This is a genomic window from Pseudomonas arsenicoxydans (assembly GCF_006438915.1).
In the GTDB taxonomy this organism is placed as follows: domain Bacteria; phylum Pseudomonadota; class Gammaproteobacteria; order Pseudomonadales; family Pseudomonadaceae; genus Aquipseudomonas; species Aquipseudomonas arsenicoxydans_A.
Map to the genome: position 1 here is coordinate 1 of NZ_RCZE01000013.1, position 57,671 is coordinate 57,671.

The 57,671-nt window shown below is 60.0% G+C and carries 47 protein-coding genes and 4 pseudogenes (1 of these 51 running past the window's edge); 19 read left to right on the forward strand and 32 right to left on the reverse strand.

Annotation, left to right across the window (positions count from 1 at the left end):
* Positions 1 to 293: 293 nt before the first annotated feature.
* From katG to EAH78_RS24260, 3 genes are all read right to left on the reverse strand, one after another.
* Entirely contained in the window at positions 294 to 2,549 is a 2,256-nt protein-coding gene (gene katG, locus EAH78_RS24250; protein ID WP_140669788.1) for a catalase/peroxidase HPI, read from the reverse strand.
* A 429-nt stretch (positions 2,550 to 2,978) separates the two neighbouring features.
* Complete coding sequence (locus EAH78_RS24255) at positions 2,979 to 3,563, reverse strand: phage infection protein (protein WP_193560101.1); 585 nt, start codon at positions 3,561 to 3,563, stop codon at positions 2,979 to 2,981.
* A 368-nt stretch (positions 3,564 to 3,931) separates the two neighbouring features.
* Positions 3,932 to 4,792, reverse strand: coding sequence for a CAP domain-containing protein (locus tag EAH78_RS24260; RefSeq protein WP_140669789.1), 861 nt, complete (start codon positions 4,790 to 4,792; stop codon positions 3,932 to 3,934).
* Positions 4,793 to 5,012: 220 nt separating this feature from the next.
* On the opposite strand from EAH78_RS24260, the pseudogene EAH78_RS33455 reads away from it, so the two are divergent.
* Positions 5,013 to 5,768: pseudogene (locus tag EAH78_RS33455) on the forward strand (MCP four helix bundle domain-containing protein); the annotation flags it as partial.
* A 132-nt stretch (positions 5,769 to 5,900) separates the two neighbouring features.
* Positions 5,901 to 6,626 carry a methyl-accepting chemotaxis protein gene (locus EAH78_RS33460; RefSeq protein WP_430539950.1) on the forward strand — a complete coding sequence of 242 codons (726 nt, stop codon included), beginning with the start codon at positions 5,901 to 5,903 and terminating at the stop codon, positions 6,624 to 6,626.
* 131 nt (positions 6,627 to 6,757) lie between these two features.
* On the opposite strand, the gene ilvD is transcribed toward EAH78_RS33460, so the two are convergent.
* A complete protein-coding gene (ilvD, locus tag EAH78_RS24270; protein WP_140669791.1) occupies positions 6,758 to 8,440 on the reverse strand; it encodes a dihydroxy-acid dehydratase in 1,683 nt (560 codons plus the stop codon).
* 223 nt (positions 8,441 to 8,663) lie between these two features.
* Between ilvD and EAH78_RS24275 the strand changes: the two genes are divergently transcribed.
* The 3 genes from EAH78_RS24275 to EAH78_RS24285 all read left to right on the forward strand — a co-directional run bounded on the left by EAH78_RS24275 (position 8,664) and on the right by EAH78_RS24285 (position 12,660).
* Positions 8,664 to 10,001, forward strand: coding sequence for an MFS transporter (locus EAH78_RS24275; RefSeq protein WP_140669792.1), 1,338 nt, complete (start codon positions 8,664 to 8,666; stop codon positions 9,999 to 10,001).
* 25 nt (positions 10,002 to 10,026) lie between these two features.
* Positions 10,027 to 11,289 carry a gallate dioxygenase gene (locus EAH78_RS24280; RefSeq protein ID WP_140669793.1) on the forward strand — a complete coding sequence of 421 codons (1,263 nt, stop codon included), beginning with the start codon at positions 10,027 to 10,029 and terminating at the stop codon, positions 11,287 to 11,289.
* 123 nt (positions 11,290 to 11,412) lie between these two features.
* Positions 11,413 to 12,660 (forward strand): OprD family porin, encoded by a 1,248-nt coding sequence (locus EAH78_RS24285; protein ID WP_140669794.1) that lies wholly within the window; start codon positions 11,413 to 11,415, stop codon positions 12,658 to 12,660.
* 161 nt (positions 12,661 to 12,821) lie between these two features.
* Here EAH78_RS24285 and EAH78_RS24290 read toward each other — a convergent pair whose 3' ends face one another.
* Positions 12,822 to 14,033, reverse strand: coding sequence for a LysR family transcriptional regulator (locus EAH78_RS24290; RefSeq protein WP_140669795.1), 1,212 nt, complete (start codon positions 14,031 to 14,033; stop codon positions 12,822 to 12,824).
* 155 nt (positions 14,034 to 14,188) lie between these two features.
* Between EAH78_RS24290 and galB the strand changes: the two genes are divergently transcribed.
* The 3 genes from galB to EAH78_RS24305 are packed head-to-tail and all read left to right on the forward strand — an operon-like array spanning position 14,189 to position 16,715.
* Positions 14,189 to 14,923, forward strand: coding sequence for a 4-oxalmesaconate hydratase (gene galB / locus EAH78_RS24295; protein WP_140669796.1), 735 nt, complete (start codon positions 14,189 to 14,191; stop codon positions 14,921 to 14,923).
* Complete coding sequence (locus EAH78_RS24300) at positions 14,920 to 15,636, forward strand: 4-carboxy-4-hydroxy-2-oxoadipate aldolase/oxaloacetate decarboxylase (protein ID WP_140669797.1); 717 nt, start codon at positions 14,920 to 14,922, stop codon at positions 15,634 to 15,636. Before galB ends, EAH78_RS24300 begins: the two co-directional genes overlap by 4 nt.
* A gap of 2 nt (positions 15,637 to 15,638) precedes the next feature.
* Positions 15,639 to 16,715: a 4-oxalomesaconate tautomerase gene (locus EAH78_RS24305; RefSeq protein WP_140669798.1), complete on the forward strand. Its 1,077-nt coding sequence runs from the start codon at positions 15,639 to 15,641 to the stop codon at positions 16,713 to 16,715.
* A 3-nt stretch (positions 16,716 to 16,718) separates the two neighbouring features.
* On the opposite strand, the gene EAH78_RS24310 is transcribed toward EAH78_RS24305, so the two are convergent.
* Positions 16,719 to 17,615 (reverse strand): LysR family transcriptional regulator, encoded by an 897-nt coding sequence (locus EAH78_RS24310; RefSeq protein ID WP_140669799.1) that lies wholly within the window; start codon positions 17,613 to 17,615, stop codon positions 16,719 to 16,721.
* A 128-nt stretch (positions 17,616 to 17,743) separates the two neighbouring features.
* On the opposite strand from EAH78_RS24310, the gene EAH78_RS24315 reads away from it, so the two are divergent.
* Positions 17,744 to 19,129, forward strand: coding sequence for an MFS transporter (locus EAH78_RS24315; protein ID WP_140669800.1), 1,386 nt, complete (start codon positions 17,744 to 17,746; stop codon positions 19,127 to 19,129).
* A 46-nt stretch (positions 19,130 to 19,175) separates the two neighbouring features.
* Here EAH78_RS24315 and EAH78_RS24320 read toward each other — a convergent pair whose 3' ends face one another.
* Entirely contained in the window at positions 19,176 to 20,027 is an 852-nt protein-coding gene (locus tag EAH78_RS24320; RefSeq protein ID WP_140669801.1) for a hypothetical protein, read from the reverse strand.
* A gap of 230 nt (positions 20,028 to 20,257) precedes the next feature.
* Here EAH78_RS24320 and treS point away from each other — a divergent pair, with 230 nt between their 5' ends.
* Complete coding sequence (gene treS, locus EAH78_RS24325) at positions 20,258 to 22,324, forward strand: maltose alpha-D-glucosyltransferase (protein WP_140669802.1); 2,067 nt, start codon at positions 20,258 to 20,260, stop codon at positions 22,322 to 22,324.
* On the opposite strand, the gene EAH78_RS24330 is transcribed toward treS, so the two are convergent.
* From EAH78_RS24330 to rfaH, 17 genes and pseudogenes are all read right to left on the reverse strand, one after another.
* Positions 22,321 to 22,971 carry a helix-turn-helix transcriptional regulator gene (locus EAH78_RS24330; RefSeq protein ID WP_140669803.1) on the reverse strand — a complete coding sequence of 217 codons (651 nt, stop codon included), beginning with the start codon at positions 22,969 to 22,971 and terminating at the stop codon, positions 22,321 to 22,323. The genes treS and EAH78_RS24330 overlap by 4 nt on opposite strands.
* An 18-nt stretch (positions 22,972 to 22,989) precedes the next feature.
* Complete coding sequence (locus EAH78_RS24335) at positions 22,990 to 23,619, reverse strand: hypothetical protein (protein WP_140669804.1); 630 nt, start codon at positions 23,617 to 23,619, stop codon at positions 22,990 to 22,992.
* A gap of 111 nt (positions 23,620 to 23,730) precedes the next feature.
* Positions 23,731 to 25,206, reverse strand: a complete 1,476-nt coding sequence (locus EAH78_RS24340) for a family 16 glycosylhydrolase (protein WP_140669805.1) — start codon at positions 25,204 to 25,206, stop codon at positions 23,731 to 23,733.
* Positions 25,206 to 25,700: pseudogene (locus EAH78_RS24345) on the reverse strand (GDP-mannose 4,6-dehydratase); the annotation flags it as partial. The gene EAH78_RS24340 and the pseudogene EAH78_RS24345, both read right to left, overlap by 1 nt.
* 51 nt (positions 25,701 to 25,751) lie before the next feature.
* Positions 25,752 to 25,871 (reverse strand): annotated as a pseudogene (locus EAH78_RS33465) (NAD-dependent epimerase/dehydratase family protein); the annotation flags it as partial.
* A gap of 30 nt (positions 25,872 to 25,901) precedes the next feature.
* Positions 25,902 to 27,320, reverse strand: coding sequence for an oligosaccharide flippase family protein (locus EAH78_RS24350; RefSeq protein WP_140669807.1), 1,419 nt, complete (start codon positions 27,318 to 27,320; stop codon positions 25,902 to 25,904).
* Between the two features lie 30 nt (positions 27,321 to 27,350).
* A complete protein-coding gene (locus tag EAH78_RS24355; RefSeq protein WP_140669808.1) occupies positions 27,351 to 28,286 on the reverse strand; it encodes a glycosyltransferase family 2 protein in 936 nt (311 codons plus the stop codon).
* On the reverse strand, positions 28,280 to 29,617 hold the full coding sequence (locus tag EAH78_RS24360; RefSeq protein ID WP_140669809.1) for an O-antigen ligase family protein: 1,338 nt from the start codon (positions 29,615 to 29,617) through the stop codon (positions 28,280 to 28,282). The genes EAH78_RS24355 and EAH78_RS24360 overlap by 7 nt, the downstream gene beginning before the upstream one ends.
* Positions 29,614 to 30,726 carry a glycosyltransferase gene (locus tag EAH78_RS24365; protein ID WP_140669810.1) on the reverse strand — a complete coding sequence of 371 codons (1,113 nt, stop codon included), beginning with the start codon at positions 30,724 to 30,726 and terminating at the stop codon, positions 29,614 to 29,616. The genes EAH78_RS24360 and EAH78_RS24365 overlap by 4 nt, the downstream gene beginning before the upstream one ends.
* Complete coding sequence (locus EAH78_RS24370) at positions 30,723 to 31,805, reverse strand: glycosyltransferase (RefSeq protein WP_140669811.1); 1,083 nt, start codon at positions 31,803 to 31,805, stop codon at positions 30,723 to 30,725. The genes EAH78_RS24365 and EAH78_RS24370 overlap by 4 nt, the downstream gene beginning before the upstream one ends.
* Positions 31,806 to 31,807: 2 nt before the next feature.
* Positions 31,808 to 32,512: a WecB/TagA/CpsF family glycosyltransferase gene (locus tag EAH78_RS24375; RefSeq protein ID WP_140669812.1), complete on the reverse strand. Its 705-nt coding sequence runs from the start codon at positions 32,510 to 32,512 to the stop codon at positions 31,808 to 31,810.
* A 14-nt stretch (positions 32,513 to 32,526) separates the two neighbouring features.
* Positions 32,527 to 33,867, reverse strand: a complete 1,341-nt coding sequence (locus tag EAH78_RS24380) for a UDP-glucose dehydrogenase family protein (RefSeq protein WP_140669813.1) — start codon at positions 33,865 to 33,867, stop codon at positions 32,527 to 32,529.
* 30 nt (positions 33,868 to 33,897) lie between these two features.
* Positions 33,898 to 35,289, reverse strand: coding sequence for an undecaprenyl-phosphate glucose phosphotransferase (locus EAH78_RS24385; RefSeq protein WP_140669814.1), 1,392 nt, complete (start codon positions 35,287 to 35,289; stop codon positions 33,898 to 33,900).
* 402 nt (positions 35,290 to 35,691) lie between these two features.
* Positions 35,692 to 38,004 carry a GumC family protein gene (locus tag EAH78_RS24390; RefSeq protein WP_140669815.1) on the reverse strand — a complete coding sequence of 771 codons (2,313 nt, stop codon included), beginning with the start codon at positions 38,002 to 38,004 and terminating at the stop codon, positions 35,692 to 35,694.
* A gap of 2 nt (positions 38,005 to 38,006) precedes the next feature.
* A complete protein-coding gene (locus EAH78_RS24395) occupies positions 38,007 to 38,540 on the reverse strand; it encodes a polysaccharide biosynthesis/export family protein (RefSeq protein ID WP_140669816.1) in 534 nt (177 codons plus the stop codon).
* 12 nt (positions 38,541 to 38,552) lie between these two features.
* Positions 38,553 to 39,737 carry an outer membrane beta-barrel protein gene (locus EAH78_RS24400; RefSeq protein WP_345789810.1) on the reverse strand — a complete coding sequence of 395 codons (1,185 nt, stop codon included), beginning with the start codon at positions 39,735 to 39,737 and terminating at the stop codon, positions 38,553 to 38,555.
* A gap of 13 nt (positions 39,738 to 39,750) precedes the next feature.
* Positions 39,751 to 40,287 (reverse strand): transcription/translation regulatory transformer protein RfaH, encoded by a 537-nt coding sequence (gene rfaH, locus EAH78_RS24405; RefSeq protein ID WP_140669818.1) that lies wholly within the window; start codon positions 40,285 to 40,287, stop codon positions 39,751 to 39,753.
* Between the two features lie 606 nt (positions 40,288 to 40,893).
* On the opposite strand from rfaH, the gene EAH78_RS24410 reads away from it, so the two are divergent.
* Positions 40,894 to 41,871 (forward strand): NAD-dependent epimerase, encoded by a 978-nt coding sequence (locus EAH78_RS24410; protein WP_140669819.1) that lies wholly within the window; start codon positions 40,894 to 40,896, stop codon positions 41,869 to 41,871.
* A 110-nt stretch (positions 41,872 to 41,981) separates the two neighbouring features.
* Here the strand turns inward: EAH78_RS24410 and EAH78_RS24415 are convergent, their stop codons facing one another.
* Entirely contained in the window at positions 41,982 to 42,770 is a 789-nt protein-coding gene (locus tag EAH78_RS24415; protein ID WP_140669820.1) for an alpha/beta hydrolase, read from the reverse strand.
* Between the two features lie 98 nt (positions 42,771 to 42,868).
* Between EAH78_RS24415 and EAH78_RS24420 the strand changes: the two genes are divergently transcribed.
* On the forward strand, positions 42,869 to 43,813 hold the full coding sequence (locus EAH78_RS24420) for an aldo/keto reductase (protein ID WP_140669821.1): 945 nt from the start codon (positions 42,869 to 42,871) through the stop codon (positions 43,811 to 43,813).
* Here EAH78_RS24420 and EAH78_RS24425 read toward each other — a convergent pair.
* Together EAH78_RS24425 and EAH78_RS24430 are read right to left on the reverse strand one after the other, a co-directional pair.
* A complete protein-coding gene (locus EAH78_RS24425; RefSeq protein ID WP_140669822.1) occupies positions 43,810 to 44,481 on the reverse strand; it encodes a glutathione S-transferase family protein in 672 nt (223 codons plus the stop codon). The two genes, EAH78_RS24420 and EAH78_RS24425, sit on opposite strands and share 4 nt — an antisense overlap.
* A 99-nt stretch (positions 44,482 to 44,580) precedes the next feature.
* Positions 44,581 to 45,972 (reverse strand): aldehyde dehydrogenase family protein, encoded by a 1,392-nt coding sequence (locus tag EAH78_RS24430; RefSeq protein WP_140669823.1) that lies wholly within the window; start codon positions 45,970 to 45,972, stop codon positions 44,581 to 44,583.
* Positions 45,973 to 46,072: 100 nt separating this feature from the next.
* On the opposite strand from EAH78_RS24430, the gene ptrR reads away from it, so the two are divergent.
* On the forward strand, positions 46,073 to 46,951 hold the full coding sequence (ptrR, locus tag EAH78_RS24435; protein WP_140669824.1) for a putrescine utilization regulator PtrR: 879 nt from the start codon (positions 46,073 to 46,075) through the stop codon (positions 46,949 to 46,951).
* 121 nt (positions 46,952 to 47,072) lie between these two features.
* Here the strand turns inward: ptrR and EAH78_RS24440 are convergent, their stop codons facing one another.
* A complete protein-coding gene (locus EAH78_RS24440) occupies positions 47,073 to 47,984 on the reverse strand; it encodes a LysR substrate-binding domain-containing protein (RefSeq protein WP_140669825.1) in 912 nt (303 codons plus the stop codon).
* Between the two features lie 146 nt (positions 47,985 to 48,130).
* Here EAH78_RS24440 and EAH78_RS24445 point away from each other — a divergent pair, with 146 nt between their 5' ends.
* Both EAH78_RS24445 and EAH78_RS24450 read left to right on the forward strand, forming a co-directional pair.
* Positions 48,131 to 49,432, forward strand: a complete 1,302-nt coding sequence (locus EAH78_RS24445; RefSeq protein WP_140669826.1) for an NAD(P)/FAD-dependent oxidoreductase — start codon at positions 48,131 to 48,133, stop codon at positions 49,430 to 49,432.
* A gap of 39 nt (positions 49,433 to 49,471) precedes the next feature.
* Positions 49,472 to 50,560, forward strand: coding sequence for a polyamine ABC transporter substrate-binding protein (locus EAH78_RS24450; protein WP_140669827.1), 1,089 nt, complete (start codon positions 49,472 to 49,474; stop codon positions 50,558 to 50,560).
* Between the two features lie 39 nt (positions 50,561 to 50,599).
* On the opposite strand, the gene msrA is transcribed toward EAH78_RS24450, so the two are convergent.
* Both msrA and EAH78_RS24460 read right to left on the reverse strand, forming a co-directional pair.
* Positions 50,600 to 51,109 carry a peptide-methionine (S)-S-oxide reductase MsrA gene (gene msrA / locus EAH78_RS24455; protein ID WP_140669828.1) on the reverse strand — a complete coding sequence of 170 codons (510 nt, stop codon included), beginning with the start codon at positions 51,107 to 51,109 and terminating at the stop codon, positions 50,600 to 50,602.
* A 497-nt stretch (positions 51,110 to 51,606) separates the two neighbouring features.
* Positions 51,607 to 52,026 carry an organic hydroperoxide resistance protein gene (locus EAH78_RS24460; RefSeq protein WP_140669829.1) on the reverse strand — a complete coding sequence of 140 codons (420 nt, stop codon included), beginning with the start codon at positions 52,024 to 52,026 and terminating at the stop codon, positions 51,607 to 51,609.
* Between the two features lie 316 nt (positions 52,027 to 52,342).
* On the opposite strand from EAH78_RS24460, the gene EAH78_RS24465 reads away from it, so the two are divergent.
* Entirely contained in the window at positions 52,343 to 52,678 is a 336-nt protein-coding gene (locus tag EAH78_RS24465) for a c-type cytochrome (protein ID WP_140669830.1), read from the forward strand.
* 171 nt (positions 52,679 to 52,849) lie between these two features.
* Here the strand turns inward: EAH78_RS24465 and EAH78_RS24470 are convergent.
* Positions 52,850 to 54,432 (reverse strand): annotated as a pseudogene (locus tag EAH78_RS24470) (winged helix-turn-helix domain-containing tetratricopeptide repeat protein).
* Positions 54,433 to 54,687: 255 nt separating this feature from the next.
* On the opposite strand from EAH78_RS24470, the gene EAH78_RS24475 reads away from it, so the two are divergent.
* Both EAH78_RS24475 and EAH78_RS24480 read left to right on the forward strand, forming a co-directional pair.
* Positions 54,688 to 55,440, forward strand: a complete 753-nt coding sequence (locus EAH78_RS24475; protein WP_140669831.1) for an SDR family oxidoreductase — start codon at positions 54,688 to 54,690, stop codon at positions 55,438 to 55,440.
* A gap of 42 nt (positions 55,441 to 55,482) precedes the next feature.
* Positions 55,483 to 55,896 (forward strand): cupin domain-containing protein, encoded by a 414-nt coding sequence (locus tag EAH78_RS24480; RefSeq protein WP_140669832.1) that lies wholly within the window; start codon positions 55,483 to 55,485, stop codon positions 55,894 to 55,896.
* A 218-nt stretch (positions 55,897 to 56,114) separates the two neighbouring features.
* Here EAH78_RS24480 and ppk2 read toward each other — a convergent pair whose 3' ends face one another.
* Positions 56,115 to 57,032 (reverse strand): polyphosphate kinase 2, encoded by a 918-nt coding sequence (ppk2, locus tag EAH78_RS24485; RefSeq protein WP_140669833.1) that lies wholly within the window; start codon positions 57,030 to 57,032, stop codon positions 56,115 to 56,117.
* A gap of 197 nt (positions 57,033 to 57,229) precedes the next feature.
* Here ppk2 and EAH78_RS24490 point away from each other — a divergent pair, with 197 nt between their 5' ends.
* Positions 57,230 to 57,671, forward strand: partial view of a Ppx/GppA family phosphatase gene (locus tag EAH78_RS24490; RefSeq protein WP_140669834.1) — the start only. Its footprint extends 494 nt past the window's final position; the window shows 442 of its 936 coding nt (coding positions 1–442); it begins with the start codon at positions 57,230 to 57,232; its stop codon lies beyond the right edge, outside the window.

Consider the following 57,671-nt stretch of genomic DNA (forward strand, 5'->3'; position numbering starts at 1 on the left):
TATCGAGAACGTTGATCCATGGTCAGTGAGGTGTGCGGTCGAGGCTTTAAAAGCTCAAGGCTAATAACTGACACAACCCAATCAAAATGTGGGAGCGGGCTTGCTCGCGAAGGCTGCTTAACATTCAACATTTATTTTGAATGTTAAGCAGCCTTCGCGAGCAAGCCCGCTCCCACATTTGATCTGTGTTGCCTGGGCTGATCAGCGCCATACGGTCACGCAGTTCTTGCAGGATCCGGCGCTGAGTCAGGCCACCCCAACCCTTGTCACCGGGTCGGGGTGGAACACGTGCCTCACTTCACATCAAACCGATCCAGGTTCATCACTTTGGTCCAGGCCGCCACGAAGTCTTTGACAAACTTCTCCTTCGCGTCGCTGCTCGCATACACCTCGGCCAGCGCCCTGAGTTGCGCATTCGAACCAAAGACCAGATCCGCCCGCGTCCCGGTCCACTTGACTTGACCGGTTTTACGATCCCGGCCTTCAAACTCTTGAGCGTCTTCGGAGGTCGGTTTCCATTCCACGCCCATGTCGAGCAGGTGGGTGAAGAAGTCGTTGGTCAGCGCTTCCGGTTGCTGGGTGAACACGCCGTGCTTCGTTTGTCCGACGTTGGTGTTCAACACCCGCAGGCCGCCGATTAGGGCGGTCATTTGCGGCGCACTGAGGGTCAGTTGTTGCGCCTTGTCGATCAGCAGATGCTCGGCCGGTACGCGGTAACGGGTTTTGAGGTAGTTGCGGAAGCCATCGGCGATGGGTTCGAGGAAGCCGAAGGATTCCACGTCGGTCTGTTCTTGTGAGGCGTCCGCACGCCCCGGCGTGAACGGCACCGTCACGCTATGACCGGCGTTTTTTGCGGCTTGTTCGACACCGGCGTTACCGGCCAGCACGATCAGGTCCGCCAGCGAGATTTTCTTGCCGCCGTTGTTGAACTCGCTCCGAATGCTTTCGAGTTTGGCCAACACGTTGGCCAGTTGCTCAGGCTGGTTGGACTGCCAGGACTTCTGCGGTTCCAGACGCAGGCGTCCGCCGTTGGCGCCGCCGCGTTTGTCGGAGCCACGGAAGGTCGAAGCCGCCGCCCAGGCCGTTGATACCAGCTGCGAGACACCGAGGCCCGAGGCGAGGATTTTGCTCTTGAGCGCGGCAACGTCGCTGTCGTTGACCAGTTCGTGGTCGACGTCCGGGATCGGGTCTTGCCACAGCAGTTCTTCGCTGGGCATTTCAGGGCCGAGGTAGCGGGAGAGGGGGCCCATGTCGCGGTGGATCAGCTTGAACCAGGCGCGGGCGAAGGCGTCGGAGAGCTGATCGGGGTTCTGCAGGAAGCGCCGCGCAATCGGTTCATAGATCGGATCAAAGCGCAGGGCCAGGTCCGAGGTCAGCATGGTCGGATTGCGCCGTTTCGATGGGTCGTGTGCATCTGGAATGGTCCCGGCGCCGGCGCCGTTTTTAGCGACCCACTGGTTCGCGCCGGCCGGGCTTTTGCTCAGCTCCCACTCGAAGCCGAACAGGTTTTCCAGGTAGTTGTTGCTCCACTTGGTGGGTGTGGTGGTCCAGGTCACTTCCAGGCCGCTGGTGATGGTGTCCGGACCTTTGCCGGTGCCAAAGTTGTTTTTCCAGCCAAAGCCCTGTTGTTCAAGGCCGGCCGCTTCAGGCTCTGCACCCACATTGTCGGCAGGCCCGGCGCCGTGGGTTTTGCCAAAGGCGTGGCCGCCCGCGATCAGCGCCACGGTTTCCTCATCGTTCATCGCCATGCGGCCGAAGGTTTCGCGAATGTCCAATGCCGAAGCGACGGGATCGGGATTGCCCTCCGGACCTTCCGGGTTCACATAGATCAGGCCCATCTGCACGGCGGCCAGTGGATTTTCCAGATTGCGCCCCTGATCGGTACGGCTGTCTTCATTTCTCCCAGGCTCGGCCACGAGTGGAACATCGCCGGGGGCTTGCACGGGTTTTTGCGCCTTGTCGTAGCGGGTGTCGCCACCCAGCCATTTGTTTTCCGAGCCCCAGTAAACATCCTCATCCGGTTCCCAAACATCGGCACGGCCACCGGAGAAACCCAAAGTCTTGAAGCCCATGGACTCCAGCGCGACGTTGCCGGTGAGTACGATCAGGTCAGCCCAGGAAATGTTGCGGCCATATTTTTGCTTGATCGGCCAGAGCAGCCGGCGTGCCTTGTCGAGGCTGACGTTATCCGGCCAGCTGTTGAGCGGCGCAAAGCGTTGCTGGCCGGAGCCGGCACCACCGCGGCCGTCACCGGTGCGATAAGTACCGGCGGCGTGCCAGGCCATGCGAATGAACAGTGGCCCGTAGTGACCGAAGTCGGCTGGCCACCAGTCTTGCGAATCGGTCATCAGCGCCGTGAGGTCTCTTTTTACGGCGGCAAAGTCGAGTTTTTTGAACGCTTCACTGTAATTGAAGCCCTCGTCCAAGGGATCGGACAGGGACGAGTGCTGGTGCAGGATTTTCAGATTCAGCTGGTTCGGCCACCAATCGCGGTTCGTCGTGCCACCGCCGGCGGCGTGGTTAAACGGGCATTTCGATTCATTTGCCATGTGCGAGCTACCTTTTGGGTCGTATTCATCCGGGCTATCCGGCCCTTTGTGGGTTCTGGAATAGCGACGAGCGAAAGCAATGACACAGGCTGCTGGGCCAGCAGTTGGATTCACTGATTGTTTTGATCACACAGATATCGGTACAGCGAAAAACGCGGTGCAATCACGGTGGCCCACGGCAGGCTTAGTCATGTTTCTGACTCATTCCTGTCTCCTTATCAGCTCAAAACCGGCCGGCTGACGCCAGCGCTGGGATAAGGTTAGACGCCTATCCGCAAGTCAGCTAATAGGTGGAGTATTCGGGACTGATAGGCAAAAGCTTTTATTGGCAGAGGTGAGATTGACTGCCGTGGGGAGGGCTTCCGGGAAATACGCTGGCGCTGGCGAGTGTATTTCCCTTGGCTTTTGACAGGGTCTCAGCGGCTGCTCTTACCTTGGCGTATTGAACTGGTCGGTGTAGCTACCGGACATCAGATTCGACGCGACGCGATCAGAGCCAACGCCCACGCGAGAGGAGTACGCGAGACGAGTCGCGCCCACGCGATCCGAACCGTCGGAAGCCAATTGACCGGCGCCGACATGATCTGAACCGTCGGAAGCAACCTGACCAGCGCCGACATGATCGGAACCATCGGAAGCGACCTGACCGGCGCCCACATGATCTGAGCCGTCGGAAGCGACCTGACCGGCGCCGACATGATCCGACCCATCGGAAGCAACCTGACCGGCGCCGACATGATCCGACCCATCGGAAGCGACCTGACCGGCGCCCACATGATCCGAACCATCAGAAGCAACCTGACCGGCGCCGACATGATCCGACCCATCGGAAGCGACCTGACCGGCACCAACATGATCCGAACCGTCGGAAGCGACCTGACCGGCGCCCACATGGTCCGCTCCATCCGAAGCCAATGCCCGCTGTTCCGCAGCCCAGGCACTGGACAGGCCAGCCGGGATGGCCATCGTTGTCGCGACCGCAAATACAACGCCGGTAACAAGCTTGTAGTTCATGATCTTCTCCACACCCGTTGGCCACACAGCAATCGGGGGACTGCTCGCCATTCGTTTCTTGGCAAAGTCGGCTCGGGATCAAGTTGTTGGCAAATGGCACGGGGCGCCTGACAGGTGCGCGGGTGTCGACGTTCTGCATGACACATGAGAAATCTGATCAAACAGTATAGTTCGCCAAACTTTGCCGACTTGCACACGTAAAGTGTCTGGACGGCCGGGTTCCAGACTAAGCGCGCTTTTTGATTGCGTTCGGTTCTATGCAACGGGATTGTTGGGGCCAATGCTTCTGTTGGGAATTGCTGTGTGACTGATGACCCCATCGCGGGCACGCCACGCTCCCACAGGATTTAAATGGGCCGAAGCGAAGGTCATTGCGCCCCGAACAGCATCGTCCAGTACACCCCCTCATCACCGCGCGCATCTGCTGCATACGCCGCGCCGACTTGGGTAAACATCGGGTTCATCAAATTCGCACAATGCCCGGGGCTGGCCAGCCATCCGGCCATTGCCTTGTTCGGCGAGCTCTGCCCGGCGGCGATGTTTTCGCCGATCTGCCGGCCGCGGTAACCGGCGGCCCTCGCTCGATCCGCGGGCATATCGCCGTCGGGGTCGCGGTGGGCGAAGTAGTTGCCATAGGCCATGGCCTTGCTGTGTCCTTGTGCGGCGGCGCCCAAGGCGGAGTTCCAGCTGAGCGGCCGCGCGGCAGAGAAGCGCTGACCGCCACACATCCGCGGTTTGGCCCGCGCGGCGTTGACTTGCGCCAACAAGGCTTTGGCGACGGCTCGTGTATCACCGACCTTGTGGTCGAGCACCGGCTGCGCCAGCACCACTTGCCATTCACTTCGGGCTCGGCTGACACCGATGTCGGCGTACTGGCCGTCCAGCAGCGCCCCGCAGTAATCGTCCTGGAGCATGTCAAACGCTTCATCGGCATCCTGCGCGCCGACCACCCGAATGCTGCGTACGGTCACCGCTGAATAACCGGAAGCCTTCAGCCGATCGCGCAAACCACCGCCATAACCGATGGGCAACGCCAGGTTTGAGTTCAGCGCAAGCGGCGCCAGGCGTTGTGCCGGGCGCCTGTCGCAGCGCTGGGGATGGGCACGGTAGTCATTGATCGCCGCCACCAGTTGGCGTTCGCCATTGGCATGAGCGGGGGAGGTAAATAGAGCAAACACAGGCAAAAGACACAGCGAGGCGCAGCGCAAGGCGAGGACGGTCGGGTGCATGAGGCGGACAGCTCTGATCAGAGACGACGGTAAGTGGGAATTTACGGCGCCTCTATGACTGGGGTTTTGAGACTAGGTTCAGGAGGGAAGGGCGCAAAAAACAGCGGCTATGCCTACCGCGTGTCGCAAAATGCGAAAAGTACCGGTCCAGCCTTAAATATGTGGCCGCCTCAGTCGATAGCGTTTTCATAATGCCGACGTGCCAACAGAGGGCTGCACCATGTCGATAAAACTCCGTTTACTCTTGTTGATTGGCACCAGTTTGCTGACCGCGCTGATCGTCAGCCTGGTCAGTTACGTGGGCAACTCGCAGATGGCCGATGCGGTGAATGAGAGCGAGGTCAGCATGACCGCTCTGCGCAATCACCTTGAAGCCGACATGATGCATGACGCCCTGCGCGCCGACGTACTCTCGGCCATGTTGGTGGGCTTGGGCAAAAGCACCAGCAGCAAGGCCGAAGTACACAGTTCCATCGAGGAACATGCGAAGCATTTTCGTGACGTGCTGGGTGAAAACCTCAAACTGCCGGTCAACGACACAATCAAGACCGCACTGAACAAGGTCAAGCCGAGCCTCGACACCTACATCAGCGCGGCCGAGCGCATCGTCGGCCTGGCACTGGAAAATCCAGAAGCTGCGCAGAAAGAACTGGGCACCTTCAATACCGCGTTCAGCCAACTGGAAGACCAGATGGCGGCCCTCAGCGAGTTGATCGAAACCAACACGCAACAGACCAGCCAAGGCACAGCGCAAGCCATTCATAGTGCCAACTTCACCCTCGGTATTGTGCTGATCGCCAGCCTGGTGATGCTGCTGATTCAGGGGCGCTGGGTGATTCTGAGCATCATGGGGCCGCTGCAGACCGCCAGCCGGATTGCCCAAAGCATCGCCCACGGCAACTTGAGCGAACCGATTGTCGAACCGACACAAAAGGACGAAGCCAGCGCGTTGATCCGCAGCCTGGCGACCATGCAGCGCGACCTGCGCGGCATGATCGAGGTGGTGCGCAGCAATGCCCATGGCGTCAGCGGCATGAGTGATCAACTCAGCAGCGGTTGCCATCAGGTCGCCGACAGCAGCCAGCAGCAAAGCGCCGCCGCCAGCACCATGGCCGCCGCCGCCAGTGAAATGACCGCCAGCATCGAGGAAATCACCCGCCACGCCGAACGCGCGCTGAGCATGGCCAACCAGGCCGAGTCACTGGCCAAGGATGGTGGTCGAGTGATTCATCAGGTCGTCGAAGACATGGACGGCATTGCCCGTTCCGCGCAGCAGTCGGCTCAGGTCATTCGTACGCTGGACAAGGAATCCGAAGGCATTTTCAACATCATTCAGGTGATCAAGGGCATCGCTGACCAGACCAACCTGCTGGCGTTGAACGCTGCCATTGAGGCCGCCCGTGCCGGTGAGCAGGGCCGAGGCTTTGCCGTGGTTGCCGACGAGGTGCGCAACCTCGCCGGCCGCACCAGCGCCTCCACCCAGGAAATTGCCAGCATGGTCGCGCGCATCCAGCAAAGCACTCGCGAGGCGGTGACCAGCATGGAAGCGGGTGTCGCGCAGGTCGACAAAGGCATGGCCGTGACCGCCGACGTCGAGCGGGCAATTCGTGAAATCCTCGACGCGACGCTGAGCACCACGCAACTGGTCAACGACATTACCCGCACCATCGGTGAGCAAAGCCTGGCCAGCAACGAAATCGCCCATCAGGTGGACATGATTGCGGGGATGTCGGAAGGCAACAGCAAGGTGATCGGGCAGACGGCTTCGACGACCGATGAATTGTCGAGTCTGGCGGGGAAGCTGTCGCAGTCGGTGGACCGGTTCAGGCTTTGATTTGATGGTGTCAGGCAGGACGCCTTCGCGAGCAAGCCCGCTCCCACATTTGATCTCGGGCGTTCACAAGACCAATGTGGGAGCGGGCTTGCTCGCGAAGGCGGTAGACCAGGCGACACAGAACCAAAACCCTAAAGATACTTATCCGTCACAGCCCCTTCCGAAGCACTGGACACCGTCTTCGCATACTTCGCCAACACCCCACGCTTGTACTTGGACTCCGGCCTCACCCAACGGCTCTTACGTTCAGCCAACTCAGCATCGGAAACATCCACCGTAATCAGCCGGGTTTCGGCGTCAATGGTGATCCTGTCACCATCCTCAACCAACGCAATCGGCCCACCCTCAAAAGCTTCCGGCGTGATATGACCCACGACAAATCCGTGCGAGCCACCGGAGAAACGCCCGTCAGTAATCAACGCGACTTCCTTGCCCAACCCCTTGCCCATCACCGCCGAAGTGGGCGAGAGCATCTCGCGCATGCCCGGCCCACCCTTGGGCCCTTCATAGCGGATCACGATCACATCGCCAGCCTTGACCTCACCATTGAGAATCCCCGCCAGCGCGCCTTCCTCGCCGTGATAAACCCGGGCCGTGCCTTCAAAGCGCAAACCTTCCTTGCCGGTGATCTTGGCCACGGCGCCGGTGGGTGAGAGGTTGCCGCGCAGTATCACCAGGTGGGAGTCCTTCTTGATCGGCGTGTCGAAGGGCAGGATCACGTCCTGGCCTTCGGGATAGTCGGGTACATCTTTGAGGTTTTCCGCGAGGGTTTTGCCCGTGACCGTCAGCACATCACCGTGCAGCATGCCGGCGGCGAGCATGCGTTTCATCAGCGGCTGAATGCCGCCAATCGCCACCAGTTCACTCATCATGTATTTGCCGCTGGGCCGCAGGTCAGCCACCACCGGCGACACCTTGCCCAGCTCCACGAAGTCGTCCAGCGTCAGGTCGACATCCACGGCATTCGCCATGGCCAAGAGGTGCAACACGGCATTGGTCGAGCCGGCGAGGGCGATGACCACGCGGATCGCATTTTCAAAGGCCTGGCGGGTCATGATGTCGCGGGGTTTGAGGTCCAGCTTGAGTAATTCCATCACTTGCTGGCCAGCGCGGAAACTGTCTGAGGCCTTGTCACTGCCGACAGCGTCCTGAGAACTGGAACCGGGCAGGCTCATGCCCAGCGCTTCAATGGCCGAGGCCATGGTGTTGGCCGTGTACATCCCGCCGCAGGACCCAGGGCCGGGAATCGCCACTTCTTCGATCTGCTTGACCTGAATCTCGCTGATATCCCCCCGCGCATGCTGGCCCACAGCCTCGAACACGGAAATGATGTCGGTGTGGCCCGCGCCCGGCCGAATCGTGCCGCCATAGACAAAAATCGACGGACGATTGAGCCGCGCCATGCCGATCAGGCAGCCCGGCATGTTCTTGTCACAACCGCCTACGGTCACCAGGCCGTCAAAGCCTTCGCAACCGACCACCACCTCAATCGAATCGGCGATCACCTCGCGCGACACCAGCGAATACTTCATGCCTTCAGTGCCGTTGGCAATGCCGTCGGAAATGGTGATGGTATTGAAAATGACGCCTTTGGCGCCCGCTGCGTTGGCACCTTTTTCGGCCTCAAGGGCGAGTTTGTCGATGTGCATGTTGCACGGCGTGACCATCGCCCAGGTGGACGCGATGCCGATCTGCGGCTTCTTGAAGTCGGCATCGGTGAAACCCACGGCGCGCAGCATGGCGCGTGCGGGCGCGGCTTCGACGCCGTCGATGACCTGGGAGGAGTATTTGCGCAGATCGTCTTTGTCGCTCATGACAGTTCCTCACCTCAAAGACCTGACCGGTGCGGCCCAAGCCCGGGGTTTTTAGTCTAGCCCCGGTTCGCAGATTCGGCCCGATAAGAAAAACCGATACCCCCTTAAGGATTTCCCAGAGGCGAGGCGGGCGCCTGCGGCTTTAGAGTCACGCCCAACAGGTTGACCGTCGCGCATCGACTCCACGCCTGCCGCAATTTCAAAAAAATAAGAAGGTGAATGCATGAGTAACGAATCCGTCGACATCAAGGCGTGGATCGACAACCGACCGGTTGCGCCTTATCAGTGGCTGATCATGGCCCTGTGTTTTTTCATTGTGCTGTTCGACGGTTTTGACGTCGCGGTGATGGGCTTTATCGCGCCTTCGCTGATTCAGGAATGGGGGCTGTCCAAAGCCGCTTTCGGCCCGGTGATGAGTGCCGGCATGGTCGGTCTGGCCATCGGTGCGTTGACGGCCGGTCCTTACGCCGATCGCCTGGGACGCAAAAAGGTGCTGCTGTGCGCCGTGACCGGTTTCAGTGTGTTGAGCCTGGCCTGTGCGTTCGCCCGCAATCCCTACGAACTGGCGGCACTGCGACTGTTCATGGGCGTGGCGCTGGGCGCGGCAATGCCCAATACCACCACCTTGCTGTCTGAGTACCTGCCGGAGCGCAACCGCTCGCTGTTCATCACCATCATGTTCACCGGGTTCAACATGGGTTCAGGTTTGGGAGGTTTTGTCGCTGCATGGCTGATTCCGGGTCACGGCTGGCAGGCGGTGTTGCTCTTTGGCGGGATCCTGCCGCTGTTGCTGGTGCCGTTCCTGTGGCTGTTGTTGCCCGAGTCGGCGCGTTTTCTGGCCGCTCACAATGCACCCGCCAGCCAGATTGCCAAGGTTCTGAACAAGTTGGGCGGGACGTTCACGGGCGCTACCCAATTCATCATGACCGAGCCCCAGGCGCAGCAAAAAGCCCCGGTGCGGATGTTGTTCACCGAGCGTTTCCGCCTCGGCACGTTTGCGCTGTGGCTCACCTATTTCATGGGCCTGCTGGTGATCTACCTGACGATGGGCTGGATGCCGACGTTGTTACGCGAAGGCGGTTTGTCGATCGAACGTGCGGCAACCATTACCGGGCTGTTTCAGATTGGCGGCACCGTCGGTGCGATCCTGGTCGGTTGGGCTATGGATCGACGCAATCCGAACGCAGTGATCGCGACGTCTTATGCATTGGGCGGTGGGTTTATTCTGCTGCTGGGGGCCTTCAGCCTTGAGTCCAGCCTGCTGGCCATCGGCGTGGTCGCGGCGGGGTTCTGCATGAGCGGTGCGCAGACCGGGCTCAACGCCTTTGCGCCGGGTTATTACCCGACCGCTTTCCGCGCCACCGGGGTGAGCTGGATGCTCGGCATCGGGCGTTTCGGGGCTATCTTTGGTTCTCTCATCGGGGGTGCGGTGCTCAGCCTCGGGTTGGGTCTGCCGTTGCTGTTCGCCCTGTTGAGCGTGCCGGCCTTTATCGCCGCGCTGGCGATCCTGGCCAACGGTCATGCGCGGCGCCGGGAAAGCCGGGCCTTGCTGACGCAATAATCTCTTTCAAACACAGGAATTTGTCATGGCACGCATCATCGGTGGCCTCGCGGTCTCACACACTCCCACCATCGGCTTCGCTGTCGATCACGACAAACAGAACGAGGCGGCCTGGGCGCCGATTTTCGAAGGTTTCGAACCGATCAAGGTCTGGCTCAAAGAGCAGAAACCCGACGTGCTGTTCTACATCTTCAACGACCATGTGACCTCGTTTTTCTTCGACCACTATGGCGCGTTTTCCCTTGGGGTCGATGAGCGTTACGAGGTCGCCGACGAAGGTGGCAATCCACGCTCGCTGCCTGCGGTCGGCGGGCATGCGGCCCTGTCGCGACACATCGGTCAGAGTCTGATGGCCGATGAGTTCGACATGAGTTTCTTCCGCGACAAGCCACTGGACCATGGCTTCTTCTCGCCGATGTCGGCGCTGTTGCCGTGCGAGCCGGATTGGCCGGTGGAGATTGTGCCGCTGCAAGTGGGCGTGTTGCAGTTTCCGATTCCCAGTGCGTTGCGCTGCTACAAGTTGGGCCAGGCCCTGCGCCGGGCCATCGAAAGCTACCCTGAAGACTTGAAGGTTGCGATCGTCGCCACCGGCGGTGTGTCGCATCAGGTGCATGGCGAGCGCTGTGGGTTTAATAACCCGGAGTGGGACGCGCAGTTTATCGATCTGCTGGTCAACGACCCGGTGCGCCTGACCGAAATGACCCATGCCGAGTACGCCACCCTGGGCGGGATGGAAGGTTCGGAGGTGATCACCTGGCTGATCATGCGGGGCGCGTTGTCGGCCACGGTGAAGAACCTGCATCAGGATTATTACCTGCCATCGATGACCGGCATCGCCACTTTGCTCCTGGAAAACCAGGATCGACCAGTGCCTGCCGACGTCAACGCGCGTCACTTGCAGCACATGCAACACCAATTGGCCGGGATCGAGAAACTGCAAGGGACGTACCCGTTCACCCTGGAACGCAGCGCCAAGGGTTATCGCCTGAACAAGTTTCTGCATCGCATGATCGAGCCCGAGTGGCGTCGGCGTTTTCTCGATGCGCCCGAGGCGCTGTTCGATGAAAGCGGCTTGAGCGACGAAGAGCGCGATCTGCTGCGTCGCCGTGATTGGCGCGGGTTGACCCAGTACGGGGCGATCTTCTTTGTGCTGGAGAAACTCGCGGCGGTGCTGGGCATTCCCAACCTGCAGGTCTATGCGGCCATGCGTGGGCAAAGCCTGGAAGACTTCATGAAAACCCGTAATCAGCAAGTGCTCTATTCGGTGGCGGGCAAAGCGGCGCGCTGATCGCGCCGACATTCTCGCGGCGCTTCCCGGGCCGCCCCTTGCACTTTTTCTGTTGGATCTCACTGCGCCCGGCTTTGGCGGGCGCAGGGCCTTTCTTTACCCAAAAATCGGAAAACAATAACAATGAAAGTCACGGTTAACCCTCGTATCGTCTGCACCTTCGCCATGGCCTCGGCATTTCCCCTGGCAGGTTCGGCGGCCGGCTTCCTCGAAGACGCCAGCGTCAACCTGAACCTGCGTAACTTCTACATCAACCGCAATTTCACCAACCCCGCTTACCTGCAGGGCAAGGCCGAGGAGTGGACGCAGAACTTCATCCTCGATGCGCGTTCCGGGTTCACTCAGGGGACGGTGGGTTTTGGCGTCGATGCGCTTGGCCTCCTTTCGGTAAAACTGGATGGCGGTAAAGGCACGGGCGGTACGCAGTTGCTGCCGATTGGCAGCGACGGACGTCCCGTTGATGACTTCGGTCGGCTGGCGGTGGCCGGGAAGATGAAAGTGAGCAAAACCGAAGTGAAGGTCGGCGAGTGGATGCCGGTGCTGCCGATCCTGCGTTCCGACGACGGCCGTTCCTTGCCGCAAACCTTTCAGGGCGGGCAGGTCACCTCGCAGGAACTGGCTGGCCTGAACCTGTACGGCGGTCAGTTCCGGCAGAACAGCCCGCGTAACGATGCGAGCATGGAAGACATGTTTATGCAGGGCAAAACCGCGTTCACCTCTGATCGTTTCAACTTTGTCGGCGGCGAATACAGCTTCAACGACAAACGCACGATGATCGGGGTGTGGAACGCGCAGCTCAAGGACATCTACCAGCAGCAATACCTGCAAATCGTCCACAGTCAGCCACTGGGTGACTGGACCCTCGGCGCCAACCTGGGCTATTTCTGGGGCAGTGAAGACGGCAGCGCCCGCGCGGGTGATCTGGATAACCGAACGGTCTCGGCACTGCTGTCGGCGCGTTATGGCGGCAGTACCTTCTACGTCGGCCTGCAAAAGCTCACTGGCGATGACGCGTGGATGCGGGTCAACGGCACCAGCGGCGGCACCCTGGCCAACGACAGCTACAACAGCAGTTACGACAATGCCCGGGAAAAATCCTGGCAGTTGCGTCACGACTACAATTTTGTTGCCCTGGGCGTGCCTGGCCTGACCCTGATGAACCGTTACATCAGTGGTGACAACATCCACACCGGCACCGTCACTGACGGCAAGGAATGGGGGCGCGAGTCGGAACTGGGTTACACCGTACAAAGCGGCCCGTTGAAGAGCTTCAACGTCAAATGGCGCAACTCCAGCATCCGTCGCGACTACAGCACCAATGAGTTTGATGAGAACCGCTTGATCATCAGCTATCCGCTGAGCCTGCTTTGACGACAGGCTGATGGCCCATCGTTTGATGGGCTACCGCCATCGTGAGCAGGCTCACTCCTACAGTGGATCTCCGTTGGACACAAAGTTTGTGAACGCCAGCGATCAAATGTAGGAGTGAGCCTGCTCGCGATGGCGATTACTCAGTCACCACTAAACCCCTGTCAAACCTGGGTCGCTTCCTCGCGGATCACCCGGCGGATCATGTCCATCAGGGCCTGAGCTACCGGCGAATGCAGGCTGGCGTTGCGATAGGTCAGGCCGATGGCGCGGGTGGTCTGTGGCAGCCGTAGCGGCAGGATGCACAGTTCGCCCGAGGCAATCTCCTGTTCGAGCTGATGGGCGGACACCGCCGCGAGCATGTCCGAGCGCAGCAACAGCCCGCGAATGATCGCCATGTCGGCACTTTCCACCACGGGCCGAGGGGCGGCGATACCGAACCCGGTGAAGCAGTCATCGAGCATTTTTCTTGCAGGAGAGCCGGCACGCGGCAGCACCCATTGCGTGGCGCCTAGCGCCTGATGCAAATCAGTTTGCGCTGCGAGCGGATGATCACGTCGTGCCAACACCACCATGTCTTCGGTGAACAGCGACTCGCCGACCAGGTCGCTGGCATACGCTGCCGAGCGCAAGGCGCCAAAAATGAAATCCACATCGCCGGCGCGCAGTTCCGTCGCCAGTAAATCGAACGGGCTCTCGTTGGTGATCACCTGAATGCCGGGGTGTTCGGCCACCAGGCGCACGATCGCTTCGGGCAGGATGCGCGTGCGGCCCAAGGGCAGGGCGCCGACGTGCACCACACCTTGCAATGCCCCACGAATGGCGGTGATGTCGGTGTCGAGATGACGCAGTTCATTCAGTGCCCGGCGGATCGGAAAGAGGATTTCATGACTGGCCCGGGTCGGCTGCAACCCGCGAGGCGTGCGCTCGAACAGGCTTTGACCACAACCGCTTTCCAGCACCTTGAGCGTCGAACTGACGGCAGGCTGGCTCAGGCCCAACAGGCTGGCCACGGTCTGCATGTGGTGCGTTTCACAGAGTTTGACGAACACTTGCAGGCGTCGGGCCTGGAATAGATACAACGGCTCCACGGCGAGTTTTTCGCCGGCGCCAAGCAACTTCGGCACGCTGTCCAGTTCAGCCAGCACCCGCCGTGCGCGGGGCAACAGGCGTTCGCCAAAATCGGTTAAACGCATGCCGTTGGCGTGCCGTTCAAACAGCGGCACGTCAAGCCGCGCCTCCAGCTCGGAAATCGAGCGGGTGACCACCGACTGGGCGCGAAACAGTGCCACCGACGCCCTGGAAACACTGCCGTGATCAGCCACCCGGACGAAGGCGCGCACGTGCATCAGGCTGGGAAGTTCAGGGGTATCCATGGGTTCATGCTCGGTGGGTCCACGTTTCGCCGGACTATGCCTCTGTGCTTGAGGGGAGGCAATAAAAAAAACGCATACCTCGAACACTCGAACGCATTACTCCATCGATGGGCCCCGGTGCGATGCTCTTTCGACACGCAGGAGGAGCACCCGCAATGATCGAGTCATCCAAAAACGCGCTGGTCGTCAGCGCACACTCTGCCGATTTCGTCTGGCGTGCGGGCGGTGCCATCGCCCTGCATGCGCAGCAGGGCTACAACGTGCACATCGTCTGCCTGTCGTTCGGCGAGCGCGGTGAGTCGGCCAAGCTCTGGCGCAAGGGCGACATGAGCGAATCGAAGGTCAAGGCCGCACGCCGCGAAGAAGCACAGGCCGCCGCCGACATTCTCGGCGCCAGCGTCGAGTTCTTCGACATCGGCGACTATCCGATGCGCGCCGACAAGGAAACGCTGTTCCGCCTGGCCGATGTCTTCCGCCGGGTCCAGCCCGAATTCGTCCTCAGCCATTCGCTGAAAGACCCTTACAACTACGACCACCCACTGGCCATGAACCTGACGCAAGAGGCGCGGATCATCGCCCAGGCCGAAGGCTACAAACCGGGCGAGAAAATCGTCGGTGCGCCACCGGTCTACAGCTTCGAACCGCACCAGCCTGAACAGTGCGAATGGCGCCCGGACGTGTTGCTGGACATCACCGATGTCTGGGACAAAAAGTACGCGGCGATCCAGTGCATGGCCGGGCAGGAACATTTGTGGGAGTACTACACCCGTGTCGCCCAGCAGCGTGGCGTGCAAGCCAAGCGCAACGTCGGGATCACCTCGACCCGCAACATCGTGTATGGCGAGGGCTACCAGAGCATCTTCCCGCGTGTGACGGAGAACCTCGGATGAGCGAGCACATCGGAAAAACCGGCATTGTGGTGCGCAACATCACTCGGGCCGAGCCGTCGCTGGTCAATGAGCTCGGACGTTTTGGCGTCGCGACCATCCATGAGGCGCAGGGGCGCAAGGGCTTGCTGGCCTCGTCGATCACACCGATTCAACAGGGAACCGTCATCAGCGGTTCAGCGGTCACGGTGCTCGTCGCACCGGGCGATAACTGGATGTTCCATGTGGCGGTAGAGCAATGCCGGCCCGGCGACATCCTGGTGGTGGCCCCCAGTTCTCCGTGCACCGATGGCTACTTCGGCGACCTGTTGGCCACTTCGCTGAAAGCTCATGGCGTACGCGCGCTGGTGATCGACGCCGGTGTGCGCGACACCCATACGCTGCGGGAAATGGGCTTCCCGGTGTGGTCCCGCGCCATCAGTGCCCAAGGCACGATCAAAGAGACGCTGGGCTCGGTCAACCTGCCGCTGGTGTGTGGCGGTCAGTTAGTCAATCCGGGGGATGTGGTGGTGGCCGATGACGATGGAGTGGTCATTGTGCGTCGCACCGAAGTGCCGCAGGTCGTTGACGCCAGCCGCGCCCGTGCCGACCTCGAAGAACAGAAGGCCTTGCGCCTGGCCAGGGGCGAACTGGGCCTGGATATCTACAACATGCGTGGCCGGTTGGCGGACAAGGGTTTGCGCTATGTCGACAGTCTCGACGAACTCGGAGACTGAACATGGGACAAACCCGTATTCCGTGCCTGCTGATGCGCGGTGGCACGTCCAAGGGCGCGTATTTTCTGGCGGACGATTTGCCCGTTCAGCCGGCGCTGCGTGATCAGGTGCTGCTGGCGGTCATGGGTTCGCCAGACAAACGTCAGATCGACGGCCTCGGCGGTGGCGATTCGCTGACCAGCAAAGTCGCAATCATCAAACCCTCTGCGCGCGCCGAGGCGGACGTCGATTACCTGTTCGCCCAGGTGCTGGTCGAAGAGGCCCGCGTCGATTACGGGCAGAACTGCGGCAACATTCTTGCCGCAGTGGGCCCGTTCGCCATCGAGCGTGGATTGGTGGCCGTGACGGGCGACGTGACCCCGGTGCGCATCTTCATGGAAAACACCGGGCAGATCGCCGTGGCGCATGTCCCCACGCCGGACGGCAGCGTGCGCTATTCAGGCGAGGCGCGGATTGATGGCGTGCCGGGGCATGCTGCGCCGCTGATCGTCGAGTTCGAGGATGTCGCCGGCTCCAGTTGTGGTGCGCTGCTGCCGACCGGCAATGCGCTGGATATGTTCGACGGGGTTTATGTCACGTGCATCGACAATGGCATGCCGGTGGTACTGATCCGCGCCCAGACGCTGGGTTGCACCGGCTATGAAAGCCCCGAACAACTGGACGCCGACGTCGACCTCAAGGCCCGTCTCGAAGTCATCCGTCTGCAAGCTGGGCCGCGGATGAATCTTGGCGATGTACGGCAGCGTAACGTGCCCAAAATGTGCCTGGTGGCGCCGGCGCAAGCGGGCGGGGCGCTGAGCACCCGCAGCTTCATTCCGCATCGTTGCCACACCAGCATCGGCGTATTCGGTGCGGTCAGTGTCGCAGCGGCGTGTTTGATCGAGGACACGGTGGCGACGGGATTGGCCAGCGTTGGCGAGGGGGACGTGCGACGGTTGTCGATTGAGCATCCCACCGGGGAATTCACCGTGGAACTGCGTCTGAAGGAAGGGCAACTGGCCGGGTGCGGGCTGATGCGCACCGCACGGTTGTTGTTCGAGGGGGCGGTGTTTGTTCCGCAAGCGGTCTGGTCGAAGTAAGGGCTAGTGGGCCAGCGCGCACACCTCGCGAACGCAGTCGCGCAACCACCGATGCGCCGAGTCTGCATCCATGCGCGGATGCCAGAGCATAGAGATCGTGATCGGCGGCGTCGGGATTGGCAGGAGGAAACTGTGCAAACCGTTGCGCAGGTTTTGCGTGTGCCGTTCGGGCACGGTCGCGATCAGGTCTGAGGCGCGGGCCAGTGCCAGTGCCGCGGAAAAACCGCCGACGATGGTGACGATGTCACGCTCCAGCCCCAGTGATTGCAACGCCTCATCCATCGGCCCGGTGTCCCGCCCACGGCGCGAGACCAGGATGTGCCGGCCCGAGGCGTAACGGGCGGGCGTCATCTTGCCGTCGCTCAACCCATGCCCGGTGCGTACCACGCCGATAAAGCGATCCTGGAACAACGCACGGGTGCGCACTTCGGGGCTGGTGCTGTCGCCGACCACGCCGGTTTCCAGGTCGACGCTTCCGTCACGCAGCAGCGCGCTGTCCTTGTTGAGTTTCTGCAGGAAGTGCAAACGCACGCCGGGCGCTTGTTCGCCGAGGCGGGCGATGAGTGCCGGACCGAAGTTTTCGACGAAGCCGTCGCTGGTGCGCAGGGTGAACGTGCGAACCAGATGCTTGAGATCGAGTTTTTCCGCAGGGCGCAGCACCGCTTCGGCGTGCTGCACCAGCTGGCTGACTTGCTCACGCAATTCCAGCGCTCGCGGTGTCGGCACCAGCCCACGGCCGGCGCGCACCAGCAGCGGATCGCCGGTGGTTTCGCGCAACCGCGCGAGCGCACGGCTCATCGCCGACGGGCTCAGGCGCAAGCGTTGAGCGGCGCGCGCCACGCTGCCTTCGGCGAGCAGGGCATCAAGGGTAATCAGCAGGTTCAGATCGGGTGTGGTCATGGCTGAACGTTAGCACGACTTTGCCAAGACATGGCGTCGTGTGCAGGTATCAAGTGCAAACGCTGCGTCTTCCGCCATGCCACCGGCGCGCTTACGCTGAATGCCAATCCAGCAGAAGTGGCCAGCCCATGAAAACTCTCACGCCATCCACCCCGGTCCGCTGGGCGCTTGCCAGCCTTTCACTGTCGATGTTGATGCCTTCCCTCGACACCAGCATCGCCAATGCCGGATTGCCGACGTTGGCGCAGGCCCTTGATGCCGCGTTTCAAGACGTACAGTGGATTGTCCTGGCGTATCTGCTGGCGATCACGACGTTGATCGTCAGCGTCGGACGACTTGGTGACCTGGTCGGTCGCAAACGCTTGTTGTTGAGCGGGATCGTCATTTTCACTCTGGCCTCGCTGGCCTGTGGGCTTGCGCCTTCGCTGGTCTGGCTGGTGGCGGCCCGTGCCGTGCAGGGTCTGGGGGCGGCGATCATGTTGGCGCTGACCGTGGCGTTTGTCGCGGATACGGTGCCGAAAGCGCAGACCGGCAGCGCCATGGGCTTGCTTGGGACGATGTCGGCGATGGGCACTACGCTGGGGCCGTCGTTGGGCGGTTTGCTGATGTCCGGGTTTGGCTGGCAGACGATTTTTCTGGTCAACGTGCCGTTGGGTGTTTTGAATTTTGTACTCGCGTACCGCTGTTTGCCGGCGGATCGGCCGGTGGCTCGGCGTAGCGGATTCGACTTTCCGGGGACGCTGTTATTGGCGCTGACCCTCGGCGCGTATGCGCTGGCCATGACGTTGGGTCATTGGGGGTTGCTGCTGGTTGCTGGTGTCGGTGGTGGGGTTTTCCTGTGGGTCGAGGCGAGATCCACATCGCCCTTGATCAAGCTGGCGATGTTCCGTGAACGCGGGCTGAGTGCGAGCCTGGCGATGAGCGCATTGGTATCCACTGTGATGATGTCGACGCTGGTGGTCGGGCCGTTTTATCTCTCGGGCACGCTGGGGTTGAACGCCGCGCTGGTCGGGTTGACCTTGTCGGTCGGTCCGCTGGTGGCGGCGCTGGGCGGGGTGCCGGCTGGGCGTCTGGTGGATCGATTTGGGGCGCAGCGTATGACGATGTTCGGGCTTGCGACCCTGGCGTTGGGCGCCGTGGTGTTGGCGATCATGCCGGCGGGTTTTGGTGTTCCCGGCTATGTCGTCCCCATCGCGGTGATCACGGCCAGTTATGCCCTGTTTCAGGCGGCGAATAACTCGTTGGTCATGACCGGTGTCAGTGCGGATCAGCGAGGGGTGATTGCCGGGTTGCTCAGTTTGTCGCGCAATCTGGGGTTGATCACGGGCGCCTCGGCGATGGGCGCAGTGTTTGCCGGCAATGGCATGCGGGTCACGTTTGCGGTGGCGGCGGGGTTGATTGTCCTGGCGCTGGCAATCGCATTACGTACCAAAAACCTGAACTCATCGCCATCCCTTGTAGGAGCCGAGCTTGCTCGTGATAGCGGTGTGTCAGGCAACAAAATTAGCAACTGACACGCCGTCATCGCGAGCAAGCTCGGCTCCAACAAGGGGACCGGGATCAGGAAACCTGCGATTGAAGCTTGGCCAGAATGAGGGTTGCCGGATCGTCCGATTTGGCATCACTGGCTTTTTCTTTGTCCGACCCATCCGTCACCACACCGGCGAGGATTTCAGCCAGGTTGTGAAAGTGCCCGGACTTTTTATCGGTGGGATCCGCCTTGGCACTCTGGTTCAGCGCCGCTTCCAGCGATAAATGCTGGGTCAGCCAATGCGGCGTGTTCTTTTCCTCGGGGCTCATGTTGTCGAGAAAATCCAGGGCCGCATGGGCGCGGGCGACCGGGTCGTTGGCGAACGGGTCTTTCCAGTTTTTTTCCTGGTCCGCCGGGCCGCTGTAATAACCGGTGGCGAGCCGGCCTTGCTGGCGCATCAGGGCCTGGGCCGAGGCTTGTTCGTCGGCGGTGAACTTGCCGCCTTCATTGGTGGCGACGGCGTTCAGCGAACGTCGATCGAGGTCGCCAAACAAGGCATTGCGGTCTTCATCAGCCTTGGCGTACGGCTTGCCGCTGGCGGTCATCTGCGCGTATTTTTCATCCATGCGCTTGCGCGCATCGGCGGCCACTTCCGGGAAGGTCTTGTCCTTGGAGCTGGAGACCGCGCCTGGCTTGGAGGCGCCCAACACCAGCGCATCGGCATTCATCCCCGCGCGCACCGGAAAGTACGGCGCATTGCCGACGATCGAACTGCTGTAATCGGTGGACGTGCTGGAGAGACTCACCGAATCGGTGTTTGAGACCTTGGCCTGCGCCGTGTCGTCTTGAGCGACCTGCTGCCGGGCAGTGGCAGACTTCGAATCGACGGCCGCCGCGTAGGCCGACATCGCCGCATTCGTTGAAGTTGAAACATTGATCATTGTGCTTCCTTGGCGAGGGACGCTCGCAAGTGAGAGCGATAAGACGCTCAATGCCGGACACCGTACGCCGACTCCATGACGCTTTCATTGTATCGGCGCCGATACCTTCTACTTGAAAGCGTTCGCCGGTCAATGCAACGAATCCCGCCACAGGGCCTCATATAAAAACGAGCGACGCCACATGAACACGGGCCTCGCGCCACTGACTTCAATGACAGGTGATTGTTTTTATGACCGCAGCGGACAAGAACCATGTGATCTGGCTGGTTGAACAATCCATGCTGCACGCCGCCCGACAGCGGGCCAGGCTCTATTCGGGACAGGGCCGCTTGTGGCAGCAACCGTATGCGCATACCCGCCCTCGCGATGCGTCGGCGTTGGCGTCGGTGTGGTTCACGGCGTATCCGGCGTCCATCGTTACCCGGGAAAACGGCTCCGTGCTGGAAGCCCTGGGTGATGAAACCCTGTGGCATGCGCTGTCGAGAATCGGCATTCAGGGCATCCACAATGGCCCGTTGAAAATGTCCGGCGGCTTGTCGGGCACCGAGCGTACACCGACGATTGACGGCAATTTCGACCGCATCAGCTTCGACATCGACCCACAGCTGGGCACCGAGGCGCAGCTGCAGGCGCTGGTGCGCATGGCCGCCGCGCACAATGCGGTGATCATCGACGACGTGATCCCGTCGCACACCGGCAAAGGCGCGGACTTCCGCCTGGCCGAAATGGCCTATGAGGACTATCCCGGTCTCTACCACATGGTGGAGATCCGCGAAGAAGACTGGCCATTGTTGCCGGACATCGCCGAAGGCCGCGATGCACAAAACCTCAGCCCGTTGCAGGTCGACGTGCTCCGCGACAAGCACTACATCGTCGGTCAGTTGCAGCGGGTGATTTTCTTCGAGCCCGGGGTCAAGGAAACCGACTGGAGCGCGACACCGGTTGTAGTGGGCGTCGACGGCAAGCCGCGGCGCTGGGTCTATCTGCATTACTTCAAGGAAGGACAACCCTCGCTGAACTGGCTGGACCCGACCTTCGCCGCGCAGCAGATGATCATCGGCGACGCGCTGCACGCCATTGACGTCATGGGCGCCAAAATCCTGCGTCTGGATGCCAATGGCTTTCTCGGCGTCGAACGTAAACTCGACGGCACCGCCTGGTCGGAAAGCCATCCGCTATCGATCACCGGCAACCAGTTGCTGGCCGGGGCGATTCGCAAGGCCGGCGGCTTCAGTTTTCAGGAACTCAATCTGACTGTCGACGACATCGCCGCCATGTCCCACGGCGGCGCGGATCTCTCCTATGACTTCATCACCCGACCGGCCTATCAGCACGCGTTGCTGATGGGCGATACCGAGTTCCTGCGCCTGATGCTGCGGCAGATGCACACCCTCGGCATCGACCCCGGCTCGTTGATCCACGCCTTGCAAAACCACGACGAACTGACCCTCGAACTGGTGCATTTCTGGACGCTGCACGCCCACGACAACTTCCTCTATCAGGGCCAGACCTTCCCCGGCAACATCCTGCGCGAGCACATTCGCGAGCAAATGTACGAACGCCTCGCCGGCGAGCACGCGCCGTACAATCTGAAATTCGTCACTAACGGTGTCTCCTGCACCACCGCCAGCATCATCACGGCAGCGTTGGGGATTCGCGATCTCGACGCGATCACCGCGGCGGACATCCAGCAGATTCGCCAGGTGCATTTACTGTTGGTGATGTACAACGCCATGCAGCCCGGGGTGTTCGCGTTGTCTGGCTGGGATCTGGTCGGTGCGCTGCCATTGCCGGCCGAGCAGGTCGCGCATCTGATGCTCGACGGCGACACCCGCTGGATTCATCGTGGCGCTTACGATCTGGTCGACCTCAACCCCGAAGCAGAACATTCCGCCGGGCAGATGCCGCGACCGAAAACCTTGTATGGCAGCCTGACCAGCCAACTGAAGGACCCGGATTCGTTCGTCTCGCAACTCAAACGCATCCTCGCCGCACGCCGCGCCTACGACATTGCCGCCAGTCGCCAGATCCTGATTCCGGATGTCGAGCATCCGGGGCTGCTGGTCATGGTCCACGAATTACCGGCCGGCAAAGGTACGCAAATAACTGCGCTGAATTTCGGTTCCACGCCGATCACTGAAACCCTGCACCTGCCTAACATCGCGCCGGGGCCGGTGGTCGACATCATCAATGAGCGGGTCGAGGGCGATCTCACGCCTGAGGGTGAATTCACCATCACGCTGGATGCGTTCGAAGGATTGGCGCTGCGGGTGGTCAGTGCTTCGCCGATGATTTAGGGCGTGGGCTCGGTCGGTTCAGCGTCCTCTTGACGCTCAACTGGCCGCAGTTTGAACCGGCAGACATTCCCGCCCCGAACCATGCATTCCGTATGGTCGACCTCACCACCGCCCAAGGCACCGATCAACGCCAGGTCCAGCTCGCAGACCACGGGATGGGCGGCGGCGAGGCGGTGGAACACGCAGTTGTGCGCGACGATTTCCTTGTCGTCCGAGGTGCGAAAGATCACCTCGGCTTCATAGCCCGCGTGGTTCATGTGCTGGACGATTTTGGCCTCATCCACCACCTGCTGCTCACGGTCGAGCGCCAGTTTGCGGCCCATGCTGCGCATCAGCGAGGCGAGTGCCTCGGGGCCGATGATGTCGGCCACTTCGTCGATCAGCACGCTGGCGAGCAACTGATACTGGCGGGGGAATTGCTCCTTCGCATGCTCGGTCAGCCGATACAACTGCTCCGGACGCCGGCCCGTCGGGCGCGTGTCTCCGCGCAGGACCAGGCCGGCACCCTCCAGCGCCGCCAGGTGCTGGCGGATCGCGGTGCGGGTGACGGCCAATTGCTCAGCCAACTCGTCAATGCTCATGCCGTGGGCATGGTGCAGCAGTGCATTGAGCAAGTCCTGCTGGGTGCGGCCCAGTCCTTCAAGCATGGCGTGTCCTCGCGCGGGTCAGAATTTATCCGGGAACTGTTTGACCAGCGCCGCCGTCAACGCGTCGGCCAGCGCCAGGATATGCGTGCGCATCATCGCCCAGGTGTTGGCTTCGCCGGCATAATCGTGGGCCGCCAGCTGATCGATCTGGCTGACATGGTGCCCGCCGTGAGCGGCCAGCATGGTGACCAGTGTGCTTTCAGGCAAGTTGGGGTTGGCCTTGGCCAGGAACGCTGCGATGGCCTTGGCATTGCTGGTCAAGTCGGCGACGGCGGCCTGCTTGCCTTTCGCGTCCTTGGCGACGGTGGCGTCGCTGTAGTGTTTCACCGCGCCCCAGTGACCAGCAAGCAGCTTGAGCAGTTGATCGGCGGCGGGCTGGCCGTAGAGCGGAGCGATGCTGTTGGCAATTTTGGTGGCGTTGTCGACGACCTGATCGGCGGCGACTTTGGCTTGTGGCTTGTCGCCGGCCTGGTTGGCCATCGCGTAGTTTCTGATCCAGAAAATATGCTCCACCCACAGGTCGCGCAAGGCGAGGCGGGTGGTGAGTGCCGCGCTGTCGGCGGCGGGCGGTGCGGCGGGGGGCGTCTGGCTCCAAACGGGTTGAGCGCACAACGCCAACAACAATACAGCCAAGGTTTTGATATTCATCACGGCACCCTCTGATCGTGGGATGGTTCGACAATATCAATTAAAGCATCAAAATATGTTTTTATTGGGTGAAGGAAAAATTTGCAGATCAACGGTCAGGCCGAGCCGTGATTATTGGCCGCGTTGCCACACCTTGACGTAGTCGATCCGGAAGGTAGAAGGCAGGTCCGCATCGTCGACCACACCGAACCATTCCCAAAACGCTTCGCTGTCGAAGACGATTTGCATTGGAAAAAAGAAATTCGTGTTCTTTGATTCCCTGACCAGTACGCCGTCGACGTACCAGCGCAAGGTATCCCGCTGCCAGTCGAAGCCATAGACATGAAAGGCGCTCGCCAGACGCCACGGACTGATCCAGGTGCTGCCGTTCGCGATATGTTCGGTGCTTTGCGGTGTGGCCCATAGATGGGCATTCATGTTGTAAAAACGATCGAGTGCGCCGTTTTTGGTCTTGCCAGCGATTTCGAAGATGTCGATCTCCGTGGCGTTGTCGGTCATGCCGGTCCAGGCCAGCCAGAATGCACTGGAACCGGCCGAGTTCATGGGCTTGGCGCGGGCTTCGTAGTAGCCGTATAACCCGCGATCAATGGTGCGGACCATGGCGGAGCTGTAGTCCTTGTAGCCCAGTTGCACATACTTCTGCGGCAAGGTTTCCTTGCGAAAGACAATGTTCAGATTGCCGTTGCCCAGCGATGCATTTTGCGGGGTGAACAGCGCCGGTTTGCGCCCGAGCGAATCGGTCCCGGTGGCATCGTTGACGTGCCAGCGCGCGGGGTTGAGGGTGGTGCCGTTGAAGTCGTCAGAGAGTTTAGGGTCGAGCACCCAGCGGCCGGTGTTGGCTTGATCGGACAATGGCAGGTTGGCGTTGTTCAGTACGGGCAATGTGCCCAGCGGTCCGACGCGGGTCCAGGTATCGGCCAGCTTTGGAATGGCGACGGACCATTTGCCTGCCAGGTACTCAAAGGCCTGCTGGCGTTCGGCGAGGGAGGCAAACGGGCGGTCGTAGACCAGCACTTCGGCGATGTCGCCATGGTAGTTATCGGAGCTGCTCAGCGCATTGCGCCCGACCCCATAAGGGCCAATCGGCACGCCGTTGAGTTCCAGCACGGAAATCGTCGGCTCGTATGCGGTGGGTTCCGACAGGCTGATGGCGAAGTTCGGGAGCACATTATCGTTGTCAGCGCTGATCGGTCGTGAGCTGAACAGTCGCTGCCACGGGCCAGCTCCGGCTTGTTCCGGCAGGCGACGGGAGACAATCAACAGCGTCACCGGGCCTTTGGCGGTGCGCAGGGTTTTGCCCAGCAACGCCGAGCCCCCATTGAAACGCACCACCGGATGGCCATTGATGCCATTGGCCACCCGCTGCGGTCGAGCGGCGACGGCTGCATCATCCACCACCGCATCATTGGTTTTGCCGGATTTGTCGCGCCAGCGCTGAACAAGGTTCTGCGCATCGGCGATGACCGTCGACGCATCGTCCGCATCCAGCCACAACACCAACCCGGTAGTCGGTGGCGCAGGCGCCGCATTGCACACCAGCGACATCGACAGCAGCAGGAGCAGCAACCCTTCCCTGAATCCCCGCATCACTTAACCGCCCTCAGGGCCGGTCTTTCGAACGATGACTGATAGCCCTGCGGGTTGCGCGACTGCCAGCGCCAGGTGTCGACGATCATCTGCTCCAGATCACGCTCCGCACTCCAGCCCAAATCACACACGGCCTTGCTCGGATCGGCCCAGAACTTGGCAATGTCACCTTCGCGGCGCGGGGCGAAGCGGTAGGGGATGGTGATGCCGGTGATGTCCTCGAAACTGTGAATGATCTGCAGCACGCTGTACCCAATGCCGGTCCCGAGGTTCCAGGAGTTGACCCCTTCTTGATTGTCCAGCACCTCCAGTGCCTTGAGATGGCCGTTGGCAAGGTCGACCACATGGATGTAGTCGCGCACACAGGTACCATCGACAGTGGGGTAGTCGCAACCATACACCGTCAATTCCGGGATGCGGCCAATCGCGACTTGGGCCAGGCACGGCAACAAATTGTTGGGGCGGCCATTCGGGTCTTCGCCGATCATTCCGCTGATGAAGTCGACCCGGGTATGGGTCAGCAACTCAAGGCGCGCGATGGACTCTCGACAACTGTTGCACAGGTTGTCGAGCACTACCACGTGGTGCCCGGCATTGATCAGCGCCAGGGCGGTATGGGAGCCAATGTAGCCGGCCTCGCCAGTAATCAGCGTAGTTTTGCGCATGGTGAGGTGTTCCTGTCTCAGGGACTGAATTCAGCGAGCGGTGAAAACCGTTTTGAATTCTTGCGGCCAGCGCGGGTGCAGCACGCTATAGGCCGCGGCGTAGCTCAGTGCGCCGACAACGATGGTGCAGATCAAGTGCTGGTAACCTTCAAAGCCCAGCCGCGGCGATACAAACAGGACGGTCGCGGCCATGATCAGCGAGGCGATCACGCTGCGGTAATTAGAGCCCAGGAAGCGTCGCCAGCCGTAACCGATGGCGGTATTCAGGCCACGGATTTGCAGCGGCGTGATGATCAGCATTCGCGCCAGTAGCCCCAAGGCGCCGGCCATGCCGCCGTAGAGGTTGCCGAAGCCGTAGACCAGCGCCAGCGCCAGCATGGTCGTTGCCACTTCGGCCTTGATGGTCAGGTGACTGCGGTTGACCGCGACCAGCGCGGTGGTGGCGTACATCGCGGTGTTGCCGATGGCGGCGGTGCAGGCCAACACTTGCAGCATTGGGATGGCCTCGGCCCACTTGGCACCGAAGATCAGCAGGATTAAATCGTCCGCCGTGAGGGCGATGCCGATGAACAGTGGCGTCAGCAGGAAGCCGCTGACGGCGGTCGAGTCGCCGATGATGCCGAGCAACCGCGACGGCTCGGCGCTGCGCCGGGCGAACACCGGCAATGCATAGCTCATCAGCCCGTTGTAAATGGCGCTGCGCGGCAGGTCGATGATGCGCATCGCCATGTTGAACATGCCCACCGCATTGGCGCCGGCGGTCATGCCGAGCACCACGGTGACCCCGCGTTGCAGCGTTTGCGAACTCAGTGCGTTGATCGCCACCGGTGCGCCGGCCTTTAACAATTCGAGCAATACCGGACCGTCGATGTAAAAGGCAATGGGGCGTCGATCCGCGTACATCAATACGAGGATGGCGACGAACTCCATGATCAAGGCCTGGGCAATGACTGCCCAGGCACCCAACCCCCAAAGCGCGACGGCAATGCCGCAGACACCGCCCAGAATCTTGCCCAGTAACGTGCGCTTGGCCAGCATCTTGAAATTGCTGCTGCGTCGCATCTGCGCGACGTAGATGCGCGCCATCATGGTGAACAGGATCTTCACCGAGGCTACCGCCATCATCCATCGGAGCACCGTGGACGGCGTGTAAAGCACCGTCGCGAGCGAGATCAAAACGACGGACGCCAGGCTAACCAGTACCGCCGCCCAGAAGGCCGTTGAGATGTGCTTGTCTTCAAGGTGCTCGAGTCGTACAAGCGGGTCCTCCAGGACGGAGGAGTAGAGGAGGCCGACCAACTCGACGATCGCGATGATGACCGTGCCGACGCCCAGTTCTGCGGGGGATAGCAATCTCGCATAGACAACGAACGTGATCATGGACAGGAAAATCAGCCCGAATTTTTCGGTAAAAATCCAGCTCAGTGTTACCAGACGATGATTAGCCATGGTTCAACCGCGAATTGAGAGGTGAGTGACTCACGAGGCTTTGCGCAGTGTTTTCGTCAGGGCGTAGAGGAAACGCAACGTTGGTTTGCCCTTGAAAAAAAACAGCGTTTGCCAAGAGTGCTCCAGCATTCGCTGGAACACCTGGATGACTTGCGCATGGTCACCCCGTCTGGAAAACGTGCCGAGAAAGTCCGCGTGATTGGCCAGCACAAAATGAATACGTTGTTGCTTGCTCAGTCTGGCGCCGTAATGGGCAAGGTAAATGTCGATGAACTTGAGTTTGTGCGGGTAATATTTTTGCGGTTGTGAAGTGATGTTCCCGCCGTTCACACCGCGCCGAATCAGGATCTGCGGCACCGTATGGATTTCCCAGTGTTCGGCGATACGAGTCCACAGCAAGCGGTCTTCGGCGTAACGCAGGGTTTGATCAAAGCCGCCGAGAGCGGTCACCACTTCGCGTACCACCACCACGCCGGACGTGCCATTGATCACGTTTTCGTGGATGAAGTCCTCGAAGTGATTGCCGGTTTTGCAACGGTCTTCAAGCTGTTGGCTACCGTCAGGAAACTCGCTCATCTGGTAGCAATCGATGAGTCCGACCTTGTGGCCCTTGCGGGTCAATTCGTCATACAGCGCCAACTGCTTTTCCAGTTTTTGCGGGTGCCATTGGTCATCGGCATCCAGAAAGGCGATGAAGGTTTCCTTCGCAGTGAACATGCCGTTGTTGCGCGCGCTGGCGGGTCCTTCGTTGGCCTGTCGCAACAGTGTCAAGGGAAACGCCGCGAGGTAGCGCTCGACAATCTTCGGTCCCTCGTCACTTGAGCCATCGTCGATGACAATCACATGATCGGGGCGTCGGGTTTGATCGTTCAAGGAGTCCAGCGTTTGCCGGATACTGCCCGCGGCGTTGAACATCGGAATGATCACGCAGACCGAGCAGGGTATTGAGGGGGCTTCGTTTAGCACGGCTGTTTCTCCTTGTAATTACCCTGGGACGCTGCGCCTTTCAGCCCGTTTTGCGCGTCAGTGTGGGTGACCATTGACGCTGCTTGCTCCGGGCGTTTTACGTGGCGGCGCCTGAAGGACAGCGTCAGCGTGCAGAACACCAGAAATTCGGCAGAGCGGTAATTGGGAATCACATAGGCCACGTAGTTGGTGACCGCGAACAAGCCGATGATCACCAAGGCACTGGCACGAAACTGCGCCGACTGGTTCGCCGTCACGCAGCGGTATTGTTTGAGCAGCGCTTCGCCAAGCAAAAGCGCCAGCGCCGTTAGCTGGATGATGCCGCCGTTGAGCAAGGTTTCCATGTAGCCACTATGGGCGTTACCGATGTAGCCCCAACGGGTAATAAATGCATCGGCGTCGGGGCTGGACCAGAAGGCGCCAAAACCGTAGCCCTTGAGAAACTGACTGTCGACAAAGGGTTCGAGCAGCTCCCAGATCATCGTTCGGTCGGTGAGTGAGGGGTCGCGACCGGCCATCTCCAGCAGGAGCGCAAAGTTGCTGTAGAGAAACAGGCACACCAACAGATAGATCAGGGTGCAGGCAAGGAACAGCCACTGCGATCTATTGATTCGCAAACGGATCAACGTCAGGAAATACCCGTAGCTGATTGTACCGGCAATGATAAGCACCACCCCGGTGGCGGACTGGGCCAGTAAGATCGCGATTAACGAGAAAAACGAACAGAACAGCGCCCAACGGTTACGCTGACGGATCATCGGTAACAACATCAGGATGGCGATTGCGTTGATACGTGCGCCGGCGTTCTTCTCGGTGAAAATCCCTTTGAACGCACCATCGCGAATGCCGCCGGAAATAAACGCGGCACTGGGCATGACCAACGCAAGTATCAAACCGATCAACGCCGCCACGCCGATGGCGCAACCGAGCATGAAGGTGATTTTTTCCAGGCTGTAGTTGTAGGCGATGAATCCGGCAAAAAACACCACACTGAGCATCGCAATGAACCGCTTGAGACTCAGCATCGGGTCGTGGGACCAGCCGATTGATGCCACGATACAGAGCATGAACACGAGCAGAAAGAAGTTGCTGCGGTAAAAGGTTTTACTGAGAAATACCTTGTTGCGAATGAAGAAAAACAACGGCACTAGCAGCGTAATCAAGCCGCAGACCTGGTTAGCCACGTTGCCTTCAAGGTCTTTGTCGAAGTCGTCCAGACTGGAAGCATTGCCCAGACCGAGGACAAATGAGATCACCTGGATGTAAAACAGCACGCCAAACAAGGTGAAGCCATCACGCAGGGTGGAATAGCGGATCTCCAGTCTGTTCATGGCGAAGGGCTCCCGAGCAGGGCGGTGAGGTAGGTTTTCACCGCGCTGGCGTTCATGAACCGGGCCGCGGCATCGAGGCGGGCCTGGCGGTGTACATCGCGTGGGGTGGTGAGTTGCAGGGCAATCGCCTGCGACAGGGCAATCGGGTCGTCGACCGCCACAAGGGGGGCGACGACGCCATTGATCAGGATGTCTTGCGGGCCGTGGGGGCAACGGGTCGAGACCACCCGCGTGCCGGTGGACAAGGCTTCGACCAGAGCGTTGGGGCTGCCTTCGAAACGCGACGACAATACGAAGCAATCGGCCGCTGCCACTTCCGCCATCGGGTCATGGGTGTAACCCGGCAGGTCGACACGATCCTCGACATCCAGCTTGCGTGCCTGTGCCAGCAAACGATCGCGTAGCACGCCTTCGCCAAATATGATCAGACGCGCGCTGCGATTCGGCAGCGCGGCGAATGCAGTGATCAAGGTGTCGAAGCCTTTTTGCGGGGCCAGGCGGCCCACGGCGACAATCACCGGGCTCGACGCTTCCAGCAGCCAGCGATGGCTGGGCGGTCGTGGCGGTTTGTCGCGAAAGTCATTGTCGAGCACCGGGTTGTCGGCGATGGTCACGTCCTGGCGACGGGCAATGGTGGTGTCGATCAGGTCTTGGGCGACGCCGCGCGACACGCAAATCACCGGGTTGGGAATAAGCCGATACAGCAGCGGCGCCACGCGGTAAGCGATCCGCACCATGAGGTCAGGGTTGACGTGCTTGTCGTGGGAAAACGCATTGCGCTCGCTGACGTGCAACCGCGCCAGCGTCCCCGACAGCGCGGCGGCAACGATGGCTACCACGTTGACGTGAGTCAGCGCCGCCAGTTGCGCGTCGAAGCGGTTGTGCCAAAGAAATCGTGCGAGGGCTGGTACCGCCCGTGAACTGCGCGGACTGCGCAACTCAACCTTTTTCACTCGGGGGTCTAGATTGGCCACGTTGATGCCGCCGCCGGTGAGCATCAGCAGCGTCACGTCGTTGCCCGCGTCGACCAGCGCACCGGCCAGGCGCGCCATCATTTTCTCCGCCCCGCCTGCGCTGAGATCGTGCAGGATAATCAGCAGCTTTTTCATTGGTTCCATACCTGGTAATACGCCTGCGCGGCGTCCTGGCTGGTGTACTGGCGGATCGCGTCGGAGATCATGCCCTCGTTGATTGCAATTTGGCCTTGCAAGTACAGGCTTTGCAGCATGCCTTCGGCCAGCGCCGGCACGTCGTTGACCTTGACCAGTTGGCCGAGACGGCCGTGGTCCAGCAATTCCCGCGGGCCGGTCTCGCAGTCGCATGCCAGTACCGGCGTACCCAACGCCAGGGCTTCGATCAGCACGGTCGGCATGCCTTCGTGCACCGAGCTGAGAATGAACAGTCGTGCCTGTTTGAGCAGGGGATAGGGGTTGCTCAAGAACCCGATGAAATGCACCCGGTGCGCGATACCCAGGCGGTTTGCCTGAATGATCAGGGCTTCGCGCAGTGGACCGTCACCCGCGATCACCAGATCCGGCACCGCTTCGCTTTGCAGGGCCAGGGCGTAGGCGTCGAGCAGCAGGTTAAAGCCCTTGGGCTCGACCAATCGGCCCAGGCCCAGCCAGTAGTTGCGCGGAACTTCGGTAGGCAACGGCCCCTTGGCGGCGCGCAGGAGCTGGTCGGTGATGACCGCGTTGGGGCAATAGCGGATGCGCTGCCGACCCCACGGCATCATCTCGACCAGCGACTGGCGCAGCGCTGTGGACACCGCCACTACTTTGCCGCTGCCACACAGGTACAGCGCGTACAGCAGGCGAAGGCTGGTGGGCCCGGTTTTCTGTTCCGTGCAATCGAATGAGGCGTGACGGCTATAGATCACCTTGCAAGCGCTGCCGAGGGTGGCGAACCACGTGCACAGGTTGGCCTGCTCCTTGGCGGAAATAAGGTGGGTGATGCCTTCGCGGCGAATCAGCCGGCGTAACTGGACTATCGACTTGAGCATCCCCCAAATACCGCTGCCATCACTGTCATTAAGACTTTGCACCCCTTCAGTGTCGGGCGTGTCGCCGTTGATGACGAAGAAGCTCACATGTTGGCCGTCCTTGAGAAACTGCTCGGACAAGCGCTGCTGAACGCGCTCGATGCCACCGCCCGATGTGAAATCCTTGAGGATGAACAGAATGTGCATGGTCATTCCCCAACGCTGATGGTGACTTTGCGCCGAACGAGCATTGCCAGCAGTTGCAGGAAATTGCTCGGGTAGTCGACGAAGTAACGCTTGATGGTGTGCGGCTCGCGGTACATGCGATAGAACGCGCGCAGGTGCAGGCGATCGATGGCCGCCGGGTAGAACTGATGCGTGGCCATGGCCTCCTGGCGTATGAACCCGCCACAGGTAAAGGCAACCCCTCGAAACCCCGAGCGCTGCGCGTCCTGCTCGAACTGCTCTTGCCGTCCGGCGCCGAGGCCGACGATCAGGATGTTAGCTTTGCTGCGGCAGATCTCGGCCTGAATGACCTTGGCCTGCGCTGCATCGAAATAGCCATTGTGATAGCCGGCGATGATCAACTTCGGGTAGCGCGCCTTGATCTTGCTAATGAACAGCTCCAGTTCGTCTTGCCGGGCGCCGACGAAATACACCCGTTTGCCCAGTTTTTCGGCGCTACCGAGCACCGGGTGGGCGATGGAAGTGAAGTCGAAGCTGACCCGGCCGACGTTGCGCCCGGTGACCCGGGACATGAACGCCGACATCAGCATGCCGTCGCAAAAAAAGGCGACGGTACCCGGAGCCTGTTTGAAAAAGCTGCCAACGGATGCAAAGTTGATGAAGGAATACGCCTGGTTGGCGTCCAGCAAGGTCGGTGAGTAATGCCTGACGATTTTCAGCGTGATCATGGCTTGAACTCCCTTCAAATCACGGCATGGGTCGGACGACCCACGGACAGGTACGTGAAGCCACGCTTGCTCAAGCGCGGCGGGTCGTACAGGTTGCGTCCGTCAAAGATCAGCGGTTGCTTGAGCTGCTGGCTGATCAGGTCGAAGTCCGGCGCGCGGAACGCTTGCCACTCGGTGACGATGATCAGGGCGTCGGCATTTTTCAGCGCCGCTTCCTTGGTGCCTGCCAGGATCAGGTCATCGCGTGAGCCGTAAATGCGCTGGGTTTCCTCCATGGCTTTGGGGTCGTAGGCCTGGACGCTCGCGCCGGCGTGCCACAAGGCTTCCATCAAGACCCGGCTGGGGGCTTCGCGCATGTCGTCGGTGTTGGGTTTGAAACTCAGTCCCCACAAGGCAAAGGTCTTGCCGCGCAGGGCACCCTCGAAGTGATTGAAAATCTTGCTGTAGAGGGTGGTTTTCTGGTCGTTGTTGCGTGACTCCACGGCCTTGAGCACCCGCGCATCGAAGTCGACACTGGTGGCGGCGTGAATCAGCGCCTTCACGTCCTTGGGGAAACACGAGCCGCCATAACCCAGGCCTGGGTAGATAAATTGATAGCCAATGCGCGGGTCGGAACCGATGCCGTGGCGGACCATTTCGATGTCGGCACCGAGCTTCTCCGCGATGTTGGCCATTTCGTTCATGAAGCTGATCTTGGTCGCCAACATGCAGTTGGCCGCGTACTTGGTCAGTTCGGCGCTGCGGATGTCCATGACGATGATTTTTTCGCGGTTGCGATTGAACGGTTCGTACAGCTCACGCATGACCTCTTCGGCGTGCGGGCTGTCGGTGCCGATGACGATCCGGTCCGGACGCATGCAGTCGTCCACTGCACAGCCTTCCTTGAGAAATTCCGGATTGGAGACCACATCGAAGGTCAGATGGCTGCGGCCGTTGTCGGCGAGCACCTGCTCGATACGTGCGCGGACCAGGTCGCCAGTGCCGACGGGGACGGTGGATTTGTCGACGATGATCTGGTGGCGATCCATGTTCTGCGCGATGGTTTGCGCCACGCTCAGCACGTATTGCAGGTCGGCCGAGCCGTCTTCATCAGGCGGCGTACCGACCGCGATGAGCAGCACATCACCGTGGTGCACGGCGCTGGCCAGGTCGGTGCCGAATTGCAGGCGGCCGCTCTGATAATTGTCGCGCACCAGGGCGTCCAGGCCTGGCTCGTAGATCGGCAAGGTGCCGTCCTTGAGTGCCTCGACCTTGGCGGCGTCGACATCGACGCACATCACGTTATGGCCGACTTGCGCCAGCGCGGCGCCCTGGACCAGGCCCACATAACCAATACCGAATACGCTCACGTTCATGATCAAACCTCGGGTCGTCGAAGAAGGGCGTCAGTAGATGTTTTTCGAGAACAACGTGAAGGGCGTCTTGATCAGAATCTTGATGTCCAGCCACAGCGACCATTGGTTGATGTAGTTGAGGTCTTGGGCGACGCGTAGCTGCATCTTTTCCACCGTCTCGGTTTCGCCGCGGTGCCCGGTGACTTGGGCCAGCCCGGTGATGCCCGGCTTGAGACGATGGCGGGCCATGTAGGCGCGGACTTTGCCGGTGTAATAAATGTTGTGGGTGACGGCATGCGGACGGGGGCCGACCAGGGCCATTTGGCCGAACAGCACGTTGAACAGCTGGGGCAATTCGTCGATGGAACTGCGGCGCAGGAAGCGCCCGAATGGTGTGATACGGTCGTCTTCGCGGGTGGCCTGGCGCACTTCGTGGTCGTCGTGGACGCGCATCGAGCGAAACTTCCAGACCTTGATCACTTCACCGTTGCAACCGTGGCGGTTTTGCTTGAACAGCACCGGGCCAGGGGAGGTCAACTTGACGGTTGCCGCAACCAGCAACAGCAGCGGACTAAGCACAATCAGGGCCGTGGCCGCCAGGCTGCGTTCGAACAGGTCCTTGCAAAACAGGCTGGCGGGGTGCGAGCTGATCAGACTTTCGTTGAGGTAGATCGCCGGCATCCGCTCGATTTCCGAGATCGAATGGTTGAGCAGCACCATGCTGCCGAAGTCCGGGATCCAGACCACGTCGACGTTCATGTCCAGCAGGTCGATGTACAGCGCTTCGATGGTCGCGGCATGCTCCATTGTCAGCACGATGTAGACGCGTCGTACGGCCAGGCGGGTGATGATTTCGCGGATCCCGTCGACCCGGCCCAATAGCGGCAAAATGCTCGGTGCCGGGCCGCTGTCGTCGGCGGCGGCGATGAAGCCCAGGACCAGCGCGCGGTTCGGTCGGGAGAGTTTTTTCGCCAGTTCATGGGCGGTCGGGCACGTGCCGATGATCACCGAACGACGTTCCTTGCAGACCATGCGCGCGTGCAGCCGGGCGAAGTAATGCAGGGGCAGAAAACTCAGCGCCTGGACCAGAAACCCCATCACCGCCCACACCATGATCACCTGGCGCGAGTACGTCGCACTGGTCTGGGTGATGAAGGCAATGGCCGCCAGCACGGCCAGCAGGATCAGCCAGCCGGCCAGTAATCGACCGAGCCCGACCAGCAAGCCATGACGCTTGTGGTAGACCTGCATCACGCTGTAGATCGGCACCGAGCCGAGCACGGTCAGGATGATCAGGATTCGGTAATCGCTGGTCAGGCTGCCGACGCGCCATAGGACGAGCAGCATCAACAGCGCGGTGGTCAGCGTCATCGCGCAGACCCACTGGCCCCAGAACGTCAGGCCTCGGCGGTGGGTCAGGTGAGCGGTATAGAGCGGTGTCATGGGCTTGACCTCAAGGCAGAAGAATGCACGGCACTAAACGGGCGGACACGGCGTGGCTCCCGCTGGCTTTTCCGTAGCTCGGCAGAGGTGAAACGGCTGTTTTGTTTTGGCAGAGGTGATGCAGATTTTTGTTATGGCGGATAACTGTGGTGTGGCACTTACCTGTGGCTAGGGGGTTGCGTGGCAATGTGGTTTCTGTGGCAAGGGGGCTTCTGTGGCAAGGAGGCTTCTGTGGCGAGGGGGCTTGCCCCCGTTGGGCTGCGCAGCGGCCCTAAAAAACCAATCACCGCTGCCGTTCAGATAAAACTGCGCTGAATGGTTTTACGACGGCTGCGCCGCCGAACGGGGGCAAGCCCCCTCGCCACAGAAGCCCCCTTGTCACAGACAACCCCTCACCACAAATTACCGGGGCGCGAAGTCGTAGTTATAGAACGTGCGGGAGTGGTTGTAGCCGTACTTGCGCGCCTTGCGCAGGTCGACCTGGTTGAGCACGGTGCCGAACACCGGTACGTGGCTTTGGTGCAACATCGCAATGCCCCTTTGCACCTGGCTGATCGGCGTGCTGTCGGCCTTGACTACGTAGATCACGGCGTCCGAATGCTGGGCCAGCAGCAATGCATCGCTGATCATCTCCGCCGGCGGCGAGTCGATGATGATGTGGCGGTAACGCGACTTCAGTGCTTCGAGCATTCGCGCCATGCGTGGCGAACTGAGCAAGTCCTGGGGCGGAGGCTGGCGCGCCGGGTTGAGCGCGTCGGCGGGGGACGGCAGGCGCGGCGCGGCGAACAGGCCCACCGAGGGCTGTATCATTCTCCCGGCCGGCAGCAAGTCCAGGTTGCCCACCGAGACGATGCAGTCTTCGAGCCGGGCCGTGCCCGCAATGACATTGGCCAGCCCCGGGCTGTCCGGCGGGAAGTCGAAGTTCAGCGAAAGGGTCGGCTGACGCATGTCGGCATCGATCAACAGCACCCGCTCAAGGGAAGTGAGCGAGCTGGCGAGGTTGTTGGCAATGGTGCTTTTGCCCTCACCGGCCACGGTCGAGGTCACCAGCACCACCTGCGACGGCATCTCGCTGCTTTGCAACATCAACCAGGTGCGCAGGTTGCGAATGGTCTCGGAAAAACGCGGGTTGTCGTTGTCCTCGAACAACCGCGCCAATTGCCGGCGGCTTTTCTTCATCACTAACGGGACAACGCTCAGCAGTGGAATATTAAGCGTGCTCTCGATGGTCTCATCGGTCTTGAAGGTGTTGCTCAGGCTGTCGAACAGCAGGGCCAGCGCAACGCCAATCACGGCCGCCAGCAACCCGACGATGCCCACGATCAGCGTTTTGCGCGGTTTGCTGGCTTCCACTGGAACAATCGCCGGGTCGACGATGCGCACTTTGGTCGAGTCCATGTCGGCGGTGGCCGCGGTTTCTTTCAAGCGAGTGACGAAGGTTTCGTACAGCGCCCGAGTGCTGTCGACCTCACGCTGGAACTCGCGCAACTGGAACTCTTTGCGCGCAATGTCCTGGATCTGCGCCTTGTTGGTGTTGAACGATTGGCGGATCGAGGCTTCGCTGGCCGAGGCGAGCTGGTATTGCCGCTCAATCCCGGCGACCACTTGCTGTACCTGCAATTGCAGGGCGGTGGTCGCGGCGCGCAATTCGGATTGCGCGGAAATCAGGCTCGGGTGTTTCGGCCCATAACGCCCCGACAGCTCATCGACCTTGGCTTGGGCTTTGGCCCGGTCTGCCTGGAATTGCTGGACCAGCGGATTGGACAACACGGCGGGTACGCTGGAGAGCCGACTCAGGTCCCCTGTGCTCAGGGCCTTGGCCTGGCGGTATTCGCTCTCGGCTTCCGCACGGGTACGGCGGGCGTCGACCATGCGGCTGCCGGTAGCCTCCAGTTCGTTGGCGCTGATGGTGGAGACACCGCCGACATCGACCAGACCTTGCTCTTCGCGGTAGCCCTGAAGCTTTTTCTCGGCGACTCGCAGGTTGTTGCGCAACTCGACCAGCCGGGTATTCATCCACGCCGTGGTGGTCTGCGAAGATTTTTCACTGGTGTCGATCTGGCTGTCGGTAAAGCCCTGTGCCAATGCGTTGGCCGCAGCGGCGGCGAGATCAGGGTCCGGCAGTTCGACCTCGATGTTCAGCAGTTGGCTTTTGCCGACAAATTTGACGTTGGTGTGCAGCATGAGGTTTTGCGTGACCTGATTGAAAATGTCTTCCTCGGTCGGCGCGTCTTTCACCGGCATCAACATGCCCAATCCGGGTATCCACTGATCAAGGTTGAGCTCCGCCAGCCATTTGCGCGGCGTGAACCACGGCGCCGGTTGCTGGCGCGGGTCGGTGATCGGGTTGGTGGTGAGGCCGAGTTTTTTCACCGCTCGCTCGGCCAGGTCCCGGGATTCCAGCAGGGCCTGCTGGGTCTGCAAATAGTCTGTGGCGTTGCCGCCTGAATCCTTTACTTGCTGGAAGGACAACAGCGGCGGCGTCTTATCGTTGAACAGCAACGTGGTGCTGCCGACGTATTGCGGGGTGATCAGCGAGACGGCCACCACCGCCAGGGCAACGCTGAGCGCGATCAACCAGCCGATTTTCCATTTCGCGCGCCAGATCACCCTCCACAGTTTGAGCAGATCAATGGTGTCCCTGTCTTCGCTGTGCTGTTGATACACGTGCGTTTGCAGAGGACGTTCGACGTAGTTGCTAGGGCTGTTGTCCATGATTAGAAAAAGCCTTGTGCAATGGAAATGGTGTCACCGGGGGCAATCGTGGTGTTGCGCGTCACTTCATCGGTGAGGGTCTGGCCGCTGTCGCCGCGCACGATCGTCACGCGTTTGATCGAGGCGCGCTCGGTCAGGCCACCGCCCAAAGCGATGGCTTTTTCAAGGGTCAGGCCGGGCACGAAGGGATAACTGCCGGGCTTGGTGACCTCGCCGTTGATGTAGAACGCGCGGTATTCGATCTGGCTCAGGCTGACTTTCGGATCGATCAGGTAGCCCTGCTTGAGCCCATCGACGATGACCTTTTCGAGTTGGCTGGGGGTGAGGCCCTTGGCGGAAATTTCACCCAGAAACGGATAGGAAAACGTTCCGGCGTCGTTGAGGCGGATCCTTTTCAGGCTCAGATCCGGCTCGCCAAACACGGTGATGCGCAAGACATCGCCTGCGGCCAGTTTGTATTGGGTACCGGAGTCGGCAGCATGGGCCGTGGGGACGACCATCAATGCCAGTAACAAGCCAAAAGTGTGTGAGTTCATGGCAAAACCCTCTTAAAGGCTTACGTTGAAGCTGACCGAAACAACGTTGCGGGTGTAGCTTTCGTTGTCGGCATCCGAGTTGTCATCGCGGTAGCGATAGCCGAGTTCGATATCCAGCCAGCGACGCATGGCGTACACCATGGCCAGGTTGTAGTCCTGCACATTGTCCGTACGGCTCTGGCCTTCGTAGACATAACGGCCGTAACCGGCCTGGGCGATGGAGGTGATGCGTTCGGTCCAGCCATGGCGCCATCCGACCTGGGTGAAGGTCGATTTCACGGCATCGGCGCCATCATCGCCTTCGGCAAGGGCCTGGCGGGCGACCAAGGTAAACGTCGAGTAAGTGCGCGGTTTATATTGCAGATCCACTTGCCATGTGGGGTTGTCGAGGTCTTTGGACTGGCTGCTGTCGAAGTTCTTCTTTTCGTAACCAATGCGGACTTTGCCCGAGGTGCGGGCGGTGAAGTCCCATGTAGCACCGCCCAGGAGTGCGTCGGATTTACTGCTGCGCGGGCTGTTCGCTTGCAGGTAATCGAAGTCGCTATGGTCGTATTCCAGCAAGCCACGGGTATTGCTGCCGATGCGGTGATACCACGTGGTGGTCACGGCCGTTGTATTACGTTCTTTGTCGTCGTTGACGCCGTCGGCATTGGTGTAGCGAAGTTCCGCATAGTTGGCGCCGACATCGATCTGGTTATCAGCACTCTTGGCGCCGTAGGTGTATAAGCCGCCGACGCGTTTGTTGTTGAGTTTGTCATTCTCGTATGGGACTGCTGTCGATTCCGTGCGCTCCCATTTGCGGTATTCGGCCTCAAGTTTCAGACGGTGCCGGTCGGTGAATTCCATGATGCTGTCCGCTCGCACCCGTTGTGCCGTATACGAAGCATCCGGCTCGTCGTGGTAAATATTCTGAGTGGGTTGCCAGATCAGGCGGGTAGCACTGTTGCGGTCTTCAGCCTTGAGCTCGAAGGAGGGTGCCAACCGGGTAATCATGGAAGATTGGGTGTTGGTTTCCAGTTCGCGAAAGTTGTCGTCGTAACTTTCTGACATCAAAAAAGTGGGCGTGAAGTTAAATCCGTAAACATCGATATTTTGGGGGTTGATACTCCATGCCAGCCCTGGATAAAGAGAAGCCATGAGCAGTGCAACAGGGCAACGTGACTTCAAGGCCATATCATAGCTCCTGAGGAAAAGCATATAAGGCAAACGATTAGTTATTAAGTTGTATGGGGGTGCTCTGACGGCCGAGATCGCTTAGCGGAACGCAAATAGTTTGATCGCGATTAAGGAACTGCAGCAGGATCATCACGCGCTCGGCCCCCTTCGAGGACACGAAGATGCCTTCCAGTGTCGACAGTGGCCCTCGAATGATTTGCAAGTGTTCGCCGGGTTTCAGGTCGTGGTCGACGTGCGCTTCCGCCGATTCAAAACAGCGCGCGCGCAGATGCTCGATGACATGCTCTGCCACCGTCGCAGGACCATGATTGAATTCGACAATACGACTGACGCCACGGGTGGAACGCAGGGGCGCCCAATTGTCGTTACGGCTGAGGTGGATAAACAGATACCCGGGGAACAGCGATTCCAACACCCTGTGCCGTTTGCCGCGTATCACGCGTTCAGTCACCAGCTGGGGGTGGAAAATCACATAGTTCTGTTGAAGCAGGTTGAGGTGGGCACGTTCATCCTGACGGGGTTTGCATTGCAGAAGGTACCAATTAGACCGCTCGGAGCTTAATGCTGGCATGCTGGTAAACTCTGTGAATTGAGAAGTTTAGGCAGGCAGTGGCTCTATTGAGGCCTATGAAGTGTTATTCGAGCAGATATATTTTTTTATAAAGTTGCGCAGTTGTGTATCAATACTGAATCACAAAGCGCCTCACGAAAGGGCATACGCCAATGACGTGACGCTATACCGTGCAACATATCAGGCATAAGCCTGAGTAAACTTTGCTTTGGGCAAAGCTACCGCACGGTCTGCACATTGGACCTGCATTAAAATAGTTCGGAAGGGGCCTGAGGAGCAGAGGCTAAACAGATAGTCTGCACTCGCATAACTGTTCCAATGGCCGGTGTGTAGTTATCGACCACTCTAAGCGAGCTGTCAAACGTTCCCAGTCAAAAAACATGCCTTTTATCCATTAGTGATTTTGCTACTGCTCAAGTAGTTGTTTTTTGGAGGGTTTTTTTATTCGTCGGAGAAATTAAACTTTTTTGGTTGCTGATAGTCAGGCCATGTTAAATATAATCCCCAACTGTGGGCAACATTAAGTAGTTAGCGCCACATCTGGACCCAATGCAATTGCAAAGCTATAACTATCACCTTCATGTCCAGACAGCGGAGCAAGGCACTATGACCGTTCTTGTGACTGGCGCCGCAGGGTTCATCGGGTATCACACGGTCAAACGGCTGTGCCTGCAAGGCCTTGAAGTGATCGGCATCGACAACCTCAATGACTATTACAGCGTGGAACTCAAACAGGCCCGGCTCAAGCAACTGAGCGTGCTTCAAGGCTTTCGTTTTCAGAAAATGGACATTGTCGACAAGTCTGCGCTGATGGCGTTGTTCAATGAACATCGCTTCACCGAAGTGGTGCATTTGGCAGCGCAAGCGGGGGTTCGTTACTCGCTGGACAACCCGGACGCCTATGCGCAATCCAACCTTGTGGGTTTCCTGAATGTGCTGGAAACCTGTCGACACCATCCGCCTGCGCACCTGATCTACGCATCGAGCAGTTCGGTGTACGGCGCCAACAACAAGCTGCCGTTCAGCGTGGATGACCCGGTGGATCATCCGGTTTCGCTGTACGCCGCAAGCAAGCGCGCCAACGAACTGCTCGCCGACAGCTACTGCCATCTCTACGGCCTGAAGGCCAGCGGCCTGCGCTTTTTCACCGTCTACGGGCCTTGGGGTCGTCCAGACATGGCGCTGTTCAAGTTCACCGAGGCGATCCTCAAGGGCCAGCCGATCGAGGTGTTCAACCACGGTCAGATGGCGCGCGACTTCACCTACATCGACGACATCGTCGAAGGCATCGCCCGCTTACGAACAAAACCGCCACTGGCGAACCACGAGAGCGGGGGCGCCAATCGGCTATTCAACATCGGCCGTGGCCAGCCGATCGCGTTGCTGGATTTTATCGAGTGCCTGGAGTCGGCATTGGGAATCAAAGCGCAGCGCAATAACCTGCCGATGCAAGCGGGTGACGTAATCAAGACCTGGGCCGATGTGTCGGCGCTGGCGGACTGGGTCGACTTCCGCCCGCAAGTGTCCGTTGAAACCGGCGTGGCGCAATTTGTGGCGTGGTATCGGGATTTTTATCAGGTGTGAAATCACGTCAACACAAATTCCACCGGCCCCAGCGCCGGAGGAAGTTGTGTTTCCCCCATTGCGGTGAGGATTTCCCGTGTTATCGATGCTGTCTATGAATGCGTGCGTGCTCATAATCCGTCGCGTATCAATTTGAGATACTCCGGGCTGTCGGAAATGGAGTTATGGCCGGTGTCCGGTATCACCTTCAGCGTCGCCACACCGAGAGCGAAATGGGTGTAGAGCTGCTGTGTGCTGGAACGCGGGATGACTTCGTCGTGGCTGGCGGCGATCACCAACGTCGGCACCGTGATGTGCGCTGCATAGCGCCAGGATTCGAAGCGGTCCTGTAACAGCCACTTCACCGGGAACCAGCGGAACCGCTGCCGGGCGAGGCTTTCGAGGCTGTTGTAAGGCGTGATCAGGATCAGCCGCGAAGCCGGGCGCTGGCTGGCCAGACGCACGGCGACGCCCGAGCCGAGGCTGCGCCCGACCACTGCAACATTCGGATGGTTGCTGTAGACCTTGTCGAACAAGGTCAGGGCATCGCGGGCAATCGCCTCTTCGGACGGCGAGCCGGTACTGCCACCGAACCCCCGATAGTGCATCAAGTACAGCGCATGCTCTGGGAACGCCTGGGAAAATCCGGCCAGGTTGTGAGACACATCCTCGGCATTGCCACCGAAATAGATTAATGCGTTCGGGCCATTGTGCGGCCTGACGGACACCTGTATTTGCGCGTCTTCGACGGTCAGCGTCAGCAGCGACGCGGGCGTGGTGACGGCGCTGGGCTGCGGGTAGTAGATCAATGCGCGCTGAAACACGAACAGCGCCGCACACAGCGCCAGGTACAACGCAGCAATGATGACAACGAGAAGCGCCAGGTTTCTGAACATTCGACTAACTTTAGGGGGCGACATTGACGGCTCTGGGATCGAGGTCCGCTCACACAGGATCGGTGCCAGAGTTTAGTTCAACGGTAGCGGGGCACGCCGGGTTGGGCCACACGGGCACTACGATGAGCCACACTGACGGATACACGCGACGACGATTTCTCACGCTGGCTGCCGGTGCTTCGGCGGTTTTCACCTTCGATCGGGCTTTTGCAACCTCGGCGCCGTCGACGGAAACAGGAGGCAAGACCATGCTGACCCGCGCCATTCCCTCCAGCAACGAGCCATTGCCTATCGTCGGGTTGGGCACCTATCGCGGTTTTGAGGTCGAGCCTTCCAGCCCCGCCTACAAACAATTGCCAGAGGTACTCAGCGCCTTGTTCAAGAAGGGCGGGACGGTCATCGACAGCTCGCCGATGTACGGTCGCGCCGAACAGACCACCGGTGAATTGCTGTCGATCCACGAGCCGCGCTCGCCGGCCTTTCTCGCCACCAAGGTGTGGACCCGTGGCCGCGAGGAGGGCATCGCGCAGATGGAGCAGTCATTCAGCCTGCTGCAAACGGACCGCATCGACCTGATGCAGATCCACAACCTGCTGGATTGGCAAACCCATTTGCCGACGTTGCGCGAATGGAAGGAGCAAGGGCGGATACGCTACATCGGCATCACCCATTACACGCCGACGGCGTACGAGGAAGTGGAAGCGGTGCTCAAGGCCGAGCCCCTGGATTTCTTGCAGATCAACTATGCGCTGGACGATCGCGGTGTCGAGCAACGCATATTGCCGTTGTGTCGCGAGCGCGGGGTGGCGGTGATCTGCAACCGGCCCTTCGGTGGCGGCGGTTTGCTCGAACGCTTGAAGGGCAAGCCGTTGCCCGGTTGGGCCGCGCAAGTGGGGGTCACCAGTTGGGCGCAATTGGCGTTGAAGTTCCTGCTGTCCCATTCAGCGGTAACGTGCGTGATCCCCGGCACCGGCAATCCGCGATACATGGCGGACAATGCCGGCGCCGGTTTCGGGCCGATGCTCACGGGGGCGCAGCGCGAGCAGTTGATCGACATCGTGCGTTAGGCGCGCGGGTAAAACCGTTGCGGGATGTCTTGCTCAAACGGGTAGAGCGAGAAGTAAGGCCTGGCTTCGTCGATTACCTGTTGCACGGACGGCCTGTTCATCAGCCGGTCGAAGTAGGCGTTTAAGTGGCCGAGTTCATCAGGCATCCGCTCAAGCGTACTGGCATAGAAAAGCGCCGGGGCCGCTGAACAATCGGCCAGGCTGAACTCCGCGCTGGCCAGCCAGGAATTGTTCGCCAACTGGCGGTCGAACATGCCGTACACGGTCTGTAGCGTGGCGCGCTGTTGGGTCAGATTGCCGTTCGCACCGAGGATACGATCCAGGACAATCTGTTGCAGTGGTGTCTGAAGGTAGTTGTCGCAGACCCGGTCCCACAGACGGACCTCCAGCGCTGTGTCCCAATTGCCTGGAATCAGCCGGTTTTGCCCGGCGAAATAGTGATCGAGGTATTCAATGATGATCGTCGACTCCGCCACGTCGCATTGGCCGGTGTGATCATGAATGACCGGGAATTTGCCGATCGGCCAGAGTGCCTGCAACTCGGCTTTCTCGGCTGCGTTGCCCAGGTCGATGAGCCGTTTGTCGAAGTCGACCGCGTGCTCATAAAGCGCGATCAGTACTTTGTGGCAGTACGACGACAGGGGATGGTAATAAAGCGTCAATGACATCTTCAGCGCCTCCCGGGAAGTGACCTCCAACAGCATAGTCGACGCCCACGAGTAAAACTGCAGCCTGGGCGCCAACGACGCCCAGGCTGAGTTTTCCGCTTAACGACGGTCCAGCCACACGGTCTGGGCATTGCAGAACTCGCGCACGCCGAAGTGCGACAGCTCGCGACCAAATCCGCTTTTCTTTACACCGCCGAAGGTCACGCGGGGGTCGGAAGCGCTGTAGCCGTTGATGAACACGCCACCGGTTTCCAGCTCGCCGGCCATCTGTTGGGCGAGCGCGACATTGGCCGTGAACACGGTGGCAGCCAGGCCGAATTCACTGTCATTGGCCAGTTCCAGTGCATGCGCGGCGTCCCGCGCGGTGATGATGGAGGCTACCGGGCCAAATAATTCCTGTTTGAACGAGGTCATCTGGTCAGTGACATTGGCGAACACGGTCGGCTCGTAGAAGTTGCCCGGGCCTTGCGCCTTCTTGCCGCCCATTAACAAGGTCGCGCCTTCTTCCAGAGTGTCACGCACTTGTTGATCCAGTTCATCACGCAGATCAAACCGCGCCATCGGGCCGAGGTAAGTGTCGGCGGCCAAGGGATCGCCGACCACCAGTTTGCCTGTGGCTTCGACGAATTTGCGCGTGAATTCCTCGACGACACCTTGCTCGACGATCAAACGCTTGGCCGCCGCGCAGACTTGCCCGGTGTTCTGGTAGCGCCCGATGACGGCGGCTTTGACCGCTTCGTCGAGGTCGGCATCGTTGAGCACGATAAACGGATCGGAACCGCCCAGTTCCAGTACGCATTTCTTCAGCGCCGCACCGGCCTGAGCGCCAATGGCCATGCCGGCGCGCACGCTGCCGGTGAGGGTCACTGCGGCGATGCGCGGGTCGGCAATGGCGGTGGAAACGCCGTCCGGCGTGACGTTCAGCACTTCAAACACACCTTGAGGGAAGTCGGCGTTCTTGAAAGCCTCCAGCAGCAGGTAAGCGCTGCCCATCACGTTGGGTGCATGTTTGAGCACGTAGGTGTTGCCGGCAATAAGCGCTGGAACGGCGCCGCGCAGCACCTGCCAGATCGGGAAGTTCCACGGCATCACCGCCAGAATCGGCCCGAGCGGGCGGTATTCGATGCGCGCCTTGCCACCTTCAACCAGCGTCGATTCGGCATTGAGCATGGCCGGGCCGTGTTCGGCGTACCACTCGCAGAGCTGTGCGCACTTTTCGATTTCGCCACGCGCCTGGGTGATGGGCTTGCCCATCTCCAGAGTAATCATGGTGGCCATTTTGTCGGCGCTGTTGCGCAGTGCCTGGGCGAGGGCGATCAGCAATTGCGCGCGCTGCTCGACAGCGGTTTTGCGCCAGACCCGGAAGCCGCCCGCAGCCCGCGACAGGGCGGCTTGCAGTGCCGACTCAGACTCAAAAGGGTAGTGGCCGATCTGCTCGCCGGTGGTCGGGTTGATCGAAATGGCGTGGGTAAGGCTGGAAACGCTGGTCATGGCACCGTCCTGCTAGGTGGGAATGCGCTCAGGTTACGGTGGCGTTTGTTTTCTGGAAACTGAATAATACTGAGCATATCGTTCACGTTTGGAGAATGACTTGGATCTGGTTCAGCTGGAAATCTTCAAGGCCGTTGCCGAGCACGGCAGCATCAGCGTCGCCGCGCAACACATCCACCGCGTGCCTTCCAACTTGACCACGCGGATCAAGCAGCTGGAGCAGGATCTGGGCGTGGACCTGTTTATCCGCGAGAAAAGCCGCCTGCGCCTGTCGCCGGCCGGTTGGAGTTTTCTCGACTATGCCCGGCGCATCCTCGATCTGGTGCAAGAAGCCCGCGCCACCGTGGCAGGGGAGGAACCGCAAGGCTCGTTTCCCCTGGGTTCACTGGAAAGTACGGCGGCGGTGCGCATTCCCGAGCTGCTGGCGGCCTACAACCAGAAACACGCCAAGGTTGAACTCGACCTGTCGACCGGCCCTTCGGGGACGATGATCGACGGCGTATTGTCGGGCCGATTGGCCGCCGCGTTTGTCGACGGGCCGGTGCTGCATCCGGCACTGGAAGGGGTGCCGGCGTTCGAGGAAGAGATGGTGCTGATTGCGCCACTCAACCATTCGCCGATCCATCGCGCGCAGGATGTGAACGGCGAAAACATCTACGCCTTCCGCTCCAATTGCTCGTACCGGCATCACTTCGAGAGCTGGTTCAGCAAGGACGCGGCGGTGCCCGGCAAGATCTTCGAAATGGAGTCCTATCACGGCATGCTCGCCTGTGTCAGCGCCGGTGCCGGCCTGGCGCTGATGCCGCGCAGCATGCTGGAAAGCATGCCGGGGTGTACCACGGTGAGCATCTGGCCGTTGTCGGAATCGTTCCGGTATTTGCGCACGTGGCTGGTGTGGCGGCGGGGGACGGTGTCCCAAAGCTTGACCATGTTTGTGCGGTTGCTGGAGGAGCGTGGGGTGGTGCAAGCACTACCTTGAGCCCACCCCCAACCCATGTGGGAGCGGGCTTGCTCGCGAATGCGGACTGACATTCAAAAGGGATATCGACTGACCCTCCGCCTTCGCGAGCAAGCCGGCTCCCACATTTGATCTATGTCTGTCAGATGGGTTGGCTGGTACCTGCCACCGCCTCAGCCTGGCCAGCAAACCATTGCAGGATCAGCGCGCACGCCGGATGCGACGCGGCCGACGGTTGCAGGCACAGCGAATAACAGCCTCGGGTCTTCAACGGATGGCCGAACGGGACGACGAGCACCCCGCGCTCGATCGACTCCTCGGCCAGGGTCATGTCCGTCATCGCTACCCCCAGTCCGCGTGCGGCGGCATCGAGCGCCAATTCATCGAGGTTGAAGGGGATGTGCCGGTAGTGCTCCAGCGACTGGCCGCCGTTGGCTGCCAACCAGTCGATCCACGCTTGCTTGTCCGCCGAACGATGCAGCAACGCAAACCCGCTCAAGTCTTCCACCGACTCCAGCGGCCGGGTTTCACTGCCAAGACCCGGGGCGCACACCGGAATCAGCGATTCTTCGAACAGGGTCAGGCACGTCGGGTCGCTGGACGGCTCGGGCAGGTAGAGGATGTACGCGTCACTGTCGCTGGACGGCTCGACAATCTCGGTAGCCACGGTCTCGATCGACAGGGACACCTCCGGGTGATGACGATAGAAATCGCTGAGTTTCGGCAGCAACCAACGAACCGCCAGTGATACATGCATGCGAATGCGGAAGGTACGTTTTTGCGGGGACAGCCGATCCTCAAGGGTTTTCAGTTGCTCGAGAATAGTGCGCGCGCTGGTCAGCACCAGCTCACCCTCCGCCGTCAGTTGCAGGCGGCGACTGCTGCGCACAAACAGCGCCACAGCAAAGTGACTTTCCAATTGCTGGATTTGCCGGCTGACGGCGCTTTGGGTCAGGCACAGGGTGTGCGCCGCTTGCGTGAAGCTGCCGGCTTCAGCGACTTCCACCAGTGCCTGCATGGCCTGGAGATTGGGAACGTGGCGGATTTTATCCATGCGCTTTCAGAATGGCTCAATGATTTTATAACGTTGGTTGTATCACCGAAGACCTAATAGATTCTAGCCCTGACGGCCGCCATCGATCATCGCCTATGCGATTGCCGCATGCGCAGGTCGGGAACGACACTCCAGACAGGTGATGCATGAAAAATGAATGTGGCTGGATCGCGCAGGTCCAAAGCGCGCCGGTGCGTGATCGTCTGAGCGGTACGCAAAAAGCCGATTGGCTGATTATCGGCGCTGGCATTACCGGCCTGAGCGCCGCCCATGCCCTCGCACAATTGCACCCGCAGGCGCGCATCGTGGTGGTCGACCGCCAGCGCGCCGCGCAAGGCGCGTCGGCACGCAATTCCGGCTTTGTGGTAGCGCACGAACACCCCGGCAACGATGAGTTGATCGACGGGGCCGGGTTCGCCGAATTTGAGGTCGACACGACGATTTCACGCGCGGCCAGCGCTGAAGTGCGCGAGATGATTGCCCGTCACGGCATTGCGTGCGACTTCAAGGACTCCGGTTATTTTTTCGCCGTCAGCGATCCCGGCAAATTGACCCACGTCGAGGAAAAGCTGCAAACGCTGCGGGCACTGGGTGCTTCTGCGCAGTTTCTGGAAGGTGAGCAGCTGGTGCAGAAACTCGGCACCCGGCATTACCGCGCGGCGATCTGGTGTGGCCAAGGCAACGCGTTGCTGCAACCGGCGAAGTACGTGAAGGGTTTGCTTGATGCGCTGCCACCGACGGTCACGGTTTACGAAAACACCGACATTACCCGTCTTGAACGCCTGGGCAAAGGACGTCTGCGCGCCAACGGAATCGAGGGCAGCATCGAGGCGAAACAGGTGCTGGTGTGCCTCAACGCCTTCGTGCCCCGAGCCGGCATCCAGGACAGCGGCACGTTTGCCATGGAACTCAGCGCCAGCCTCACGCGGCCGCTCACCGACGCCGAGTTTCGCGACATGGGCAACGTCGAACCGTGGGGCGTTTTGTCCACCCGTCCGCTGGGCGCCACGGTGCGGCTGACCCCGGACCGTCGCGTGATGATCCGCAACACCGCGGAATACCGCTCACGGGATTTATCCGCCAGTGAGCTGTCGATCCGCCGCCAACACCATGTGATTGGCCTGCAACGGCGTTTCCCCTGGCTGGGCGAGCAAGACATCCACTACACCTGGACCGGTCACCTCAGCGCCTCGCGTTCCGGACAGCCGTTTTTTTCACAGGTGGAAGAGGGCGTATTTGCCGTGGCCGGCTGCAACGGTTCCGGTGTGGCGCGCGGCACGTTGTGGGGGCGGCTGCTCGCCGAACTGGCGTCGGGTGTTGACTCACCGATGCTCGACTCGGTGATGCGCAGGGCCCAACCCGGCTGGCTGCCGCCGCGACCCTTGCTCGACATCGGTGCCATGCTTCGAATGCGCGTAGAGGCCATCCGCGCAAAGACAGAAATCTAAAAATCCGCTTATCACAAAAGAACAAAAAGGTGATTGAACATGCGCGTTAACACCATATCCCTGATGGCCTTGCTCACGACGTTTTCGGCCGCCACGTTTGCCGACGAACAGGTCAACATTTCCAACTGGAACGGCTACATCGCCGACGACACCCTGGTCAACTTCACCAAGGAAACCGGGATCAAGGCCACTTATGACATTCACGACAGCAACGAAGTGCTGGAATCCAAGTTGATGACCGGCAACACCGGTTATGACGTGGTCAGCCCGTCGAACCATTTCCTGTCCCGACTGATCAAGGCCGGGGCAATCCAGAAACTCGACAAAAGTCAGTTGCCCAACTGGAAAAACCTTGACCCGGCATTGATGAAAAAGCTCGAGGTCAACGACCCCGGCAACCAATATGGCTATCCCTACATGTGGGGCACGGCGGGTATTGGCTACAACGTCGAGAAAATCAAAGCGATCTTCGGCAACACCGATGTCACCCGTTCCTGGAGCCTGTTTTTTGATGAAAACAACATCAAGAAACTCAGTCAGTGCGGCGTGGCGATTATCGACAATCCGACGCAAGTGCTGCCGATCACCCTCAATTACCTCGGCCTGCCACCGCACAGCCACGAGCCGGCGGACTACAAGAAAGCCGAGCAGGCGCTGCTGAAGATCAGGCCTTACGTGCAGTATTTTCATGCCTCCAAATACATCAGCGACCTGGCGAACGGCAATGTCTGCGCGGTCATCGGGTTTAACGGCGATGTGGTGCAGGCCGCCGCCAGCGCCAAGGAAGCCAATAACGGCATCGACATCGCCTATTCGATTCCGGATGAAGGGTCGACGCTGTGGTTCGACATGGTGGTCATGCCCAAGAGCGCGCCCCACGAGAAGAACGGTTACGCCTATATGAACTACCTGCTGACGCCGCAAGTGATCGCCAACATCAGCAACAGCATCCATTACGCCAACCCCAACAGTGCAGCGGATGCCTATGTCGTACCGGCAGTGAAAGAGGACGCTGCGATTTATCCACCAAGAAGTGTGCTGGATAAACTGTTCACCGTAGAGGAACTGCCGGCGGCGATCGCACGGTTGAGTACCCGGTTGTGGACCAAGTTGAAGACCAATACCTGATGAACGTTGGGTCCCGTTGCCGGGACCCAAGTCATTGCTTCAAAGGGCGCGTTTCGGCAGTTTCCAGTTCGGACGAACGAAATGGCAGGTGTAGCCGTTGGGCACTTTTTCGAGGTAATCCTGATGCTCCGGCTCGGCCTGCCAGAACGGGCCGGCGGGGGCGATTTCCGTGACGGCCTTGCCAGGCCATAAACCGGATGCATCCACATCGGCCACGGTGTCCTCGGCGATATCGCGTTGTTCTTCGTTGAGAAAGAAGATCGCCGAACGGTAGCTGAGGCCGATGTCGTTGCCCTGACGATTGGCAGTGGAAGGGTCGTGAATCTGGAAGAAAAACTCGAGGATCTGGCGATAGCTGATCACTGCCGGGTTGAACTTGATCTCGATGGCTTCCGCATGGGTGCCATGATTGCGGTAAGTGGCGTTGGGCACATCACCGCCTGAATAACCGACCCGGGTAGACTGCACGCCGGGCATTCGCCTGATCAAATCCTGCATGCCCCAGAAGCAGCCGCCGGCCAGAATTGCGGTTTCGAATTGCGTGGTCATAAAACTCACTCCTCAGTGTTCAGCGATTGGACCCGATTATTACGCAACCTCACGACTACTTTCTGCTTCTTTGTGAGTTCATCTGGTGTGAGGCACGTGGAGGAGGGCCATGGCCTGGGCTGCGGGACTAAAAACGAAAAAGCCCGCACAAGGCGGGCTTCGGATTTCGAGTAGGTGGCCAGTGCTGGTTTCTGGCTTACAAGGTTTATCAGGACTCTGACAGAACAGTGATATGTACTTCTGCTTCACACGGCGTAAGGGCTGGATCTCAGCGCGGAGATCTTTCTAACCGTGTACCCTTCGGGACGTGCCCCACGTCTCCTTGCTATCCGCTTGCGCATCAGTCTGCGTCTTCACCTACACCTTGAGAATAGCAAAGCATCTGCTGTGTAAAGCGCGCTTTTTAGACCGATTTCGTCCTGTGAAAAACACCACAGGACGGAAAAATACTATCGGCACAGCCCACCCCGAAAGGCAGGCTGTTCCAGCGGTCCCGATCACACCAGATTGATCTCGACATCGATGTTGCCACGGGTCGCTTTGGAGTACGGGCAGGTTTGATGAGCGGCATCCACGACCGCGCGAGCAACGGCTGGATCCAGGCCTGGAAGGCTGACATTCAGGCGTGCCTGGAGGAAAAAAGCGTTGTCGGTTTTGCCCAGGTCGATTTCAGTATCCACCGCGACATCGCTCGGCAGGGTCACTTTCAATGCCGCCGCCGCCTTGCCCATTGCGCCGATAAAACACGCCGACCAACCCGCCGCCAGCAACTGTTCCGGATTGGTGCCGCTGCCCGACGAACCGGGCGGGGACAGTTTGATGTCCAGGCGTCCATCCGAACTTTTTGACTGACCATCACGGCCGCCGGTGGTGTGGGTTTTGCCGGTGTAAAGCACGGTGTCGATTTGATTGATCATGGCAAGTTCCTGCTGAGGGTTTAGGGCTTGATTGTTCAGGTCGCGGATTCAGGGAAGTCCTTGCGACGTGGCCCACTTTTGCACCCTCATGTCGTGCCTATGTGTCTGGAACCGGCCGTTGTGTATCGCTGTGTAAAATCGCCTGCGAACATACAGATCGATACAAATCTGCCCGACGGAATCTCATCTGATAGGCTTCTGCGCCAGACAATCCCCCCACGATGCACCGCTAGGTCCATCGTCACTCGCCTCCTGCTACGCTCTCACTTAACGCCCAAAGCAACTCACGTCATCGTTGGGTCGCCAGGAGCCTAAAATGAAATGCGCATTTCTGACGTTCATAACCCTACTTACCTGCTCATCGGCAATGGCATCACCGCCAGATGGAGAAACGCTTTTTCAAGATAACTGCGTTGTTTGTCACGGGCCTCGAGGCACGGGAGGATCGGCACCCAAGCTGGCCGGAGATGCCAGTGAGTGGAAATCAAAAGTATTTGAGCGAGCCGTGCTGAGCGGTATCGACGACCATGGGAAGCCTCTGAAGGCGCCAATGCCGCATTGGGCAAGCGCTAGCTTCAAGTCTGACAACGGTGTGAAGCCAAGCAAACTTGAAATTGATGCCATTCAGAAATACCTGCATCAGCAAAAGTAGTGTGTTTACTTCGATCGAAGGTTTTCGTTTCGGCGACATGCTTTTCACACTGTGCTCACACAATGAAGCGCAGATTACCCCTGCTCCTTTGAAGAATTCCCATTTGGCCCGCCCGCATGCGGGCCATTTTTTTGCGTGCGTTTGACATTCCTACGGTCAGCCATCCCCAGCTCACTCACCCAACCCCGCCCGCCGCAATCCTTCCGCAAACCGTGCAAGATCCTCCGCACGCTGTATAGGCAACCAATCCCTCAAATTAGAAACCCGCAACAACGGATCCAGCTCTCGCAGGTGCCGCATTGCCTGCTTCGCTTTATCCATTTGCCCGCTGAGCGCATAACTGGCCGCCACCAAGGCCACCGGGGCCAGCAAACTGGGCAGGTTGCCCAAGGCTTTTTCCGCCCATTGCGTCGCGAGGTCGAAGCGGCCGGCGAAGAAGTGCGCGAGCGACATCCCGATCTGCATCCTGAACATTTCGGGGTCCACCGGACTCAAGCGAACGGCATGGGGCAAGTCTTTGATTGCACCCTCTGTTTCACCGCGCAGCGCGCGCAAGACACCCCCCAGGAACCAGGCAGGGGCGAGGTTGGGATTGAGCAGACGCGCCCGGTCGAGCAGCGCTATGCCGCCATCGACATCACCGGCCAGATGCGCAACCGCATGCCCGCCGCGGGTCAACGCGACGGCATCGTTTCGTCCGAGTGTCACCGCCAGGCGCGCAAGCCGTGTGCCTTCGGCGATTTCTGCAGGCCGGTCGGTCATCCAGCCATTGAGCTTGCGCCAGAAGTGGCACCAGGCGGCCATGCCATAGGCCGAGGCGAATTCCGGGTCGAGTTCTATGGCTGTGTTGAACATCGGCAGGGCATCCGCAATGGCTTCACGGGTGCCGCTGTGCAGTTTTGCCATGGCCCTCAAGTAATAATCGTAGGCGTCCAGGCTTTCGGTGGGTTTGCGTTTGGCGCGTTCGATTTCTGCCCGTTCCAGTTGCGGCGCGATGGCACCGACGACACTTTCGGCGATTTGATCCTGCAACTCGAAGATGTCGTCGAGCAGGCCTTCGAAGCGTTCCGCCCAGATGTGCGTACCACGGGTCGCGTCGATGAGTTGCCCGGTGATGCGCACCTTGTTCCCGCACTTGCGCACGCTACCTTCGAGCACGTAGCGAACGCCCAACGTCTGACCGATGCCTTGGATGTCCACCGCCTGACCCTTGTAGGTGAAGCTCGAATTGCGCGCGATGACGAACAGCCAGCGGATCCGCGACAGGGCGACGATGATGTCCTCTACCACGCCGTCGGCGAAGTATTCCTGCTCTGGATCGCCGCTCAGATTCTGGAAGGGCAAGACCGTAATCGAGGGTTTGTCCGGAAGAAGCAGCGCAGAGGAGGGCGTTTGCCTGGAGGTCGCGTGTTCGTCGATGCCCGGTTGTCGCGCTTGCTCGCTATTGTCGACGTTGACTTGCCGACGAAGCGGTAACCCTTGCGGGCGACCGTGCGGACAAGGCGCTGTTCTTCGCCCGTATCGCCGATGGCCTTGCGCACCGCATTGATGTGGCTGGTGATCGTCGATTCCGAGACGATCCGGCCACTCCACACGGCCTTGAGCAAGTCGTCCTTGCTGACAACGCAATCGCGGTTGCTCACCAGATACAGCAATAGATCGAAGGTCTGTGGCCCGACGGCTACGACTTGCTCACGCAAGGTCAGTTCCCGGCGCTCCTGATCGAGCACGAAGTCTTCAAACGCGAATTGCAAAGTGGGCTTCCCCTGGCAAAGCGCCTTCAACTCCGTGTCCCAGGCCGCTGGTGATATTTCATTGAGATTGATAATACGGCAGCTCCAAACCCGCTGCATGGTCCACGGTGACGATGGACGAATAACCACTTCTTTGGACGCAAATCCAAGCGTTCATGAAGGTAAATCCAAGCCCGCTGCAAGGACTTGCCGCGTGCGCGCGCGCAATCTCTCTACACCGACGCAATGGTTGCAGTCGACACGTGGAGAACAGTCATGAAGATCGTTGTTATCGGAGGCTCGGGCCTCATCGGATCGAAACTTGTGAACACCCTTCGCGAGCGCGGCCATGACGCGGTCGCCGCCAGCCCCAGCACGGGCGTTAACAGCATCACCCGCGAAGGCCTGGCCGCAGCGATGGATGGAACTGACATCGTTGTCGACGTGGCGAACGCGCCGTCATGGGAAGACCAGGCCGTGCTTGATTTCTTCGACACATCGACACGTAACCTGCTGGCCGCCGAAGCGGCCGCCGGGGTTCGTCATCACGTTGCCCTGTCGATCGTTGGCAGCGAACGGCTACCCGACTGCGGATATTTCCGGGCCAAGGTCGCGCAGGAAAACCTGATCAAGGCGTCCGGCATTCCTTACACCCTGCTGCGTGCCACGCAGTTCTTCGAGTTTGTCGAAGGCATTGTCCAGTCGTTCGCCGTCGGCGAGGAATTTTGTGTTTCGCCGGCGCTGATCCAGCCGATAGCGTCCGACGACGTGGTGGCGGCGCTGGCCGATGTCGTGCTGGCGGCACCGGTCAATGGCACGGTTGAAGTCGGCGGCCCGGAAGCCATGCCTCTCGACGAACTGGCCAGACGTTTTCTGCGGGTGACTGGGGACAGCCGCAAGGTCTCGCCGGACGTGCACGCACGTTACTACGGTGCCGTGCTCGACGATCAATCGCTGGTGCCTGGCAAGAATCCACGACTGGGGGCGATCCGCTTCGAAGACTGGATCACTCAATCGACGGCCCGGTAACGGCTCTCACCCTTACATTCCCACCCACAAAGGAGCCATCCCATGGTTACTCGAATCCTGTTGGCCGCGGCCTTCGCAGCGCTATCGATCAGCGCAGCGTGCGCCGCTGAGCCGCCCCACGGCAAGGTGACAGACGTGTTTGACCGTCCCATTCCCAATCTTCCTGGCAAGAGCATGAAGGGCGTCGTCGTCGAGTATGGGCCGGGTGCCGCATCGCCATCCCACACCCATCCGAAAACGGCCTTCATCTATGCAACCGTCCTGGAAGGCTCATTTCGCATCCAAGTCAAAGGCCAGCCGGAAAAGATCTACCACGTTGGAGAAAACTTTGTAGAGGAGCCGGGTTCTGTGCACTTGGTCAGCGCCAATGCCAGCGACACCGAGCCTGCACGCCTGCTGGCGGTGTTCGTCCTCGACACCAACGAAAAGGAACTCGTCACACCGATCAAGAAGTGAGCCGGTCAATCCGCTCATGAATGTTCGACAGCCGGGGCTGTGCGTCCGAAAACGGCTAAAACGAGCTCAGCTAGCGGCTTGATGTGTACTAAACCACCAGACAAAAAAAAGCCGCCCAAAGAGGCAGCACAAAAAAAGCACGCGGTGTATGACGTCAGTATTGTTGGCGCAAGGTTACAGAATGATGACGGTTGGGGGCGCATGCGCCCCCTTCGGTCTCAATACACCTGCGGCACGATCAGTTCAGGTGGTGTCGGGCTGCGGGTGTAGTGTTCCTGGCGCACACGCTCCGGCAGTTCGATCACCGGGGATTGCACTTCTTCATAGGGCATCTGCCCGAGCAGGTGGTGGATGCAGTTGAGTCGGGCCTGTTTCTTGTCGTTGGCCTGCACCACCCACCACGGCGCTTCGGCGATGTGGGTGCGATCGAGCATGATTTCCTTGGCCTTGGTGTAAGCCTCCCAGCGACGGCGGGATTCCAGGTCCATCGGGCTGAGTTTCCATTGTTTGAGCGGATCATGAATGCGGCTGAGAAAGCGCAGGTGCTGTTCCTGGTCGGAGATCGAGAACCAGTATTTGATCAGCTGGATCCCGGAGCGGGCGAGCATCCGTTCGAACTCCGGCACGGTGCGGAAGAATTCTTCGTATTGGTCGTCGTTGCAGAATCCCATGACCTTCTCGACGCCCGCACGGTTGTACCAACTGCGGTCGAACAGCACGATTTCGCCGGCGGCCGGCAGGTGCGAGACGTAACGCTGGAAATACCACTGGGTGCGTTCGCGGTCGTTGGGTGCGGGCAGGGCGGCGACCCGGCAGACCCGCGGATTGAGCCGCTGGGTGATGCGCTTGATCACGCCGCCTTTGCCCGCCGCATCACGACCTTCAAACAAGATCACCACTTTATGCCCGGTTTTAACCACCCAGCTTTGCAGCTTGACCAGTTCACCCTGCAAGCGGAACAGCTCGCTGAAATAGCGGCGGCGTTGTTCTTTTTCGCTGCTGTCACCGACGTGCTCATCGAACAGCGCGTTGAGGTCGTGCCCGTCCTCCATCAACTCCAGCTCCAGCTCTTCGTCGCTGTGGTCGAGCAGCTCACGATGGATACGTTGAATCAGGGTGTCGTTGTCTAAAAGCATGGTCCGAGTCCCGACAGAGGTGGAGGTGGCCATGCTAGGCCTGAGGATGTGACGGACAAATGACGATGAGGGCGTAGCGAAAAAAACCGTGGTGTCATCTTGGTGTCACCTAACCCATGGCAGGATCCTCGCAAACCGTCTTGAACGCTCAGCGGAACTCCGTCCGCGGGCTGATGAAATTGCCAGGAACTCCCGCCATGAAAGGAGACGCCTCCCTGTTTGCAGCCATTGACCTGGGCTCCAATGCGTTTCGCATGATGATTGGCCAGTCGGTCAAACGGAACCAGAAGTGGATGATCCACGAGGTGAAAACCCTGCGTGAACCTGTCCGTTTGTCGGAGGGATTCCAGGGCGGCGCGCTGGATGAAATGGCGCTGGACCGTGGATGGCAGGCGCTCTCGCGGTTCGGCAAAAAACTGCGTGGATTTGAACCCGGCCGGGTACGGGCGGTGGCGACCAGCGCGGTGCGCGAAGCCGACAATGCACAACTGTTCCTGGCCAGTGCCGAACGTCATCTCGGGTTTCGGATTGATGTGATTTCCGGGCACGAAGAGGCACATCTGGTGTACGCCGGTGTGGCCCATTCGATCCCCAGTCCGTTAAGCATGCGACTGGTGGTGGACATCGGCGGCGGCTCCA

Coding starts and splice junctions, on each gene's coding strand:
- EAH78_RS24375 (WP_140669812.1), bottom strand. CDS start 32,512: ATGATCACGCTGAAAATCGTCAGGCATTACTCACCGACCTTGCTGGAC.
- EAH78_RS24465 (WP_140669830.1), top strand. CDS start 52,343: ATGAAATGCGCATTTCTGACGTTCATAACCCTACTTACCTGCTCATCG.
- EAH78_RS24340 (WP_140669805.1), bottom strand. CDS start 25,206: ATGCGGGGATTCAGGGAAGGGTTGCTGCTCCTGCTGCTGTCGATGTCG.
- EAH78_RS24290 (WP_140669795.1), bottom strand. CDS start 14,033: ATGGATACCCCTGAACTTCCCAGCCTGATGCACGTGCGCGCCTTCGTC.
- EAH78_RS24460 (WP_140669829.1), bottom strand. CDS start 52,026: ATGATCAATCAAATCGACACCGTGCTTTACACCGGCAAAACCCACACC.
- EAH78_RS24300 (WP_140669797.1), top strand. CDS start 14,920: ATGAGCGAGCACATCGGAAAAACCGGCATTGTGGTGCGCAACATCACT.
- EAH78_RS24380 (WP_140669813.1), bottom strand. CDS start 33,867: ATGAACGTGAGCGTATTCGGTATTGGTTATGTGGGCCTGGTCCAGGGC.
- msrA (WP_140669828.1), bottom strand. CDS start 51,109: ATGACCACGCAATTCGAAACCGCAATTCTGGCCGGCGGCTGCTTCTGG.
- EAH78_RS24260 (WP_140669789.1), bottom strand. CDS start 4,792: ATGCACCCGACCGTCCTCGCCTTGCGCTGCGCCTCGCTGTGTCTTTTG.
- EAH78_RS24390 (WP_140669815.1), bottom strand. CDS start 38,004: ATGGACAACAGCCCTAGCAACTACGTCGAACGTCCTCTGCAAACGCAC.
- EAH78_RS24370 (WP_140669811.1), bottom strand. CDS start 31,805: ATGCACATTCTGTTCATCCTCAAGGATTTCACATCGGGCGGTGGCATC.
- EAH78_RS24385 (WP_140669814.1), bottom strand. CDS start 35,289: ATGACACCGCTCTATACCGCTCACCTGACCCACCGCCGAGGCCTGACG.
- EAH78_RS24480 (WP_140669832.1), top strand. CDS start 55,483: ATGGTTACTCGAATCCTGTTGGCCGCGGCCTTCGCAGCGCTATCGATC.
- EAH78_RS24395 (WP_140669816.1), bottom strand. CDS start 38,540: ATGAACTCACACACTTTTGGCTTGTTACTGGCATTGATGGTCGTCCCC.
- EAH78_RS24425 (WP_140669822.1), bottom strand. CDS start 44,481: ATGTCATTGACGCTTTATTACCATCCCCTGTCGTCGTACTGCCACAAA.
- EAH78_RS24360 (WP_140669809.1), bottom strand. CDS start 29,617: ATGAACAGACTGGAGATCCGCTATTCCACCCTGCGTGATGGCTTCACC.
- EAH78_RS24280 (WP_140669793.1), top strand. CDS start 10,027: ATGGCACGCATCATCGGTGGCCTCGCGGTCTCACACACTCCCACCATC.
- EAH78_RS24430 (WP_140669823.1), bottom strand. CDS start 45,972: ATGACCAGCGTTTCCAGCCTTACCCACGCCATTTCGATCAACCCGACC.
- EAH78_RS24365 (WP_140669810.1), bottom strand. CDS start 30,726: ATGAAAAAGCTGCTGATTATCCTGCACGATCTCAGCGCAGGCGGGGCG.
- EAH78_RS24315 (WP_140669800.1), top strand. CDS start 17,744: ATGAAAACTCTCACGCCATCCACCCCGGTCCGCTGGGCGCTTGCCAGC.
- EAH78_RS24350 (WP_140669807.1), bottom strand. CDS start 27,320: ATGGCTAATCATCGTCTGGTAACACTGAGCTGGATTTTTACCGAAAAA.
- EAH78_RS24275 (WP_140669792.1), top strand. CDS start 8,664: ATGAGTAACGAATCCGTCGACATCAAGGCGTGGATCGACAACCGACCG.
- EAH78_RS24335 (WP_140669804.1), bottom strand. CDS start 23,619: ATGAATATCAAAACCTTGGCTGTATTGTTGTTGGCGTTGTGCGCTCAA.
- EAH78_RS24445 (WP_140669826.1), top strand. CDS start 48,131: ATGAAAAATGAATGTGGCTGGATCGCGCAGGTCCAAAGCGCGCCGGTG.
- EAH78_RS24415 (WP_140669820.1), bottom strand. CDS start 42,770: ATGTCGCCCCCTAAAGTTAGTCGAATGTTCAGAAACCTGGCGCTTCTC.
- EAH78_RS24420 (WP_140669821.1), top strand. CDS start 42,869: ATGAGCCACACTGACGGATACACGCGACGACGATTTCTCACGCTGGCT.
- rfaH (WP_140669818.1), bottom strand. CDS start 40,287: ATGCCAGCATTAAGCTCCGAGCGGTCTAATTGGTACCTTCTGCAATGC.
- EAH78_RS24410 (WP_140669819.1), top strand. CDS start 40,894: ATGACCGTTCTTGTGACTGGCGCCGCAGGGTTCATCGGGTATCACACG.
- EAH78_RS24330 (WP_140669803.1), bottom strand. CDS start 22,971: ATGCTTGAAGGACTGGGCCGCACCCAGCAGGACTTGCTCAATGCACTG.
- EAH78_RS24310 (WP_140669799.1), bottom strand. CDS start 17,615: ATGACCACACCCGATCTGAACCTGCTGATTACCCTTGATGCCCTGCTC.
- treS (WP_140669802.1), top strand. CDS start 20,258: ATGACCGCAGCGGACAAGAACCATGTGATCTGGCTGGTTGAACAATCC.
- EAH78_RS24450 (WP_140669827.1), top strand. CDS start 49,472: ATGCGCGTTAACACCATATCCCTGATGGCCTTGCTCACGACGTTTTCG.
- ilvD (WP_140669791.1), bottom strand. CDS start 8,440: ATGAGCGACAAAGACGATCTGCGCAAATACTCCTCCCAGGTCATCGAC.
- EAH78_RS24285 (WP_140669794.1), top strand. CDS start 11,413: ATGAAAGTCACGGTTAACCCTCGTATCGTCTGCACCTTCGCCATGGCC.
- EAH78_RS33460 (WP_430539950.1), top strand. CDS start 5,901: ATGGCCGCCGCCGCCAGTGAAATGACCGCCAGCATCGAGGAAATCACC.
- katG (WP_140669788.1), bottom strand. CDS start 2,549: ATGGCAAATGAATCGAAATGCCCGTTTAACCACGCCGCCGGCGGTGGC.
- EAH78_RS24400 (WP_345789810.1), bottom strand. CDS start 39,737: ATGCTTTTCCTCAGGAGCTATGATATGGCCTTGAAGTCACGTTGCCCT.
- EAH78_RS24475 (WP_140669831.1), top strand. CDS start 54,688: ATGAAGATCGTTGTTATCGGAGGCTCGGGCCTCATCGGATCGAAACTT.
- EAH78_RS24255 (WP_193560101.1), bottom strand. CDS start 3,563: ATGAACTACAAGCTTGTTACCGGCGTTGTATTTGCGGTCGCGACAACG.
- EAH78_RS24320 (WP_140669801.1), bottom strand. CDS start 20,027: ATGATCAATGTTTCAACTTCAACGAATGCGGCGATGTCGGCCTACGCG.
- galB (WP_140669796.1), top strand. CDS start 14,189: ATGATCGAGTCATCCAAAAACGCGCTGGTCGTCAGCGCACACTCTGCC.
- EAH78_RS24305 (WP_140669798.1), top strand. CDS start 15,639: ATGGGACAAACCCGTATTCCGTGCCTGCTGATGCGCGGTGGCACGTCC.
- EAH78_RS24440 (WP_140669825.1), bottom strand. CDS start 47,984: ATGGATAAAATCCGCCACGTTCCCAATCTCCAGGCCATGCAGGCACTG.
- ppk2 (WP_140669833.1), bottom strand. CDS start 57,032: ATGCTTTTAGACAACGACACCCTGATTCAACGTATCCATCGTGAGCTG.